The organism is Sorangium sp. So ce836 (assembly GCF_028553905.1).
In the GTDB taxonomy this organism is placed as follows: Bacteria; Myxococcota_A; Polyangia; order Polyangiales; family Polyangiaceae; genus Sorangium; species Sorangium cellulosum_D.
In genome coordinates this window covers 13,767,386-13,825,056 of the sequence record NZ_CP102233.1, presented here as the reverse complement: position 1 = coordinate 13,825,056, position 57,671 = coordinate 13,767,386, and the positions used below count along the sequence as shown (strand labels likewise).

Annotated in this window: 43 protein-coding genes and 1 tRNA gene (2 of these 44 running past the window's edge); 11 read left to right on the top strand and 33 right to left on the bottom strand. The window is 73.1% G+C overall.

The window, feature by feature from the left end; translation table 11 throughout:
* Positions 1 to 1,584, bottom strand: the 5' portion of a protein-coding gene (aceB, locus tag NQZ70_RS50480; protein WP_237244796.1) for a malate synthase A. Its footprint begins 39 nt before the window's first position; only the first 1,584 of its 1,623 coding nucleotides appear in the window; its start codon is at positions 1,582 to 1,584; its stop codon lies off the left edge, out of view.
* A 212-nt stretch (positions 1,585 to 1,796) separates the two neighbouring features.
* Here aceB and NQZ70_RS50475 point away from each other — a divergent pair, with 212 nt between their 5' ends.
* Entirely contained in the window at positions 1,797 to 3,227 is a 1,431-nt protein-coding gene (locus tag NQZ70_RS50475) for a short-chain fatty acyl-CoA regulator family protein (protein ID WP_129580606.1), read from the top strand.
* Between the two features lie 9 nt (positions 3,228 to 3,236).
* Here NQZ70_RS50475 and NQZ70_RS50470 read toward each other — a convergent pair whose 3' ends face one another.
* The 3 genes from NQZ70_RS50470 to NQZ70_RS50460 are packed head-to-tail and all read right to left on the bottom strand — an operon-like array spanning position 3,237 to position 5,766.
* A complete protein-coding gene (locus tag NQZ70_RS50470; RefSeq protein WP_129580605.1) occupies positions 3,237 to 3,608 on the bottom strand; it encodes a response regulator in 372 nt (123 codons plus the stop codon).
* On the bottom strand, positions 3,605 to 4,300 hold the full coding sequence (locus tag NQZ70_RS50465; RefSeq protein ID WP_129580604.1) for a histidine kinase: 696 nt from the start codon (positions 4,298 to 4,300) through the stop codon (positions 3,605 to 3,607). The genes NQZ70_RS50470 and NQZ70_RS50465 overlap by 4 nt, the downstream gene beginning before the upstream one ends.
* Positions 4,301 to 4,332: 32 nt before the next feature.
* Positions 4,333 to 5,766: a sigma-54 dependent transcriptional regulator gene (locus tag NQZ70_RS50460; protein WP_020741839.1), complete on the bottom strand. Its 1,434-nt coding sequence runs from the start codon at positions 5,764 to 5,766 to the stop codon at positions 4,333 to 4,335.
* Positions 5,767 to 6,593: 827 nt separating this feature from the next.
* Between NQZ70_RS50460 and NQZ70_RS50455 the strand changes: the two genes are divergently transcribed.
* Both NQZ70_RS50455 and NQZ70_RS50450 read left to right on the top strand, forming a co-directional pair.
* On the top strand, positions 6,594 to 7,070 hold the full coding sequence (locus NQZ70_RS50455) for a hypothetical protein (protein WP_129580603.1): 477 nt from the start codon (positions 6,594 to 6,596) through the stop codon (positions 7,068 to 7,070).
* A 94-nt stretch (positions 7,071 to 7,164) separates the two neighbouring features.
* Positions 7,165 to 7,650, top strand: coding sequence for a hemerythrin domain-containing protein (locus NQZ70_RS50450; protein WP_129580602.1), 486 nt, complete (start codon positions 7,165 to 7,167; stop codon positions 7,648 to 7,650).
* Positions 7,651 to 7,922: 272 nt separating this feature from the next.
* Here the strand turns inward: NQZ70_RS50450 and NQZ70_RS50445 are convergent, their stop codons facing one another.
* The 4 genes from NQZ70_RS50445 to NQZ70_RS50430 all read right to left on the bottom strand — a co-directional run bounded on the left by NQZ70_RS50445 (position 7,923) and on the right by NQZ70_RS50430 (position 9,661).
* Positions 7,923 to 8,207 carry a hypothetical protein gene (locus tag NQZ70_RS50445; protein WP_129580601.1) on the bottom strand — a complete coding sequence of 95 codons (285 nt, stop codon included), beginning with the start codon at positions 8,205 to 8,207 and terminating at the stop codon, positions 7,923 to 7,925.
* Positions 8,208 to 8,222: 15 nt separating this feature from the next.
* The gene (locus NQZ70_RS50440; RefSeq protein ID WP_129580600.1) at positions 8,223 to 8,441 is read right to left on the bottom strand and encodes a hypothetical protein; all 219 of its coding nucleotides are present in this window, start codon (positions 8,439 to 8,441) and stop codon (positions 8,223 to 8,225) included.
* Positions 8,442 to 8,479: 38 nt separating this feature from the next.
* Complete coding sequence (locus NQZ70_RS50435) at positions 8,480 to 9,034, bottom strand: hypothetical protein (RefSeq protein WP_129580599.1); 555 nt, start codon at positions 9,032 to 9,034, stop codon at positions 8,480 to 8,482.
* A 462-nt stretch (positions 9,035 to 9,496) separates the two neighbouring features.
* The gene (locus NQZ70_RS50430; RefSeq protein ID WP_129580598.1) at positions 9,497 to 9,661 is read right to left on the bottom strand and encodes a DUF1328 family protein; all 165 of its coding nucleotides are present in this window, start codon (positions 9,659 to 9,661) and stop codon (positions 9,497 to 9,499) included.
* A gap of 550 nt (positions 9,662 to 10,211) precedes the next feature.
* On the opposite strand from NQZ70_RS50430, the gene NQZ70_RS50425 reads away from it, so the two are divergent.
* From NQZ70_RS50425 to NQZ70_RS50415, 3 genes are all read left to right on the top strand, one after another.
* Entirely contained in the window at positions 10,212 to 13,058 is a 2,847-nt protein-coding gene (locus tag NQZ70_RS50425) for a PAS domain-containing protein (RefSeq protein ID WP_237244795.1), read from the top strand.
* Positions 13,059 to 13,358: 300 nt separating this feature from the next.
* Positions 13,359 to 13,775: a response regulator gene (locus NQZ70_RS50420; RefSeq protein WP_129580596.1), complete on the top strand. Its 417-nt coding sequence runs from the start codon at positions 13,359 to 13,361 to the stop codon at positions 13,773 to 13,775.
* Positions 13,772 to 15,409 carry an ATP-binding protein gene (locus tag NQZ70_RS50415; protein ID WP_129580595.1) on the top strand — a complete coding sequence of 546 codons (1,638 nt, stop codon included), beginning with the start codon at positions 13,772 to 13,774 and terminating at the stop codon, positions 15,407 to 15,409. Before NQZ70_RS50420 ends, NQZ70_RS50415 begins: the two co-directional genes overlap by 4 nt.
* A 42-nt stretch (positions 15,410 to 15,451) precedes the next feature.
* Here the strand turns inward: NQZ70_RS50415 and NQZ70_RS50410 are convergent, their stop codons facing one another.
* From NQZ70_RS50410 to NQZ70_RS50335, 16 genes are all read right to left on the bottom strand, one after another.
* Positions 15,452 to 18,679 carry an efflux RND transporter permease subunit gene (locus NQZ70_RS50410; RefSeq protein WP_129580594.1) on the bottom strand — a complete coding sequence of 1,076 codons (3,228 nt, stop codon included), beginning with the start codon at positions 18,677 to 18,679 and terminating at the stop codon, positions 15,452 to 15,454.
* A gap of 13 nt (positions 18,680 to 18,692) precedes the next feature.
* On the bottom strand, positions 18,693 to 20,117 hold the full coding sequence (locus NQZ70_RS50405; protein WP_129580593.1) for an efflux RND transporter periplasmic adaptor subunit: 1,425 nt from the start codon (positions 20,115 to 20,117) through the stop codon (positions 18,693 to 18,695).
* Complete coding sequence (locus NQZ70_RS50400; protein WP_272827296.1) at positions 20,114 to 21,361, bottom strand: TolC family protein; 1,248 nt, start codon at positions 21,359 to 21,361, stop codon at positions 20,114 to 20,116. Before NQZ70_RS50400 ends, NQZ70_RS50405 begins: the two co-directional genes overlap by 4 nt.
* Positions 21,362 to 21,540: 179 nt before the next feature.
* Entirely contained in the window at positions 21,541 to 21,936 is a 396-nt protein-coding gene (locus NQZ70_RS50395) for a hypothetical protein (RefSeq protein WP_129580592.1), read from the bottom strand.
* A 673-nt stretch (positions 21,937 to 22,609) separates the two neighbouring features.
* Positions 22,610 to 23,431 carry a co-chaperone YbbN gene (locus tag NQZ70_RS50390; protein WP_129580591.1) on the bottom strand — a complete coding sequence of 274 codons (822 nt, stop codon included), beginning with the start codon at positions 23,429 to 23,431 and terminating at the stop codon, positions 22,610 to 22,612.
* Between the two features lie 10 nt (positions 23,432 to 23,441).
* Positions 23,442 to 23,888 (bottom strand): hypothetical protein, encoded by a 447-nt coding sequence (locus NQZ70_RS50385; protein WP_207217685.1) that lies wholly within the window; start codon positions 23,886 to 23,888, stop codon positions 23,442 to 23,444.
* 122 nt (positions 23,889 to 24,010) lie between these two features.
* Positions 24,011 to 24,787 carry a hypothetical protein gene (locus NQZ70_RS50380; protein ID WP_129580590.1) on the bottom strand — a complete coding sequence of 259 codons (777 nt, stop codon included), beginning with the start codon at positions 24,785 to 24,787 and terminating at the stop codon, positions 24,011 to 24,013.
* 15 nt (positions 24,788 to 24,802) lie between these two features.
* The gene (locus NQZ70_RS50375; RefSeq protein ID WP_129580589.1) at positions 24,803 to 25,636 is read right to left on the bottom strand and encodes a hypothetical protein; all 834 of its coding nucleotides are present in this window, start codon (positions 25,634 to 25,636) and stop codon (positions 24,803 to 24,805) included.
* Positions 25,611 to 26,381, bottom strand: a complete 771-nt coding sequence (locus NQZ70_RS50370) for a hypothetical protein (protein WP_129580588.1) — start codon at positions 26,379 to 26,381, stop codon at positions 25,611 to 25,613. Before NQZ70_RS50370 ends, NQZ70_RS50375 begins: the two co-directional genes overlap by 26 nt.
* 10 nt (positions 26,382 to 26,391) lie before the next feature.
* Positions 26,392 to 27,531, bottom strand: coding sequence for a PEGA domain-containing protein (locus NQZ70_RS50365; protein ID WP_129580587.1), 1,140 nt, complete (start codon positions 27,529 to 27,531; stop codon positions 26,392 to 26,394).
* Between the two features lie 757 nt (positions 27,532 to 28,288).
* Positions 28,289 to 28,370: transfer RNA gene (locus tag NQZ70_RS50360), tRNA-Leu, on the bottom strand.
* A gap of 230 nt (positions 28,371 to 28,600) precedes the next feature.
* A complete protein-coding gene (locus NQZ70_RS50355) occupies positions 28,601 to 29,680 on the bottom strand; it encodes an ATP-binding protein (RefSeq protein WP_237244793.1) in 1,080 nt (359 codons plus the stop codon).
* 234 nt (positions 29,681 to 29,914) lie between these two features.
* On the bottom strand, positions 29,915 to 31,675 hold the full coding sequence (locus tag NQZ70_RS50350) for a carboxypeptidase-like regulatory domain-containing protein (protein ID WP_237244792.1): 1,761 nt from the start codon (positions 31,673 to 31,675) through the stop codon (positions 29,915 to 29,917).
* A 505-nt stretch (positions 31,676 to 32,180) separates the two neighbouring features.
* Positions 32,181 to 40,004, bottom strand: a complete 7,824-nt coding sequence (locus NQZ70_RS50345) for a hypothetical protein (RefSeq protein WP_207217684.1) — start codon at positions 40,002 to 40,004, stop codon at positions 32,181 to 32,183.
* Positions 40,005 to 40,231: 227 nt separating this feature from the next.
* A complete protein-coding gene (locus tag NQZ70_RS50340) occupies positions 40,232 to 42,067 on the bottom strand; it encodes a S49 family peptidase (RefSeq protein ID WP_129580584.1) in 1,836 nt (611 codons plus the stop codon).
* 16 nt (positions 42,068 to 42,083) lie between these two features.
* On the bottom strand, positions 42,084 to 44,219 hold the full coding sequence (locus NQZ70_RS50335; RefSeq protein WP_165374572.1) for a zinc-ribbon domain-containing protein: 2,136 nt from the start codon (positions 44,217 to 44,219) through the stop codon (positions 42,084 to 42,086).
* 508 nt (positions 44,220 to 44,727) lie between these two features.
* Between NQZ70_RS50335 and NQZ70_RS50330 the strand changes: the two genes are divergently transcribed.
* The 3 genes from NQZ70_RS50330 to NQZ70_RS50320 all read left to right on the top strand — a co-directional run bounded on the left by NQZ70_RS50330 (position 44,728) and on the right by NQZ70_RS50320 (position 47,083).
* Entirely contained in the window at positions 44,728 to 45,852 is a 1,125-nt protein-coding gene (locus NQZ70_RS50330; protein ID WP_129580582.1) for a hypothetical protein, read from the top strand.
* Between the two features lie 194 nt (positions 45,853 to 46,046).
* On the top strand, positions 46,047 to 46,373 hold the full coding sequence (locus NQZ70_RS50325) for a YtxH domain-containing protein (RefSeq protein WP_237244791.1): 327 nt from the start codon (positions 46,047 to 46,049) through the stop codon (positions 46,371 to 46,373).
* Between the two features lie 296 nt (positions 46,374 to 46,669).
* The gene (locus tag NQZ70_RS50320; protein WP_237244790.1) at positions 46,670 to 47,083 is read left to right on the top strand and encodes a hypothetical protein; all 414 of its coding nucleotides are present in this window, start codon (positions 46,670 to 46,672) and stop codon (positions 47,081 to 47,083) included.
* 170 nt (positions 47,084 to 47,253) lie between these two features.
* Here NQZ70_RS50320 and NQZ70_RS50315 read toward each other — a convergent pair whose 3' ends face one another.
* The 3 genes from NQZ70_RS50315 to NQZ70_RS50305 all read right to left on the bottom strand — a co-directional run bounded on the left by NQZ70_RS50315 (position 47,254) and on the right by NQZ70_RS50305 (position 50,578).
* On the bottom strand, positions 47,254 to 47,565 hold the full coding sequence (locus tag NQZ70_RS50315; protein ID WP_129580580.1) for a hypothetical protein: 312 nt from the start codon (positions 47,563 to 47,565) through the stop codon (positions 47,254 to 47,256).
* Positions 47,566 to 48,083: 518 nt separating this feature from the next.
* Positions 48,084 to 48,797, bottom strand: a complete 714-nt coding sequence (locus tag NQZ70_RS50310; protein WP_129580579.1) for an HAD family hydrolase — start codon at positions 48,795 to 48,797, stop codon at positions 48,084 to 48,086.
* Between the two features lie 2 nt (positions 48,798 to 48,799).
* The gene (locus NQZ70_RS50305) at positions 48,800 to 50,578 is read right to left on the bottom strand and encodes a long-chain fatty acid--CoA ligase (protein ID WP_129580578.1); all 1,779 of its coding nucleotides are present in this window, start codon (positions 50,576 to 50,578) and stop codon (positions 48,800 to 48,802) included.
* 365 nt (positions 50,579 to 50,943) lie between these two features.
* On the opposite strand from NQZ70_RS50305, the gene NQZ70_RS50300 reads away from it, so the two are divergent.
* The gene (locus NQZ70_RS50300; protein WP_129580577.1) at positions 50,944 to 52,974 is read left to right on the top strand and encodes a serine/threonine-protein kinase; all 2,031 of its coding nucleotides are present in this window, start codon (positions 50,944 to 50,946) and stop codon (positions 52,972 to 52,974) included.
* Positions 52,975 to 52,988: 14 nt separating this feature from the next.
* Here NQZ70_RS50300 and NQZ70_RS50295 read toward each other — a convergent pair whose 3' ends face one another.
* The 4 genes from NQZ70_RS50295 to NQZ70_RS50280 all read right to left on the bottom strand — a co-directional run bounded on the left by NQZ70_RS50295 (position 52,989) and on the right by NQZ70_RS50280 (position 55,398).
* Entirely contained in the window at positions 52,989 to 53,684 is a 696-nt protein-coding gene (locus tag NQZ70_RS50295; RefSeq protein ID WP_129580576.1) for a hypothetical protein, read from the bottom strand.
* A gap of 127 nt (positions 53,685 to 53,811) precedes the next feature.
* A complete protein-coding gene (locus NQZ70_RS50290; protein ID WP_129582053.1) occupies positions 53,812 to 54,165 on the bottom strand; it encodes a YXWGXW repeat-containing protein in 354 nt (117 codons plus the stop codon).
* A complete protein-coding gene (locus tag NQZ70_RS50285; RefSeq protein WP_129580575.1) occupies positions 54,162 to 55,127 on the bottom strand; it encodes an A24 family peptidase in 966 nt (321 codons plus the stop codon). Before NQZ70_RS50285 ends, NQZ70_RS50290 begins: the two co-directional genes overlap by 4 nt.
* A gap of 7 nt (positions 55,128 to 55,134) precedes the next feature.
* The gene (locus NQZ70_RS50280; protein WP_237244789.1) at positions 55,135 to 55,398 is read right to left on the bottom strand and encodes a hypothetical protein; all 264 of its coding nucleotides are present in this window, start codon (positions 55,396 to 55,398) and stop codon (positions 55,135 to 55,137) included.
* Positions 55,399 to 55,484: 86 nt separating this feature from the next.
* Here NQZ70_RS50280 and NQZ70_RS50275 point away from each other — a divergent pair, with 86 nt between their 5' ends.
* Complete coding sequence (locus NQZ70_RS50275; protein ID WP_129580573.1) at positions 55,485 to 56,780, top strand: SUMF1/EgtB/PvdO family nonheme iron enzyme; 1,296 nt, start codon at positions 55,485 to 55,487, stop codon at positions 56,778 to 56,780.
* A 42-nt stretch (positions 56,781 to 56,822) separates the two neighbouring features.
* Here NQZ70_RS50275 and NQZ70_RS50270 read toward each other — a convergent pair whose 3' ends face one another.
* Both NQZ70_RS50270 and NQZ70_RS50265 read right to left on the bottom strand, forming a co-directional pair.
* Positions 56,823 to 57,272: a YbjN domain-containing protein gene (locus tag NQZ70_RS50270; RefSeq protein ID WP_129580572.1), complete on the bottom strand. Its 450-nt coding sequence runs from the start codon at positions 57,270 to 57,272 to the stop codon at positions 56,823 to 56,825.
* A gap of 169 nt (positions 57,273 to 57,441) precedes the next feature.
* Positions 57,442 to 57,671, bottom strand: the 3' end of a protein-coding gene (locus NQZ70_RS50265; protein WP_237244788.1) for a hypothetical protein. 1,087 nt of this gene lie beyond the right edge of the window; the window shows 230 of its 1,317 coding nt (coding positions 1,088-1,317); its start codon lies beyond the right edge, outside the window; the stop codon is at positions 57,442 to 57,444.

The window sequence follows — 57,671 nt, the reverse complement described above, 5'->3', positions numbered from 1 at the left end:
GTAAGCGGGCAGCGTGAGGAACTCCTCGAAGGTCTCCCCGACGGAGAGCCGCTCGAAGAGCTCTCGCGCGTCGGCGAAGCGGCCGCCGTCGAAGCGCGCCTCGCCGAGCGCGCCGCGCAGCGCGGCCATCTCGCTGTCGACCGCCGCGCGGAAGCGGGCCTCGGTGAGCGGCTGGCCGTCGTCGAGCGTCGCCTTGTGGCGGATCCACTGCCAGACCTGGGTGCGCGAGATCTCCGCGGTGGCCGCGTCCTCCATCAGATTGTAGAGCGGGACGCAGCCGAGGCCGCTGATCCACGCCTCGATGTATTGGATGCCGACGCGGATGTTGTGGCGCAGGCCGGCCTCGGTGCGCGCGCCCGGCGGCACGCGCAGGAGGTCGGCCGCCGTCACGCGGACGTCCTCGCGCTTCCGCTCGATCTGGTTCGCCGCGGGCATGTGCGCGTCGAACACCTCGCGGGCGAGCGGCACGAGCCCCGGGTGGGCGACCCAGGTGCCGTCGTGTCCGTCCTTGACCTCGCGCAGCTTGTCGGCGCGCACCTTCTCGAGCGCCGCGCGGTTCGCCTCGGGGTCGCTCTTGATCGGGATCTGCGCCGCCATGCCGCCCATCGCGTGCACGCCGCGGCGGTGGCACGTCTTCACGAGCAGCTGGGTGTACGAGCGCAGGAAGTGCTGCTCCATCGTCACCTGCGAGCGGTCGGGCATCACGCAGGCCGGGTCGTTCCGGAGCTTCTTGATGAAGCTGAAGATGTAGTCCCAACGGCCGCAGTTGAGCCCGGCCGAGTGCTGGCGGAGCTCGTAGAGGATCTCGTCCATCTCGAATGCCGCGGGCAGCGTCTCGATGAGGACGGTGGCCTTGATCGTGCCCACGGGCAGGCCGAGCGCCTCCTGCGCGAAGACGAACACGTCGTTCCAGAGGCGCGCCTCCAGGTGACTCTCCATCTTCGGCAGGTAGAAGTACGGCCCGGTGCCGCGGCGGACGAGCTCACGCGCGTTGTGGAAGAAGAACAGCCCCAAATCGAAGAGCCCGCCCGGCAGCGGCCTTCCGTCGAGCTCGACGTGCTTCTCCCAGAGGTGCCAGCCGCGCGGGCGCACGAACAGCGTCGCGAGCCGGTCGCCGAGGGCGTAGCGCTTGCCCGTGGCCGGATCCTCGTAACGGAGCTCGCGCCGCGCCGCGAGCCGCAGCGCCGCCTGCCCCTCGATGAGGTTCTTCCACGTCGGCGAGGTGGCGTCCTCGAAGTCCGCCATGAACACGCTCGCGCCGGAGTTCAAGGCATTGATGATCATCTTGGGATCGACGGGCCCGGTGATCTCCACGCGCCGGTCGAGCAGGTCCTCGGGCAGCGGGGCCACGGTCCAGTCCCGCTCGCGCACATCGCGCGTCTCCCGGAGGAAATCGAACCGCTCGCCCGCGTCGAGCCGCGCCTGCACCCCGCGCCGCCGCTCGAGCAGGGCCGGAACCCGGTCAGCGAACTTACGTCCAAGATTCGCGAGGAAGCGAAGGGCCTCTGGCGTGAGGACAGACTGGTCGCCCGCAACGCGAGGAGCGAGCAGGCTCAGGTTCGAGGTCGCATGATTCTGGCTCATCCACATCTCCTGCAACGCTGCGCGTCGTTACAAGCAACCTATGTTTGTCGACGAGGTTTCCACGTCAACTTCGCTTTGAAATGCAGGCGGATAACGATGTCGACAAAAGGCCTTTACAGGCAGTCAACGTGTAAACTATTGTAAATTTCTACGGCGGCGCATTTCGCCTGCACGTCGGTTCAGTGAGTTCAGCTACGTTCGGGAGGGTCCCCATGGCCGATGCACCTCTACTCGGAGCCAAGGTCCGTGCGCTCCGGCGTCGCGAGCACATGACGCAGGTCGATCTGGCAGAGCGCCTCGGTGTCTCAGCGAGTTATTTGAACTTGATAGAGAACAACCGGCGTCCGTTGACCGCGCCGCTCCTCATCCGGATTGCCCAGATATTCCAGCTCGATCTCCAGAATTTCGCGTCGGAAGAGGATGTCCGGCTTACAGCCGACCTCCACGAGGTGTTCGGCGATCCCATCTTCGAGAGCCACGGGCTCACGAACGCGGATCTGCGCGAGCTCGCCGCGACGTCCCCGAACGTGGCGCGCGCGGTGCTCACGCTTTACCGCACATACGCGACGACCCGCGAATCGCTGGACACGCTGGGAGAGCGGCTGGCGGGGGACGGGTTCGTCGCGGTCGACAACTCTCGCCTGCCGTCCGAGGAGGTGAGCGACCTGATCCAGCGCCGGATGAACCACTTCCCGGAGCTCGAGGAGGGCGCCGAGGCGCTCTGGCGCGAGGCGGAGCTCGACGCGGACGACGTCTACCGCGGCCTCGTCCGGTACCTCCACGCGACGCGCGGCATCGAGGTGCGCATCGTGCGCGTCGCGGACGAGCGCCAGGCGATGCGGCGCTACGATCCCGAGAGGCGCGTGCTCAGCATCTCCGAGGTGCTGCCGCCCCGGAGCCGCCGGTTCCAGCTCGCGCACCAGCTCGGGCTGCTCACGCAGTCGGCCGCCATCGACCGCATCCTGCGCGACGAGAACCTCACCACCCCCGAGTCCCGCGCGCTCGCGCGCGTCGCGCTGGCCAACTACTTCGCCGCCGCGATCCTCATGCCGTACCAGCCGTTCTTGGAGGCGGCGCGCGCCGAGCGCTACGACATCGAGCTCCTCGCGCACCGCTTCGGCACGAGCTTCGAGCAGGTGTGCCACCGGCTGACGACGCTGCGCCGCCCCGGCGCCGAGGGCGTGCCGATGCACATGGTCCGCATCGACATCGCGGGCAACATCTCGAAGCGCTTCAGCGGCTCAGGCATCCGCTTCGCGCGGTTCAGCGGCGCCTGCCCTCGCTGGAACGTGCACGCCGCCCTGATGACGCCCGGCATGATCCGGATCCAGCTCTCGCAGATGCCCGACGGCGCGGTCTACTTCTGCATCGCCCGCACCGTGCGCAGCGACCGCGGCGGCTACCACGTCCCCCACACGGTGCAGTCGATCGGCATGGGCTGCGACGTCCGCTACGCCCGCGAGCTCGTCTACGCCGACGGGATCGACCTCGACAACATCGGCGCGGCCGTCCCGGTCGGCGTCACGTGCCGGACCTGCGAGCGCCTCGACTGCGCCCAGCGGGCGCTGCCGGCGCTGCAGCACCCGCTGCGCCTCGACGAGAACCGGCGGGGCGTCTCGTTCTACGCGTCCGTCGACAAGTGAGCCGGGCGCTCAGCCCGGGCGCCCGAGCAGCTCGTTGAGCGTCGACACGAGCCGGGCCACGTCGACCGGCTTGACGAGGTGCACGTGCGCCCCAGCCGCCCGGCTCTTCTCGCGGTCGTCGTCGCCGCCGAAGCCGCTCACCACGACGAGCGCGCGCGGTTTGTTCTCGAGCGACGCCACGAGCTCCAGGCCGCTGCCGTCCGGGAGCGACACGTCGGTCACCAGGGCGTCGACCGCGCGCTCGGCGAGCGCCGCGCGCCCCTCCTCGCACGATCGCGCCACGGCCACGCGGAAGCCGCGGCGGCGAAGCGCCATGCCGAGCAGCGACGCGGTGTCGTCATCGTCGTCCAGGACCAGGACCTGCGGCAGCTCCTCGCTCATCGCGCGTCCACCTTACGATCCGCCTCGTTCAGCGGCCACTCCAAGGTGATGCGCGTCTCCGCGCCCACGCGCTCGACCCGCGCCGTGCCGCCGTGCGCCCGGAGCACGCCGTCGATGACGCGGACGGGCAGCGCGCCCTCGTCGAGCGGATCCGCTTCGGGGGAGAGCGCGGTCTCGAAGAGCTCCTCCACCGAGGGCGTGTCCGCGTCGCTCGTGAGCACCACCCGCGCCTTGTCGCCGTGGGCCGCGAGCTCGACGGCGACCCGCGCGCGGGCGGCGCGCAGGGCGAGCATGAGCGCGTCCGCGAGCGCCGCGGTCATCGACGACGGGTGCGCGAAGCCGCGCAGCGGCGCGAGGTCGAGCGCCACCGTGACCTGGCGCCTGCCGTAGACGAACGACGCCTCCGAGACGGCCTGGCGCACGAGCGGCTCGAGGTCGAGCGACTGCACCGGGGCGTCCACCTGCCGCGACAGCTCCGAGGCGGCGGTGTAGCGGTCGGCGAGGCGCAGGAGGCGGCGCACGCCCCGGCGCGCCATCGTGAAGAACGCCGCGTTCCGAGCGGTCGTCTCGCCGCCGAGGGCGCGCTCGAGCTCGTCGAGGGCGCCGGCCACGACGCCCGCCGGCCCTCGGACGTCGTGCCCCGTGCGCGCGAACAGCTTGTAGACCGACTCGGGGAGCGCCTTTTCCGTCATTCCTTCCGCCTTACCTCGCGCCTCATCTCAGCTCAGCTGAGCGCAGAGCTCGCCGACCCCGGCGAAGAGGCCGCCTTGTCCTTGTCTGGGCCTTCGTCCCCGCCCGAGCCATCCTGCTCCCCGTAGCGCTCCAGCTTGCGGTACAGCGTGCGCCGGTCGAACCCGAGCATCTGGGCGGCGCGCGACTTGTTGCCGCCGACGAGCGCGAGCACGCGCTTGATGTACCGCTTCTCGAGCTCGTCCATCGTCATGATCTCGGCCGGCTCGTCGACGGCGACGACGAAGCGGTCGGGCCGGTAGGCCTGGACCTTCTCGGGCAGATCCTCGACCGTGATCTGCTCGAACCGCGCGAGGGCCACGGCGCGCTCGATGCTGTTCTCGAGCTCGCGCACGTTGCCCGGCCAGTTGTAGGCGGTGAGCTTCTCCGCGGCCGCCGTCGAGAGCGAGAGCACGCCCTTGCCGCTCCTGGACGAGAACTTCTCGAGGAAGTGCATCGCGAGGTGGAGCACGTCGGTCCCGCGCTCGCGCAGGGGCGGCAGGTCGATCTTCACGACGTTGACGCGGTAGTAGAGGTCCTCGCGGAACCGCTTCTCGTACACCTCGGTCTCGAGGTCGCGGTTCGTCGCGGTCACGATGCGCGCGTCGAAGGGGATCTCGGCGTTCGAGCCCACCGGCCGCACCTTCCGCTCCTGGAGCGCGCGGAGCAGCTTCGGCTGGACCTCGAGCGGCATCTCGCCGATCTCGTCGAGGAAGATGGTGCCGCCGCTCGCCTCCAGGAACAGGCCGGTGCGCTGGGTCTTCGCGTCGGTGAAGGCGCCGCGCGCGTGGCCGAAGAGCTCGCTCTCGAGGAGCGCCTGGGGCACCGCGGCGCAGTTGACGGCGACGAAGGGGCCGGGGCGGCCGCTGGCCTCGTGGATCGCCCGCGCGATGAGCTCCTTGCCGGTGCCGGTCTCGCCGTGCACGAGCACCGAGGCGTCGCTGCGCGCGACGCGCCCGATGAGGTCGTAGACGCGCTTCATCGCGGGGCTGCGCCCGACGAGGCCCTTCGTCTGCTGGACGTCGTGCGCCGCCTCACGCAGGCGCTTCACCTCGGACCGGAGGCGCCGGTGCTGGACGGCGCGCGAGACCGTCAGGCCGAGGAGGTTCGAGTCGAGCGGCTTCGTGACGAAATCGAACGCACCGGCGCGCATCGCCGAGATCGCCGTCTCCATGCTCCCGAGCGCCGTCATGACGATGACGAGCATGTCGGGCCGGGCGCCGAGGATGCGCTCGCACAGCTCGAGCCCGCTCATCTCGCTCATGCCGACGTCGGTCAACACGACGTCGAAGTCGTCCTCGCTCACGAGCTCCAGCGCGCTCTTCGCGGAGGTGCGCGCCGCCACGGAGAACTCCTGCCTCTTAAGGAGGGCTTCGACCAGATCGCACGTCGCTTCGTCGTCATCGACGACGAGTATCCTGCCGCTCATCGCGTGTCCTTCCCCGGCAGCTCACTAGGTCGACCGCTGCCTGCACTTGCAGGGAACGTGCCACGGAGACACCGCGCCATCAAGCCCAGCTCGCTCATCCCCGACATTCTTCAACGTGACGTTTCGCCACAGGTGGGCTTTCCTGCCTCAACCATGCCGTCAGCGGCCCAAGGCGCGGCGCCGGCGCGCCCCTCCTCGGCGAGGCGCCCCCCGGGATGTGGCCGCGCTCTCGGACGCCATCGCCGGATGGCGTTACCAGCTCCCTGGATTTCCACAGATCGGCAGCACGTCATCCGGGTAATGCATGGCGCGCGCCTCGCGCCTGCGTGGCGGGAGGCGGCGCGGCGAGGGAGGCCGCCGCGAGGCGGCCGCGGCCACGAGAAAAGCGTCTGGTACCGCGTGGATGCAGCGCAGGCCTCGACGGTCCACGCGAGGTCGAGGCGCGCTGAAGGCGGGCTCGAGCGCGGCGCGCTGGCGAGCGGCCGGGCATGGCGAGCGGCACGATCGGCGCGGCCTGCCGCGAAGGACCGCAGTCGAGCGATCCCACAACCAGCGTTCGAGGAGAGCAAGGAATTCGCGGTTTGTTGCGATGCGTCTCCGTCCCAGGGTCGAGAGAGCGCGATACGCTCTTCGTTTCTCTCGATCTCTGCGGCAGCCATCGTGGGCCGGTGTTGGCCTGAGCACCTCGATCTGGCTCGATCTGCCGAGTCCGTCCGAGTCGACGGCGAGAGGCGAAATTCCACATCTCCAGATCACATCTGGCGCCCCGGACGTGCTCACGTCCCGGAATACGACGATTCGGCACGAGAGTTGCTTGAATATGACCCATGAAAAAGAGGGGGCGAGAGGGCGAGCGTCGCGAGGAGACCTGCCTGCTGATTGCTGAGCCCGGCGCGCCCTGGACCGAGTGCGCCGCCTGGCTGAGCACCCGGACGCGCGACCTCCACACGGTGATTCAGCTCCCGAGCGAGCACGCTTCGACGTTCCAGTCGCGCTTGCAGGAGAAGCTCCGGCTCCTCGGCGAGGTGAGCACGGCCGTGTTCGTCGCGGCGTCGTCCGCGAACAAGCTCATGGTCCGGTCCTCGCTCGTGCGCGCCGTGCTCGGCGCGCTCCCTGGCGTGAGGCGCGTCGTGCTCTGCCCCGGCTCGGACCCGCAGGCCCCTGCGGCTCGCGAGCTCGCGGGCCTGTCGCTGACGATGCGCGAGCTGATCGGCAGGAGCGGCGCCGTCACCTTCTCGCTCGAGGGCCCGAGGGGCGAGCCGCTGCGCGGCCTCGCGCACCTCTCGGCCCGCGCCGCTGCCTGAGCGGCCCTGGCGCGAGGGCGACAAGATCCCTGTTTCACGTCCATTTCACGTCCATCGACAACACGCACACCTTCGGTGTCCGGGAGGAGAATGCATGAAAGCGACACAGCTCTTGAAGGGGCAGCACCGCGAAGCCGAGAGGCTGTTCGATCTGGCGGCCTCGGGCATCGGGGATGTCCGGCGGGTGACGGACGAGCTCACGAAGCACCTGCTCGCCCACATGCTCGCCGAGCAGGTGGTGCTCTTCCCGGAGCTGCTCGCGATCGAGCCGGATCTCATCGGCGGGGCCTGCGAGGAGCACACGGTCGCGCGGTTCGAGATCCGGCGCGTCGTCAACACGGCGCCAGAGGACCCGAGCTTCAAGGCCAGGCTATCCACCCTGAGGGAGCTCGTCATGCACCACGCCGACGAGGAGGAGCGGGAGCTCCTGCCGCGGATCGAGGCGGAGCTGAGCGAGGAGGCGAACGAGCGGCTGGGCCAGCAGATGCTGGAGCTGTTCGACGCGCTCATCGCCCATTCCCGCCGCTCCCACAGCCACGGCCAGAGCCACGCCCCGGCGCGCACCGCGACGGCGGCCTGACGGCGGCGGCCCTTCTGCCGCGCTCCTCCTCCTCACGCTCGGTTCATCGCCCGGCGGGCACCTCCAGCGCTCGACGCGCGCCGCGAGGGCCTGCGCCCATGTCACGGGCGGTGTCCTGGGGCGATGGCCTGGAGTCGGCGCCTCGGGACACACGGCATACGGCGGCGGCCGCGGCGACTGGAGACGTCTTCCGCGGCCATCGCCGCATGCCGTGCCCCGAGCCGGGGAGCCCGGGGCCGTCGTGTGTCGCGAGGGGGTGAGGACCGGTGGGCTCACGGGGTGGGCGCCGGCGCGTCGCCGGGGCCCGTCGGGCCGCCGTGCGCGGGCCCGTACCCGTGCGACTCGCCGTAGCCGAGATCCTCGGGGACCATCTTGTCCGCCGCGGCGGGCGGCTCCGGCGAGGCGGCGTTCCGCGCGTCGTCCGAGGCGAGCTCGTAGACGCCGCGCTCGAGCTCCATCTCGTCGAGGGCCGAGCCGCAGGCCCGGCAGGGCGTGGCCGCCGTCGATACGAAGATGTACCGGCGACCGCAGGATTTGCAGCGGAGCTCGCGGATCATCGCACGCCCGCCGGGTCAGCTGGGTCGACCGCGCCGGGTCGCCTCCTGGGCTTCGCGCAGCGCGTCGCCCTCGGGGCCGTCCAGCGCCTCGGCGGCCTCCTCCGCGTGCTGCTCGATCTTGCCGCCCTCCACCGACCTCTGCACGCCTTCGCGGTAGCGCCGATCGGCCGTGTGGTTGCCCTCGCCTTCGATGTCCGCCGACTGGGTCTGCTGAGTCGTCTTCTGGTTCTCCATCGTGTCCTCCTCTGGTCGAGCTTGCTGGCAGGCTCGCGTCAGACGCGCCGCCTCGCCTCCTGGATGGCGCGGTCCAGCTCTTCCACGCGCTGGTCGACGCCCTTCTTCACTTGTTCGAGGTTCGTGCTCGTGGCTGCGTCGAGATCGCGCAGGCTCCTGCGGACCGCCTCCGACTTGTCCTGGAGGTCCTTCACCATCCTGTCGACCTCGTCCCTGGACAGCTTCTTCTCGGCCTTGGCGCGGAGCTCGGCGACGTCCTTTTCGAGGTCCTCGATCTTGCGCGTCGCGGAGGTGCGCACGTCCTCGCGCGCCTTCAGGAGCTCCGCCTGGGCCTCCACCGTCTTTTCCTTGGCCTCCAGGGCAGCGTTGTTGAGCTTCTCCGCGGCCTCCCGGAGCGCGCTGTCGGTCTCCCGCTCGGCCCGCTGGTCGATCTCGGCGACCTTCTTGTCGAGCTCGGTGGCGACCTCCGCCGCCTTCTGCTCCGCCTCGACCTGCGCGCGCTCGGCCTTGGCTTGCGCGTCTGTCGGGGAGTCGCAGCCCGCGACGACGCTCATGACGATGGCGATAGGAAGGAATGTACGGACGGTCAGCATGATGATCTCCTCCGGTCTGCCGCTCGGGCCCGACCTTGCGCCCGGGCGAGAGCCCGGCGCGACACGTAAAGCCCCATCGAAGCTGCCCGGGGTCGAGCCTCTCGGCGCCCTGGATGGGTTCCTCCACCGGTCATTGCGACGGGCGTGCCACGCAGAACCGCGGAGACCGCCCGGCCCGACGAGACATATCGCCCCGATCGTGGCCGCCATGCACGTGCAAGCAGGCATCGCCGACACAGCGCGCGACAACCAACAACGCGTCGCGTCATCACGCCGCCCGCGGACGGGGTCTGCGCAGCGCTGGAGTGCGCGGCCGACGAAGGCATGGAGTCGTGGGGTTCGCAGGAGAGAGGATGAGATGGCGCGCGCGGCGGGGCGGCCCGGGCGCCGGGATCGACGCGGCCGCGTGGGCTCGTGTGAGACGAGCGCCCACGCGGCGCTCGAGGGGCGACGTGGAGGGCGTCAGGCCCGGACGCGGCGGCCGAGCGCGAGGGAGACCACCGCCAGGACGAGAAAGATCACGAAGAGCAGCTTCGCCACCGAGGCGGCGCCCGCGGCGATGCCGCCGAAGCCGAAGATGGCGGCGATGATCGCGACGATAAAGAACGCAACACTCCAACTGAGCATGATAACCTCCTGATCGGGTGAATTGGTGTTCCAGCGTCTCGAACCATCGTTGTTGCAGCCGCCGTGCCGCGACGCCCCATGTTGACCCGCATGTCGAGCAAGACGGTTGATCCCCCCGGCCCCCGACAGCCCGCTTCACCGGCAGTCGCACGGCCCGGGCGGGCGCAGGCACTGCGGCAAATTGTCTCGTTCGTGACGTCGCGCACCGCACATCGCCGCGAGCACCGGCCGCCCGAGCTCGGCACAGGGTTTGCCCGCGTCTGGGCCCGTGCGCGCGCGAGGGAAGTCGGGCTCGGCTCAACAGCCGTATCGAGGTCGACGTCGGCGGAGGACCACAGGCGGCTATCCCTTGAAGGGGGCGGTCGCCTGCCCGACGCCGCGTGGGCTGCGCTGGCGGGGCGCCTTGTGGCGCTCGGTCAGCTCGCCGAATATGTCGTGCTCGCAGACGCCACCCGCGGCCCAGGTCGTCCAGGGCCGCTCCCCGCTCGCTGCCCGGGCCCCTGACGGCGATGGCTGCCGGGACTGCGCCGACGCCGCGAACGACCCGATCATGACGACCCCGCTCTCCACGCTCATCAGGACCCGCCGCGAGGCCATCATCGAGCGGTTCGTCGGCGAGCTGCGCAGGCGAAGCGCGGTGGCGCGGGACCTGCCGAAGCCGCTGCTCATCAACTCGTTACCGACCTTCCTCGACGAGGTGGCCGCCAGCCTGGAGAAGGGCGCTCCCACGAACGGCAGCGACGAGGCCGCGCGCGAGCACGGCGAGGCGCGCTGGGAGAACGGGTTCGACCTCGACGTGATGGTCCGCGAGTACAGCGTCCTCCGGCGCTCCATCCTCCGCGAGCTCCACGAGGCAGGGGTCGCGCCGAGCCTGAGCGACCTCGAGGCGCTCTCCGAGCGCGTGGACGCGGGGATCGCCCAGGCGGTCGGCGAGCACACCCGGCTCCAGCTGGCCGCGCTGGAGACCGAGCGCAAGCGCGCGGAGCTCGAGCGGGGCAGGAGCGGCTCGCTGCTCGCCGAGGCGCCGGCGCCGATCTGCCTCCTCAAGGGCGAGGGGCTGGTGTTCGAGCTCGCGAACCCGCTGTTCTGTCAGCTGGTCGGCCGCGACGATCTGCTCGGCAAGCCGCTCGTCGAGGCGGTCCCGGAGCTCCGGGGGCAGCCGCTGCACGCGCAGCTCGAGGCGGTCATGGCGAGCGGCCAGCCGAGCGTGGCGAACGAGATCCCGGTCCGGATCATGCACTGGACCGGGGAGCTCGTGGAGCGGCTCTACAACGTCCTGTGCAAGCCGCTCCACGGCGTGGGCGGCGCCGTGGAGGGCGTCATGGCGACGGCGTTCGAGGTGACGGAGCAGATCGGCGCGCGCCGCAAGGCGGAGCGCCTCGCGCTCGAGCTCCAGCAGAGCGTGGCCCAGCGCCTGCGCGCGGAGCAGGCGCTCCGCGTGAACGAGGAGCGCTTCCGCAAGGCGCTCCGCGGGTCGCCGGTCATGGTGTTCAACCAGGACCGGGACCTCCGCTACACGTGGATGCACAACGCCTTCGGCAAGTCGGAGCGCGAGGTGCTCGGGAAGACCGACGCGGAGGTGCTGGAGGACCCGGACGCCGCGAGGGCGCTCGAGCGGGCGAAGCGCGAGGTGCTCTCCAGCGGGGTCGGCCAGCGGCGCGAGATCGCCCTGCACTCGGGCGGGCGCACGCAGCACCTCGACATCTCGATCGAGCCGCTGACCGACGACGCGGCCGAGATCGTCGGCATCACCTGCACGGCGACGGACATCACCGAGCGGAAGGCGATCGAGCAGGCGCTGCGCGCGAGCGAGGCGAGGTTCCGCACGGTGCAGGAGGCGTCGCCCGACGGGTTCATGATCCTGCGCAGCGTGCGCGACGCGTCCGGGGCGATCGTCGATTTCGAGTGGGTCTACGTGAACCCGGCCACCGGGCCGATCGTCGGCGGCCGCGGCAAGGATCTCGAGGGCAAGCGGCTGCTCGTGGAGATGCAGGGCAGCTCGCTCGCGAGCGCCTTCGATACGTACGCGAAGGTGGTCGAGGCCGGCGAGGCCGCCCGGGTCGAGATCTCCTGCGCGCACGAGGGCGCGCCGCAGACGTTCCGCGCCATCGCGGTCGCGCTGGGCGACGGGGTCGGCATCTCGTTCCACGACATCACCGAGCAGAAGCGCTCCGAGGCCGAGCGCGTCCAGCTCCTCGAGCAGGAGCAGCGGGCGCGCCAGCACGCCGAGCAGCTGAACAAGCTCAAGGACGAGTTCCTCGCGACGGTGTCGCACGAGCTCAGGACGCCGCTCCAGTCGATCCTGGGCTGGGCGCGGATCCTCCGGACGGGCGAGGTGGACACCGAGTCGCTCGAGCGGGGGCTCGCCACGATCGAGCGCAACGCGAAGGCGCAGTCGCAGCTCATCGAGGACGTGCTCGACGCCTCGACGATCATCGCGGGGAAGCTGCAGCTCCGCACCGATCCGGTCGACGTGCGGCAGGTGCTCTCCGCGGCGCTCGATCTCGTGCGCCCGGCGGCGCTGGCGAAGGGCGTCACGGTCAACGCCTGGGTCGTCGAGGACGTGGGCATCTTCCTCGGCGACGCCGATCGGCTCCAGCAGATCGTGTGGAACCTGCTCACGAACGCCGTGAAGTTCACGCCCTCGGGCGGGCAGGTGCGGGCCTTCGCCCGGCGCGTCGAGGCCATGCTCGAGGTCGAGGTGGAGGACAACGGCGAGGGGATCCCGAAGAGCTTCCTGCCGTACCTGTTCGAGCGGTTCCGGCAGGCGGACGGCGGGATGACCCGGGCGCACGGGGGCCTCGGGCTCGGCCTGGCCATCGTGCGGCACCTGGCCGAGGCGCAGGGCGGCACGGTGAACGCGGAGAGCGACGGCGAGGGCAAGGGCGCGCGCTTCCGGGTGCGGCTGCCGATCCGCGCCGAGCCGCACTCGACGCCGCCGTCCCCGCAGCGCCGGGGCAGCGACGCGCCGGGGGGCGCCGCGCGCCGCTTGCTCGAGGGCATCCGGGTGCTCGTGGTCGACGACGAGACCGACGCGCGCGAGCTGCTCGGCATCATCTTCGGGCGCGCCGGCGCCACGGTGAGCGAGGCGGCCTCGGCCGGCGCGGCGCTCGAGGCGCTCCGCGCGGACGAGTTCGACGTGCTCGTGAGCGACATCGGCATGCCGGGCGAGGACGGCTACGCGATGATGCGGCGGCTGCGCGCGATGGGGGCCGAGGTCCCGGCGAGCGGGATCCCGGCGCTCGCGCTCACCGCGTACACGCGCGTGGAGGACCGCCGCCAGGCGATCGCCGCCGGCTTCCAGATGCACCTGGCCAAGCCGATCGAGCCGAACAGCCTGGTGACGGCGGTGGCGCACCTCGTCGGCCGCGCGGGCAACCGCGGCAGCTGGCCGTAACCCCCGAGGCCCGCGCCCCGGCGGGGCGACCGTGGCCCTCGAGCGCGCGGCCGCCGGCGAGGGCCGTCTGGCGCGGGCGGCCGTCGTGGGGCCCGGGCCCACCGTGCCACCGATCGCCTCTTCCCGAGGCCGCGGGCCCACGTTAACTTCAGCCGCGCGAAGCAGGCCGTATGCGGTGTCTCCGTCATCCGGAAACGAGTGAGCCGGCCTCCAGCTCCGTCGCCATCGCCCTGCCCACGTGCAGCGTTGCTCTCGTATGCTATCGACGGGCCAGCGTTTTGCCCCTCAGCGAGGACGAGGATGGACGGTAAAATCCTGAATATTATCCTGGTCGAGGACGACACCGTCGACGTGATGAACGTCCGCAGGGCGTTCGAGAGGGGCAAGATCACGAACCCGCTCTGGGTCGCGGGCGACGGGGTCGAGGGGCTCGATCTGCTGCGCGGAACCCAGGTGCCCAGGGACCGGCGCCTCGTCCTGCTCGACCTGAATATGCCCAGGATGAACGGCATCGAGTTTCTGCGAGAGCTCCGGTCCGACGCCTCGCTGCGGGCGACGCCCGTCGTCGTGCTGACCACATCGAACGACGATCGGGACAAGGTGGACGCGTACGACCTCAACGTCGCCGGCTACCTGCTCAAGCCGGTGACTTTCATGAGCTTCGTCGAGCTCATGACGGCACTGAACCGGTACTGGACGCTCGTGGAGATGCCTTGAGCCATAGGTCGGTTCGTCTCCTCGTCGTCGACGACGACACGGTCGATCGGATCGCGATCCTGCGCGCGCTGCGCAGCGGCCGCGTCGACGCCGAGATCAGGGAGGCCGACTCCGTCGATTCGGCGCTCGCCGTGCTGTACGAGCAGCAGATCGACTGCGTGTTGCTCGATTTTTACCTGCCCGGGGGCGACGGGCTCACGGTGATCGAGGCGGCGCGCAAGGCGAAGCTCACGGCGCCGTTCATCATGCTGACCGGGCAGGGCGACGAGTCGCTGGCGGTCGATCTGATGAAGCGGGGGGCGGCGGACTACGTGCCGAAGAACCTGCTGACGCCAGAGCGCCTGGTGCAGAGCCTGCGCTACGTGCTCCGGCTGAACGAGGCCGAGCGCCGCGAGGACGAGGCGCGCCGGGCGCTCGCGCGCCACGCGAACCAGCTCGCGCAGCTCACCGAGGCGACGCTGCGCATCCACCGGTCGCTCTCGCTGAACGAGCTCATCCAGCGCACCACCGACGAGGCGCGCGCGCTGCTCGACGCGAACGTGGCGGTCGCGCGGCTGGCCGCGCGGGGCGTGGCGCAGCGGTCGATGACCGGCATCTCGCTGTCCGAGGAGTACGCCGCGCGGGAGGACCGCGACAGCATCCGCGAGGTCGCGTTCGGCCTGATCGAGCGGCGGAGCACGGGCGTCCGGCTGACCGGCGACGAGATCATGAGCGATCCCACGTGCGCGGACGTGCTGTCGCGCGCGCCTGCGGAGCTGCACCCGCGCTCGCTCGTCGCGGCGCCGCTGCGCGGCCGGGACGGCCAGTGCATCGGGAGCATCCTGCTGCTCGACCGGCGCGACGGGCCGTTCGTCGAGAGCGACGAGGTGCTACTCACGCAGCTCGCGCAGTCGGCGTCCGTCGCCCTCGAGAACGCGCGGCTCTACAACGAGGCGCAGGCCGCGACGCGCGCCCGGGACGACCTCCTGGCGATCGTGTCGCACGACCTCCGGAACCCGCTCAACACGATCGCGATCACGGCGTCGCTCCTGCGGAGCGATCTGCTCCAGCGGAAGGACGGCGAGGAGGACGACGCCGTCCAGCTCGTCGACCGGATGGACCGCGGGATCCAGCGCATGACGCGGCTCATCGAGGATCTGCTCGACGCGTCGCGCATCGAGGCGGGGCGGCTCGTCGTGTCGCCGCGGGTGGAGCGGGGCGGGGCGCTCGTGCGCGAGGCGCTCGAGGCCGCCGCGTCGCTCGCCGAGGCCAAGGGCTGCCGGGTGACGCAGGGGCCGCTCGACGCGGGCCTGGAGGTCCTCGCCGACCGGGATCGCGTGCTGCAGGTGTTCTCGAACCTGCTCGGCAACGCGCTGAAGTTCACGCCGAAGGGCGGCGTCGTGAGCGTGTCGCTCTGCCGGGTCGCCGGCCTCGCGCGCTTCTCCGTGGCCGACACGGGGCCGGGCATCCCGCCCGAGCACCAGCCGCACCTCTTCGATCGCTACTGGAAGGCCGCGCAGGAGTCGCGCACCGGCGCGGGGCTCGGCCTGTACATCGCGCGCGGCATCATCGAGGCGCACCACGGGACCGTGGCCGTCGAGAGCACCCCGGGCCAGGGGACGACGATCCACTTCTCGCTGCCGCTGGCGAGCTGAGCGCCCGTCGCCGCGTCGACGGGCGCGCTCGCCTCAGCTGGCCTAGCTCGCCGCCGGATCCGCGGGCTCGTCGCGGGCGGCCGGCGCTTCCTCTCGGTGCGTCAGCCGGTAGAGGACCGGCAGGACGAGCAGCGTGAGCGTGGTCGAGGAGAGGATCCCGCCGATGACGACCGTCGCGAGCGGGCGCTGCACCTCGGCGCCGGTGCCGGTGGCGAGCGCCATCGGGACGAAGCCGAGCGCCGCGACGAGCGCCGTCATGAGCACGGGGCGGAGCCGCGCGATCGAGCCGTGGAGCACGGCGTCGTCGAGCCCCTCGCCGCGCTGCCGCAGGTTCTCGATGAACGTCACCATCACGAGCCCGTTCAGCACGGCGACGCCCGAGAGCGCGATGAACCCCACGGCCGCCGAGATCGAGATCGGGAGCCCGCGGCCCCACAGCGCGAAGATGCCGCCGGTGAGCGCGAGCGGGACGCCGGTGAAGATCAGGGCGGCGTTCCTGAGCGTCCCGACGGAGAGGAAGAGCAGGACGAAGATGAGCCCGAGCGCCAGCGGGACCACCACGGCGAGGCGCCGCTGGGCGGCGAGCATGTTCTCGAACTGGCCGCCCCAGGACATCCAGTAGCCCGGCGGGAGCTTGATCGCGGCGTCGATCCGCTCCTCGGCGTCGGCGACGAAGCCGCCGAGGTCGCGCCCGCGCACGTTGCACTGGACGACGACGCGGCGCTTGCCGCTCTCCCGGCTGACCTGGTTCGGGCCGTCTTCCAGGCGGAGGTCGGCCACCGCGCCGAGCGGCACGAACGCCGCTCGCCCGGGCGGCCGAGCCGCCGCGGCCACGGTCGGGCCGCTCGGCCCCGTCGCGTGCTCCGGCGCGCCCCGGAGCGGGATCGGGAGCCGCTCGAGGGCCGCGACGTCGCGGCGGATGGCGTCGGGGAGCCGCAGCACGAGGTCGAAGCGCTTGTCGCCCTCGAAGACCTCGCCGGCGCTCACGCCGCCGATCGCGGCCTCGACGACGTCCTGCACGTCGGCGACGTTGAGCCCGTAGCGGGCGACCATGCGCCGATCCACGTCGATGGTCAGCACCGGCAGGCCCGTGACCTGCTCCACCTTGACGTCGGCGGCGCCCGGCGTCGCCCGCAGGAGCGCGCCGATCTTGTTCGCCTGCTCGAGCATCACGCCGAGGTCGTCGCCGAAGACCTTGACCGCGACGTCGCTCCGCACGCCGCTGATGAGCTCGTTGAACCGGAGCTCGATCGGCTGGCTGAACTCGTAATTTTGCCCCGGCAGCTCCCGGATCGCCTCCTCGATCGCCTCGGCGAGCTCCTCCTGCGTGGCCGCCTTCTTCCAGGCGCTCCGGGGCCTCAACATCAGGTAGGTGTCGGAGACGTTCGGGCCCATCGGATCGGTCGCGACCTCGGCCGTGCCGGTGCGGGCGAAGACGTGCTCGATCTCGTCCGGGAAGCGCTCCTTGAGCAGGCGCTCGAGCTGCGCCTGCATCGCCACGCTCGTCGTGAGGCTGATCGAGGGGATGCGCGCGGGCTGGAGCGCGAGCGCCCCCTCGCTCAGCTTTGGCGCGAACTCGCGGCCGAGCCCCGCGGCGGCCAGGCCGGAGGCGACGAGGACGACGCCGGCGGCGGCGACGACGAGCGGCCTCCGGGACAGCGCCCAGGCGAGCGCCCGGCCGTAGGCGCCCTTCGCCCGGTGGAAGAGGAAGTTCTCCTTCTCCGACACCCTGCCCGTGAGGAGCAGCGCGACGAGCGCCGGGACGAACGTCATCGACAGGATCGTCGCCCCCGCGAGCGCCAGGACGACGGTCTGCGCCATGGGCCGGAACATCTTCCCCTCGATGCCCGTGAGCGTGAGGATGGGCAGGTAGACGATGGCGATGATCAGCTCGCCGAAGATCGTCGCCTGCCGGACCTCCTGCGACGCGTCGTAGGCGAGGCCGAGCCGCTCTTCCCGGGTGAGCGCGCGGCCGAGCCGGCGCTGCTCCTCGGCGAAGCGCCGCACGCAGTTCTCGACGATGATCACCGAGCCGTCGACGATGAGGCCGAAGTCGATGGCGCCGAGGCTCATCAGGTTGCCGCTGATCTTGCCCTCGACCATGCCGGTGACGGCGATCAGCATCGAGAACGGGATGGCGAGCGCGGCGATCAGCGCGGCCCGGAGGTTGCCGAGCAGGAGGAAGAGCACGACGACGACGAGCGCGGCCCCCTCGAGCAGGCTGTTCCGCACGGTGCTCAGGGTGGCGTCGACGAGGTAGGTGCGGTCGTAGACGGTCTTGACCGTCACGCCCTCGGGCAGCGACTTGTTGACCGCCTTGATCTGCTCGTCCACGCGCCGCGAGACGGCGCGGCCGTTCTCGCCGACGAGCATGATGGCCGTGCCGATGACCGCCTCCTCGCCGTCCTCGGTCGCCGCCCCCGTGCGCAGCTCCCGGCCGACGCCGACCTCGGCCACGTCCTCGATCCGGATCGGCACCTCGCCGTGGTTGCCGACGATGATGCCCCGGATGTCGTCCTCGCTCTGCACGAGGCCCGTGGCGCGGACCAGGTACTGCTCGCCCTTGTGCTCGATGTACCCGCCGCCCGCGTTGGCGTTGTTGCGGGCGAGCGCCTCGAGCACGTCGCGGAACGAGAGCCCGTAGCCGACGAGCTTCGCCGGGTCCGGCGAGACCTGGTAGAGCCGCTCGTGGCCGCCGATCGAGTTGACCTCGGTGACGCCGGGCACGGTCCGGATCTGGGGCCGCACGATCCAGTCCTGGATCGTGCGCAGATCGGTCAGATCGTACGGCTGGCCGTCGGGGCGCCGGGCGTCCGGCGCGGCCTCGAGCGTCCACATGTAGATCTCGCCGAGGCCGGTGGCGATGGGGCCGAGCTGCGGCTCGCCGAGCCCCGGCGGCAGGCTCTCCTTCGCGGCGCCGAGGCGCTCGGCCACGAGCTGCCTCGCCCAGTAGATGTCGGTGCCGTCGTCGAAGATCACCGTCACCTGGGAGAGCCCGTAGCGGGACAGCGAGCGCACCTGCTCGACGCCCGGGAGCCCGCCCATGGCCCACTCGATGGGGAACGTGACCTGACGCTCGACCTCGACGGGGGAGAGCGCCTTGACCGACGTGTTGATCTGCACCTGGACGTTGGTGATGTCCGGGACCGCGTCGATCGGCAGGCGCGTGAAGTTGTAGGCGCCGAGCGCGCCGACCGCGATCGTCAGGGCGACGACGAGGAAGCGGTGGCGCACCGAGAACGAGAGGAGCCGCGAGAGCAACGTGAGCATGGGCCGCCGCTCCTCAGTGCTGGTGGCCGGCCTCGGACTTGCCGAGCTCAGCCTTGAGGATGAAGCTGTTCTTGCCGACGTAGCGCTCGCCGGCGGCGACCCCCGCCAGGATCTCGACGACGGCCGCGTCGCGCGGCGGCTCGGCGCCCTGAGCGCCGGGCTGCGTGTCGGCGCCGTCGGCCCCGGTCCCCGGCGCGCTCGTGCCCCGGCGCCCGATCTTCACCGCGCGGGCCTCGAAGCCGCCGCCCTCCTCGACGAAGACGACCTCCTTGCCCTCGACCCGCTGGATGGCCTCGTCCGAGACGACCACGGGCGCGGCCGCCTCCTCGACGGCGATGTCCGCGGTCGCGAAGAGCCCGGGGCGCCACGCGGCGCCGGGGCTCTGCAGGACGACGCGGGCCACGGCGGAGCGGTTCTGCTCGTCGACGACCTGCCCGAGGTACGCCACCGATCCTCGCGCGACCTGGTCGATCCCCTCGGCCTTGACCCAGGCCGTCTGGCCGACCTGCACGCGGCTGAGATCCTTGGCGTAGACGGTGACGTTGACCCAGATCGTGGACAGGTCGGCGATGACGAAGACCTGGGTGTCCTCCTTGAGGACCTCGCCGATGGCGATGTGCTTCTCGATGATGGTGCCGTCCATCGGGGCGACCAGCGCGTAGCCGGTGCCCTTGGCCGCGCCGGAGCCTGCGGCGGCGCTGAGCTTCTGGGCGGCGCTCCGGTGCTCGATCCGCGCCTCGGCGACCGCCTGCTTGGCCGCGAGGTACTCCTTTTCGGCCGAGATGCGCTCCTTCCAGAGCGCCTCGTGGCGCGTGAAGCTCGCCTCGGCGAGGGCGAGGCGCTCCTTGGCCGCCAGGAGCTCGCGCTGGAGCTCGGCCAGCTCGCGGCTGTCGAGCACGGCGAGCACCTCGCCGCGCTTCACCGTGTCGCCGAGCTGCTTCTTCACCTCCCGCGCGGTGCCTGGCACCCGCGGGGTGACGTGCGCGATGGCCTCCGCGTTGAGCGCCACCTCGCCGGGGAGCGTGACGGTCGCCGCGACCCTGCCCGGGCCGGCGGCGAGGATCTCCAGCCCCGCGTTCTGGCGCATCGCGGGCGAGAGCTCGAGCCTGCCGCCCGCGTGGGCGTGCGCTTCCTCGTCGTCGCCGTGGTCCTCGTCGTCGCCGTGGTCCTCGTCGTCGCCGTGCGCGTGGCCCTTGCCGTGCGCGTGGCCCTTGGCCTCGTCGTGCTCGTCGCCGTGGCCGTGGGCGTGCCCTCGCTCGCCTTCGCCGTGCTGGTGCCCGTCGTGCTCTCCGTGGCCGGCCTCGTGGTCGTGCCCGTGGCGCCGATGCTCGATGAGCACGGTGAGGGCGACGGCCCCGACGAGGAGCGCCAGCACCGCGGCGAGGGCCGCGGCGATCGCCTTCGGCGACAGCTCGATTTTCCGCTGGGGAGCGCTCATTGGAGGGCCCTCCCCGCCGCGACGAAGAGCTCGATCTTGGCCGCCGCGTGGGCGTGCTCGGCCTCGAGCAGCGCCGCCTCGGCCTCGATCACCTCGCGGCGGACCAGCAGCACGCTCGCGAGGTCCTTCTCGCCGAGCTCGTACCCGCGCGCCGAGATGGCGGCCGCGCGCTCCATGAGGGCGGCCGTCGGCGCGAGGGCCTGGAGGGCCTCCTTCGTCGCCCGGTAGCGCGCGTAGAGCTGGTGGATCTGGCCCACGGCGCCGGCCCGCGCGGCGTCGGCGTGCGCCCTGGCGACGTCGATCTCGGCGGCGGCCGTCGCGGCGCCGGCCCGGTTGGCGTTGAGGATCGGCAGCGGGACCGCGAGGCCGAGCATGCCGATGTTCGCGCCGTCGTCGTGCTCGACCTGGGCGACGACGTTGACGGTCGGCCACCCGGCCGCGCGCTCTCGCTCGGCCTTGGCGCGGGCGGCGTCGACCGAGGCCTCGGCGGCGCCGACATCGGGGCGCCGCTCCACCTCGCCGAGCATCGACGCGAGCGGCGGCGGCTCGCCGGGAGGCACGAGGGATCCCTCCACCGGGAGTGCCTGCGCTGCCGGCGAGCCGAGGCCGAGCTGGGCGAGGAGCGCGGCCTTGTCGGCGTCGCGCGTGCCTTCCGCCGCCTTGGCGGCGGCGGCGTCGCGCCCTTTCTGGAGCAGCGCCAGGGTGACGTCGACCTCCGGCACCTCGCCCGCCTTGCGCTGCCGCTCCGCCGCGGCGTGGAGCCGCTCTGCGAGGGCGACGCGCGCGCGGGCGAGCTGCACCTGCCGCTCGTCGCGGAGCACGACGGCGTGCTGGAGCAGGGCGGCGAGCAGGACGCGGCGCCGGCCGTCTTCGGCGCCGATCTCGGCGGCGCGCTGCTCGGCTCTGGCCGCGGCGACGCGCTCACCTCGCTGGCCGCCGAGCTCGATCGGCCACTCGAGGGAGGCCGACGCGGCCGGCGGCTTGCTTCCGTCGGGATTGAGGCGGACGCCGCCCATCCCGGTGAGCACGGGGTTCTCGAGCGAGAGCACGCCGGCTGCCGAGGTCGCCGCGCGGGCGACGCCGGCCTCGGCCGTGGCGACACGCGCGCCCGGCGCTGCGCGGGCGAGGTCGGCGACGCGGGCGCGGCTGAGGGGCGGCTCCGCGGCGGGGACGGCCGGGGGCGCGAGCAGCAAAGACAGCAGGAGACCTAGGGCAATCGAGGAAGCGACGAACGGACGACGCACGCAGGAGCGAAGCATGGACGGGCAGCCCTCGAGCGCGTGGAGCGCTCGCGCGAAGAACCGCGGTTGAGTCCGGTCAGGTGCGCGCGAGGGGGCCGAGCCCGTGGCGGCGTGGCGCGGGGGCGCTCACGCGCCGGAGGACGGCGGCCGTGCTCGTGGATGCGACGCCTGACGCGGGCGCCTCAAGCGCCGGCGCGTCGGGGTGGCCGTTCGAGGCGGCAGGAGGGGGAGCGCCCTGGCATGGCCGGGGGCGACGATGCGGGGATCTCGTAGGCCTCGAGGAGGATGTACGGCAGCACCACCTGGAGGGACAGCGTCATGGGGATGCGGCCGCACGCGCAGTCGCTGCAGCTGGGCGGACAGTCGTGGTGCGAGCCGTCCGGCGCCGCGTCCTTCTCGCCCTCGTCATGGGCGGACGACGGCTCGAGCATCGGGTGCTCGCACGCGATCGCCACGCCGAGCGCCTGGAGGGTGTGCCCCTGAGCGACGAGGCCGACGACGAGGAACACCGAGAGCGCGGCGCAGATCCAGCGAAGGATCGCGCTGCGGGTACGGTGGGGTCGCCGGACGCGGGACATCCGATGCGAGGGTGGAGGAGGATGGGGCGAGCGTCAAGGAGGGCGCGGGCACATCCGCGTGCCGGGGCCGAGCTCTCTCCCAGACAACGTCCACAGCAAGAACTCGAGCTCCCGCCCGGGATGTCATGTCTCGTGGCTGAACCGGCGCCCTGCGCCCTCGAGCTGGGGCGACAAACCTATCGAGTGACCGCGACAGCGCTGCTTCCAGGTGGTCGCTCCACGCTCTGGCGGCATCGCCGCTTGCCCCGGACCGGCGAGCTCATACAATCCGCCGCGGGGTGGGCCAGCGATGAAATGACACGGGGGAACGGGGCAGGAGCCGCGGAACATCGAGCGCTGTCAACGATGGCCCGGCACCGCTTCAGACGCCGAAGGCTTGGGGGCTGCCATGAGAAAACTGCTTGAGATAACGATATTCCTCTGCGCTCTCGCTATCTTTTGGTCAGGCTGCGCGTCACCATGCCGTCTAGCCCCCGAGAAGGACTGCGACTGGCACGACCCAAGCAACGAATGCCGCTACGTCTGCGAGGAGGGAGAGCTAGCAGATGACCCCGGCGATGACGACGGGGCGCAGGAGCATGATGCTCCTTCAAACCAAGATCGTCAGCCCGGAGGGCAGCCGTCCGACGAGGATGTCGGTGCGGACGTGGAATGAAGGGCAGACGAGCGCGGATCACTCACTGCCCGAGGTAGGAGCTTGGCCCCCCTGGGCAGAATGCTCGCTCTGGGACGAGCTTTGGCCCGACAGCGCACCACGGATCCATTTCAGCAGCTCTGGATAGGTGTGATACTTGTCGAGCCGCGCCACCTCATCGCCATCCTTCAGGAGGACCAGCGTCGGGAATGTCGTGAGTTCAAACCTATCGATCAGCTCCTGGTGCCGATCGGCGGTCAACCTCCCGACCCGGAACTCTCCTCGATGTTCACGCGCGAGCCTCTCCAGCTCGGGCGCCATGAGTTTGCAAGGTGCGCACCAATGGGTCGTGAAATCCACCAGAACGAGCCCGTGGCTGGTTTCAGCGTCGAAGTTCGACCTTGTGAGGATGGATACGTGATGCTCCTCCCTCGCCTTGCGGGGTCCTGTGCCCGTCAGATCACGAATACACTCCAGCAAACCTTCGAGATAGTACCTCCGTAAGTAGATCGCAGGAAAGAGCTCCTCCGGCTTCCCTGTCTGCAACAGCGCGTAGTACTTCCTGTCCGCGGCCATCTTCTCCTGCTTCCCCACCGAGAGCCCAAACGCCAGCATCCTGGACATCACCTCGCTGTCGCCGTTATTGCAACGATCGACCGGATGCCCGGGGGCCGCGGACCGGAAAGGAGCATAAATCTCGGCCTCGAGCAGGTCGAGCCGGTGCAGCTCTTCTCCAAGCCGCATCTCTCCGACCACCTCGTCCATCGCTACGGGATCAGGCTGTCCGTGCCGAGCACGCGCGCCGGCAGAGCCGCAGCCTGCCAACGCCAGGAACAAGAGCGCGGTTGCCGCCTCTTTCATGGCGCTCAGCCTACGCCTGGCTCTGCTCCGAAACGAGAGAGAAAACCTGACGGCGCTTGATCTCCGGCTCAAGCGGTCGCCGGCCGACGGGGAGCAGCGGCCTCGAGCCCTCGGTGGTGCGCGCCAACTGCGCCGCCGCGTGCACCACCGACATGCGCGAAAGGAGGAGCCCGATCACGTTGTTGCGCAGGACGAGCGCCTCGCGCGCCGTTTCGCCGCCGTCCAGGAACCGGGCAGCGCCGTCCAGGAACCGGGCAGCGCCGTCCAGGAACCGGGCAGCGCCGTCGAGGAACCGGGCAGCGCCGTCCAGGAACCGGGCAGCGCCGTCCAGGAACCGGGCAGCGCCGTCCAGGAACCGGCAGCGCCGTCCAGGAATCGGGCAGCGCCGTCCAGGAACCGGCAGCGCCGTCCAGGAACCGGCAGCGCCGTCCAGGAACCGAGAGGGGCCGGCAACCACCCGATGGACATCGACAGGCCGCACGGTGACGGCCGCGCCGAGGGCGATCCCACGCCACCGTTCCCTCCGAGCGCGGCCGGTCGTGGCAATGTCCTCTGCGCGTCGAACCGCTCGACCGCGCGCTACGGGAGCGTTGTGTCCGTCACGGTAAGGCAATGGTTCGTCAGCTCCACGCCCTCGCGCTTGTACACCACGCCGGTCGCCACATCGGTCATCGCGCCAAGGCCGAGCTCGCCGTAATCGACCTCGAGCTGAGTCACATAATCCGGAGAACCGTCGCCCTCGGTAGGAACGTCGATGCTGAATGTGGCGCCCGTGAACAGGTTCTGCAGGTAATAGGTCGCCGTGTCCGGCACCGGCACGCTGGCCCTCTCGACGTCGATCAAGGTGTAATGATTGACCAGTACAGCGTCATCCGAGGAAATGTCCTCCTGGAGGGCTAGTTGAGCGGCTCGCTCGAGGCCAATCGCTCGAGAAACGTTGTTGTCCGGCCAGCTCGCCAGGAGAAAGAAGCTCGTCGTGTAGCGCTCCTCGCAACCGAAGCCCACCTCCTCGGCGGACAGCGCCACGGACCAGTAGCGGCGGTCCGACGCGTTCTGCACGAGCTCCCAGCCTCTGAGCGTGCCAGCGGGCATGTCCCATGCGACGAGCACGATGCGCTCGATCCGCGGCGGCCCGAGCGGGGGCCAGTAGACCTCGGGGAGCCAGAGGCCGTCCTTGCACAGGAGACCACGCTGCCGAAGGCTCGAAGCCAACCTGTGATCGTTCCTGCTGTGCCCGGCTCGAGCGAGCAGCTCCTCGACATCGACGGGGACCGGGGGGTGATCGCCCCCGTCGTCGCCGCAGGAGACCGCCGCGAGCGCGACCATCGCGATTCCAACGAGCTTCGACCGCTGCATCCGTTCCTCCTCGGCTCACTGGGGAAAGCCGGCCACGTCGATGGCCAGCCCATCGTCGCCAGCGGACCCAGCGACGCTCGGGTTCGCCCCAAGCCCGCCCTTGCCACCCGTTCCCGCCTTGAGCTCAGCCTCCATCACCACCGGGAGCGAAGCACCTACCACGGCGACGGCGATCGAGGGCCCGCCCTGCCCTCCGCCGCCGTGCCCGCCGTTGCCCCCTTTGCCGCCGTCGCCGCCGGAGCATCCGAAGGGCGAGCCGCCGAAGCCCTGCCCGCCAGGCGCCCCGAGCCCGGGCGCCCCGCCGATCTGGAAGACGCCGCCATGGCCGCCGTCGCCGCCTCGCGCGGCCGTGATCCCGGTGCCGTGGAGCTCCACGCGCGCGTTCAGGATCACGAGACCGATGCTCGCGCCCCCATGGCCGCCGCCGTGCCCGCCGCGCCCGCCGCAGCCGCCCGAGCCGCCGGAGCCGCCGCCCGCGCCGCCGGCCTTGCGCGGGGTGCCGCAAAACATCGCGCCCGCCCTCGTGCCGCCCCCGCCGCCGCCCCCCTGCCCGGGGAGCCCGTCGCCGCCGTCGCCGCCGTTCACCCCGAGGTAGTGCCCTCGCGGGCCGAACGCGCCCAGGCCGCGCGCGCCCAGCCCGTGCGCGCCGTCAGGACCGTTCGCGCCGGTGCGCCCGTTCAAGCAATCGTCGGTGCTGGTGGCCCCCTGGCCACCGAGGCCGAAGCCGCTGGGGTTCGGGATCGGCGTCAGCTCGCCGTCGCCGCCGGGCGCTCCGTGGTCGACCGTTCCATCCCCGCCTCGCCCCCCGATCGAGTCCCCTAGCTCACAGCCGGTGCACCACCTGGTCACCGCCGGGCACGACGTCGCCGGTGCACGCGTCCCGCCCGAACCGTCCGTGGCGCCCCGCCCCGGCCGGCTCGTTCTTCGGATCGCCAGGCGCACCGTCGCGGCCCTGCGCGCCATCGCCCGCGGCCAGCTCGCCACGGTGCAGGGTGATCCCAGCGCCCTCCAGCACGATCGCCGCGATCGACGAGCCGCCCGGCACCGTGGCCGACGCCGCCCGTGCCTCCAGATCGAAGACCTTTGCCGTGGCATTGGCCTCGAACATGAGCGGTATTTCGTTCGGCCCGGGCTCGATCACGGTGTTGCTCCCGCCGCCATCGTGGATCCACTCGAGATGGCAGTCGAAGCCGCCCCAAATCTCCAGGGTCCCGCGGACTCGCACGGCCTCGGGGAAGTTTTCGCTACAGGCATGAACCCTCGGAGGCCGCTGGGGCTCCTGGGCCAAGAGCTCGATGGCCCTCGCGATCGTCTTGACAGGAGCTTTGCTTGTCCCCGGGTTTCGATCGTGGCCAAGGCTCGATCTGACGAAGACGCCGCACTCGTCCTTCGCAACGAGGCCCTCCTGGGGTTCGTCGGGACAAGGCGGTTCCTTGTCGGGCAGCTCCTCCTCGGCCGGCGGCTCACAGCGCAGGCGAGGCCCGCAGGGGACCTCCGCGCAGCCGGCGCCGGCGCCGCAGGAGGCCAGCATCAGGACGATGGCCTCCGCGAAGACAGAGCGCCACGAACGCGTGCGCTGGATGGATCGCGGCATCGAGGTCACCTCACCACACCCCGCTGAACGACACGCCGGCCTGATCGCCGGCGATCATCGGCGCCACACGCACAGGCTGCCGGCGCCGCTCGATGCCATGGATAATGAACGAGCCGATCGTCGCGGCAGCGACGACACCCGCGCCGATGAAGAAGCCCGTCGCGACGTCCCGGGCCACCTCGTGCGCATCGTACAAATCGTTGATCTCGGCGCACGCCAGGGCGTTCTCGGGCGACGGCGTTGCGCAGATCGAGCGGCTGTTGCCGTTGTTCCGCAGGAGCCGCGCGGCGCGCCGCTCCGCCTCTTCGGCGTACTGCGCCGCGAGAACCGAGGCGACGAGGCCCCCCGTGAGGCCGAGCGCGGTGACGCCGATCCCGCAGATCCGCTGCGCGCCCGCCATCTCATCGAACGGGCCGGGCGGTACTGGCTGGGCCAGGGGCTTGGCCACGGCCTTCTTGTGGGTCGCGGGCCTTGTCGGGGCCCGAGCGGGCGTCGGGGCCTCCTTGGGCTTCTCAACGAGCCGGAGCGCGACCTTGATCGCCTTCCCCTTCTCCACTTGGACGGTTTGCTCGGCATCGAGGAAGCCGGGGAGCGTGGCCTTGATCGTGTGCGTACCGGGCTCGACGTACGTATAGCCGGACGTCGACGCGTCCCTGCCCCGGACCTCCCCGCCGATCGTCATCAGCGCGCCCGGATGGCTCAAGGCGAAGTCGATCTGCCCCACCTCGCGCCGGGCTCTCTCAAGGCCGTCCGTGTAACGGCGCCGCTGCGCGGCCGTTCCCACCCCGGGATCCTTCAGGCATCTATCGATGGCCATCGCGGCGTCGACGTGCCGCCGGAGGGCGAGCAGCGCCATTCCCCATTCGCAGCGGGCCCTGCCGCCTGCGCCGAGCTTGTACGCGAGGTAATAGGCCTCTTCTGCCTGCTCCCATCTTCCCTGGTCGCGGGCGACGTCTCCCACGCGGATCAGCGCCTCGACATCGACGTCGGGCTTGCCCTCCGCCTTCGCCGGAGACCCGCCAGCGTCGGGCCGAGGTGGGTCGGCGCGGCTTGGCTCGGCGACAGCCAGGCTTGCAGCGAGAAACAACAGCGCCGCGACGCAAGATGGCGTGATCCGAGCCTGCGACAAGCACTCTCGGAGGATGCACATACCGCGTGGCTAACGTCGCGCCATCGAGGGAAGCTGCCGCCGCGCTGGCTTGCCCAGCACGGCGTCCTTTCATTTGTCGCCCATGGCACCCTGTCGTGGCACGGCGGTCAAGCGTCGGTCGCATCCATCGCGCGCCGCCTCTTCCGCGAGGCATTCCGCTCGAACGTCCGGGATTCTCGGTGAAATGGCGAAATCGACCATGGCGAACATGTCGCCGACGCTGAGGTCAACCCACGAGTCGTGGCCCTCTCGCGCAAGCCGCACCGCATCGCCGATGCAGCGCGGCCCGCGGCGAGGTCTCTGCTCTCTGCGATTCGCGGCGATATGGCTGCCGACGCTCCTGGGCAATCGCACGAAGACGCCGAACACGACCGGACCGAGCCAGGCAGCCGAAACGACACGTCGAGGCGGCCGAGCGGAAGACCCCTGAGGCGCTTCCAAGCTCGCTCACGCGTGCATGCCCCGCGCGCGCTCGCATGACGTTCGCCCAGAACAGGCGTTCGTTCCTGTCGCACGCCCCCGGAGCCCCACTCCCTCACACGGCGGGTGCAGCTCGCGCGCGTCGCGCTGGGCACAGACGAACGCTCAGCAGCGCGGTGTCAGGGCAGGCCGTCGAGCCTCAGACGCGATCTCCAAAACCGAGCCCCCCGGCGACCCAGGATGGCCACCGCTGGCACTGCACACCAGCTGACGGCAATCCGCTCAGCCAGGTGCGGACAAGGATTGGAGAACGATGCGTCGAGAGAGAGAGACAGAGTGCGAAGGGGGGGACTTGAACCCCCACGGTGTTACCCGCTAGCACCTCAAGCTAGTGCGTCTGCCAATTCCGCCACCTTCGCGAGTGGGTCGCGGGACGGAACCTACCCAGCTGGCCAGGGAAGTCAAGCTAATCCTCTCGAAGTCGTCACACGGCGGCCCCGCGCGCTGCCCGGCGCGGTGTGCCGGCCTGGCGGCCTCGGCAAGCAGCCTGCCGCCGGTCGCGGCGAGGCACGAGCGCGCGACCGCTGCGCGAGCGAGCCCCCCGCGCCGCCCTTCGAACGCTGAGCGGGCCCCCGCGCCGCCGCTCCCGTCAGCGGACGAGCGCCTCGACGATCTCGCGGATCTCGAACGGCTTGCGCACCCACGACACCCCGGAGTTCGCCGGGAGGGGAGCCGCGACGGCGCTGCCGGACATCACCACGAGTCGCACGTCGGGGTTGGCGCTGCGCACCGCGGAGACGGTGCCGAGGACGTCCTGCGCGATCGGCGAGATGTCGAGCAGCGCCGCCTGGAACGGGCCGGACGCGAGCGCGCCCGGGAGCTCCACCGCGCTCTGGACGCTGACGATGCTCGCCCCGCGCGCCGTGAGCGCCGTGTCGAGCAGATCCACCACCGCGTCGTCGTCCTCGACCACCAGGATCCTCACGCCCTCGAGGACCGCGCCGGGAAGCGGCGACGTCGTGCTGCGCGGCGCAGACGGCGCCTCCTCGGCCTCCGCCTCCCTGGCCTCCACGTCGTCACCCGACGAGCCGCCCGCAGGCGCGGGCGCGGAGCCCTCGATCGGCCAGCGCAGCTCGAAGCGGGCGCCCTCGTCCGAGGGAACGAGCGCGAGCGCGCCGCCAGCGGAGCTCGCCAGGGCCGCAGAGTGGCGCAGGCCGATGCCCGCCCCGCCCGGACGCGTCGACACGCCGGAGCTCAGCAGCGTCGCGCGGCGCGACGGCGGCACCCCGGGCCCCTGATCCGCGACCCCGACGATCACCGCCGCGCCGTCCAGCCTGGCATCCACGCGCACGGCAGAGCCGCGCGGCGAGAGCGCGACCGCGTTGAGCAAGAGGTTCGTCAAGATCTGCACCACCGCGGCGCCGTTGCTCACGCAAGCCCGCGCGACGTCGGGATCGATCTCGGCGCGGAGCGCGATCGACGAGCGGCGCGCCTCGGGCTCGAGCCCGGTCACCGCGTCGTCGATGACGTCGGCGAGCGGCCGCGTCGGCTCGCCCAGCGGCGTCGACGCGACCTCGCCGTCGCCGGCCGGACGCCCCCCGGCGTCCGCGCCGATCGCCCTCCGGATCAGGCGGCGGGCGTCGCGCGCCCGCGACACGGCGACGCCGAGCGCGCGGCTCAGCTCAGCGCCGTGCTCGGCCTGGGCCCGCTCGATGCAGCCCACGATCACCGTCAGCGCGTTAGAGACCTCGTGCAGCGCGACGGCGAGCTCCTGTGCCGACGGAAGGGACGCGCTCGCGCGCTCCTCGTCGGTACGCTGCCCCGATTCGCCGCGCAGAGGTGGCGCGAGGGTCAGGCCATCCTCTGTTGAAGGCTCCGATGTCCCACCGCGCGTCGGCTGCGCCACGGGCGCTAGCCTATCTCGCTCCGCGCTGAGCTGGTACCGCCCTTTTTCGCTCCGACTTCACCTGGACGTCGATGGGGGGAGCGGCAGGACGTAGGAGCCGTCGGGCTCCGACCGGGTCTCGCCGATCTGGATGACCCCCGTGACCGTCCCCTGCGCGGTCTTCCTCTCGACCGGCAGCCAGGCCACGACCGCGGCGTCGCCGAGCCGATCGCCCGACGCGTCGCGGACCACGCCCTGGAGCACGGCCGGGTACGACATGGCGAGCTCCAGGTCGATGACCGCGGCGTCGGTCGGGGGGACCACCAGGCGCGGCAGCACGAGCCACGGGTAGGCGGAGCCCGGCGTCGGCCGGACCGAGAAGTCGAACTCCCCGGGGTCGGCGCCGATGGAGAACGCGCCGTTGCGCAGGACCCCGGACGCCTGCCGGGGCAGCGGCGGCTCCGGGTTGAGCACCTGGTTGAGGTAGTTCGTGACCTCGCCGAGGGAGGGGACCGCGACCACGCTCGCGCCGTCCATCCACTCGCCCGTGGGCCCCTGGACGCGGCCGCGCAGCGTCCCGGCCTCGGGGATGAGGATCGACTGGCCGCAGTAGCAGTCGTCGCCGGCGGCGAACCTGAGCGACTGCCTGGCCCTCGCCTTGGTGGTGTCGTTGATCGGCTGCGCGAAGACGACGTACTCGCCGGGCGGGAGGTCGGCCCGGAAGAGGCCGCTCGAGTCGGTCTCGGTGTCCAGCTTGTAGGCGGCGGTGGGGGCCTGGTCGATGTTCGCGCTCTGGATGCGGACGGCGGAGAGCACCGGGTTGCCCTTCGCGTCGAGCGTCCGGCCCTCCACGCGGCGCGCCGCCGCGTCGAGCTGGAGCAGCGAGAGGGTCAGGTTCGCCGTGGACCCGTGGAGCGCGACCGCGGCGAGCTCCCAGTAAACCGTGGGCCGCGGCTCGCCGTCCTTGGGTCGCAGGCGGATGAGCGGGCTCTTCTCCTTGTCGGTCCAGTAGAACTTCACGCTGAACTCGACCCGCGACGCGGTCCCCGGCGGGCTGGGCTCGCCTTGCTCGAGGACGCCGACCTGCGAGATGACGCTGCCGGTCAGCGGGTCGACGACGTCGAGCTTCCACCCGTCGACGCTCAGGCCCGCCGGCACCTGCAGGCTGCCTTGAAGCACGGCGGGAGCCTCGGCGTTGATGCCGAGCGTCCACTGCTCGGGCACCTGCTGGTTCGGCAGGAAGATGGGCGGGGGGAGGTCGTCGCGGCAGCGGCTGTGCGGCTGCGGTACCAGGTAGAGGTGATAGCTCCCGGCGGGGACCGCGAGACGGAACCGGTGGCCGTCGGAGCCGTTCGGCTCCGAGACCGCCGCGTAGCTCTGGGCGGGCAAGCCCAGCAGGGGCGCGATGCGCCGGAGCTCGGCCTTCACCGGGAAGTCCCCGCCGGTGAGGTCGCCGCAGTAGGAGCCGCCGAGGCGCAAGGTGACCGTGACGCTCACGGGCGGAGGGACCGTGAGATCGAGGGAATGCACCTGCCCGCCGGCATCGTCCGGGGGGAAGCTGCTGCCGGCGTCGAGATCGAGGAGGTGAGAGACCTCGGCGCTCACCTCGCGCGAGACGCGCGGCCGGATCTCCAGGAGGAGCCCGTCGAGGTGCGCGCTGGTCGAGACGCACGCGCGGTGCCCGTCGACCTCCGCGCAGGTCGCCCCCGGGCCACACTCGACCGACCGGTCGCAGGCGTTGGTGGGGCTGGAGTCCGCAGCCTCGAGGGGGATGCTGCACGCCGCCGAGGCCGGCAGGCAGGCGAACAGCAGGGCGCGCACGGCGGGTCGCGAGCTCACGGCGCCCTCCTCGCCGAGCGCGCGACGCGCTCGGCGCAGAGCGCGCGCGGTATCGGCGCCGTGGGAGCGCGCGGCGGCGCCGAGAGGACGCTGGCGACCGGAAGCCGCCGAGCCGAGGAGAGGAACGCGCGCGGCCCGAACGGATCCGCACCCGAGCAGGCGCAGGGAAAAATCACGTTGGAAAGAGAAGGCGATGTTCGTGCCAACGCGCCGCCGGCGTTCCGGGCAGCGCGAGGCGTGCGCGCTGTCCGCTGGGCAGCGCGAGGCGTGCCTCCTGCCAGCGGGGCGGCGCGCAACGGGCGGCGAGGCCGTGACAGCGCTGTCGCGTTGAGACGGACGCACCGAGGTGACCAGGCCGCAAACGTCGCAGCGGGGTGAAGCGTGGGCGTGCACACGGGAGACCTCGGGTGGACGGGGTGCAACAGGGGCCAGGCCGGCGCGGGGCGCGCGGTCGGGCGCAGAGGACATGTCGTCGAAGGCGGCAGCGCGGCGGCTGCATCGACGCCTACGTGCCGGCGCGGAAGCGCGAGCTGCCCGTGTCGACCCGCCGGAGTGAAGGCACCGTACCGGGCTGCCATCGCGCTTCGGCGTACTCCATCCGCGTCGCGAGGCGTACGAGATCGGCGATCTCCGGGTGCGCCGCGCACGCGGCGGCGAGCCCTTCGGGCTTGGAGAGCGGGACCGAGAGCTCGAGGCCGCGCTCCTTGATCGTCGCGCGCACCGCGGTGGCGAGGTTGCCCGCGGCGAAGAGGCCGGCGCGGCGCATCGCGGTGCGGGTCGTCTTGACGGCCGCCTCGTAGGTCATCTTGCTGGCGCTGTCGCAGATCTCGCGGAGGCGGCGCTCGGCGCGCGGGGGGATGAGCTGCCAGAGGTTCTGCTCCAGCCGCACCACGGCCGGGTTGCCGCGCGTGCTGTGCGCGGTCGCCTCCAGCGGGCCGAAGGCGGCGACGACCGCGGAGAGGAGCGTGCGGAGCTCGTCCTCGGCGCTGGTGTTCACGAGGACGTAGTCGGGCATGGCGCCGGCCAGGTGAGCGCCGAGCAGGTAGCGCAGCTCGGGGCTGTCCTCGCGGATCTCGCCGCGCAGGAGCACGGCCGGCGGGTTGACCCGGATGACCTGGCCCTCGGGCGACGGCGGCGCAGGCGACGGGGCGCGCTGGTGGAAGAGCGCGGTGCGCAGGAGACCCAGGTGACCGGCCACGGCGCCGTAGAGCTCCCCGAGCACGGTCGGCGACGTCGGCTGGACCCGCTCGGAGGCGACGAGCCCGGACTGGGTCGCGTCGCGGCGGTAGAGGCCGGTCTCCCAGACGAGCGCGAGCGCCTCGTTGACCGGCGACTCCAGGTCGCGGAAGAGCAGGGCGCTCACGAGCTCCGGCGCGTCGCGCTGCGCGGCGAGGAGCGGGGGCAGGACGGCGCCCTCGCCGCGCCGGTCGGACGGCTCGTCGCCCTCGAAGGCGCGCAGCACGTGCTCGATGGCGCGGGCGTAGGTCATGTTCTTGTCGGCGATCGCGGCCGCCTGGAGGCGCTCGAGGGCGCCCCGATCGCCGAGCCGCAGGTGGGCCTGCATCCGGCGGACCGCCAGCGCCTCGCGGGAGCGATCGTCGCGCGGGGCGAAGCTCTTCATGAGCCGCTCGCCCGCCTCGTACGAGCCGGCGGCGAGCTCGCGGAAGAGCGAGGCCTCCTCGAAGCTCTCGGCCGCAGACGGCGGCCACGTCGTGAGGAGCCGCGTCGCGGAGGAGGGCGGCTGGAGCGACGCGGGGGCGGAGACCGGCGGCGAGGCGTGCTGCGCGCCGGCGCCGGCGCGGCCCGGGGCGGCGCCGCTGCGCGCGACGTTGCCCTCCGCGGCCCCGGAGGGCGGCGCCCCCGCGGGCGGCGCGACCGCCGGCCCCTCGAGCAGGTCGTCGTCCGACAGCGCGGGAGCGCTGGGCTGCGATGCGTCGGCGGCGATCAGCGACTCGTCGAGCGGGTCGTTGAGCTCGACCAGATCGATGTTCGGATTGCCGGAAGCCGGCGCGACGCCGCTCGACGGCGCGCGGCTGCTCGCCGGCGCACGGCTGCTTGCCGGCGCGCGGCTGCTCGCCGGCGCGGCGCCGCTCAACGGCGCGCGGCTGCTCGCGGGCGCGCTGGCGCTCGACGGCGCGCGGCTGCTCGCGGGCGCGCTGGCGCTCGACGGCGCGCGGCTGCTCGCGGGCGCGGCGCCGCCGGCCGACGGGGATGGGCCGCCGGGCTGCGCCTCGGGCGCCGCCGGGGCAGGCTCCAGGGCGGCGGCCCGGGCCGCCGCGGCGTGAGGGACCTCCTCGGGCGGCAAGGTCGCCCGCTCGCTGGCCAGCTCGGCGTTCAGCTCGGCGATCTTCAACCCGAGCGAGCGATCCGAGCCCGCCAGCACCGTGGCCTGCGAGAGGATCTGCGCTGCGCGGTCCGGATCGCTCGACGCGTGCAGGCGCGCGAGCTGCATCAGCGCGCGCGCCCGGTCGATCCCCGAGCTCTGCGCGACGAGCTCTTCGAGGGCCTTGCGGGCGGCCTCGGGCTCGCCCCGGGAAGCCGTGAGCTCCAGCTGGCGCCGCAGCGCCAGCGCGCGCGTCTCCGGCTCCGCCGCGGCCTCCTCGAGCAGGCGCGCCGCCGTCTCGAGCTCGCCGGCGTTCTGCGCGGTCTCGGCGGCGGCGAGCGCGACGCGGCCGCGCGCGCGCATGCCCTGGAGATCGCCGCCGAGCGCGCGCTCGAACAGCGGGAGGGCGGCGGAGAAGTTCCGCTTCAGCGCGAGGCGCTCCGCCATGCCTAGCGCGACCAGCGTGCTCGGGCCGACCTCGGCGTGGCGCCGGGTCAGCTCGCGCATGCCCGCGCCGTGGCCCTGGATGACGTCGAGCGTCTCGGCCAGGAGAAACGCGTGCAGATCGACGTGCGCCGGGCGCAGGCGCGGCGCGATGCGGCCGAGCTCCTCGACCGCGGCCTGCGCGTCGCGCGGCGTCCCGGTCCCGCGCAGGCGATACTCGATGCGGCGCGCCTCGAGGACGGCGTCGGGCGAGTCCGGGGCGAGCTTCACGGCCCGGCGAGCGCGCTCGAGGGCCGTGGCGTCGTCGCCGAGCATCGAGGTGGCGCGGGCCGCCTCGACGAGCAGCTGCGCGCGCCGCTCGGGGGCGTCGCGCGACGCGCTGGCGAGCTGATCGAGCGCCGCGGCGAGCGCGTGGCCGTCGCCCTCCCGGCGGGCGATCTCGACGCGGAGCTCGATCACGGCCTCGCGCGGCGCGATGCGCGCGACGCTCTCCAGGGTGTCCTTCGCGGACTCGACGTCCCCGCCGCCGAGGTAGCTGCTGCACGCGCGGAGGTTGTACTCGGCCCGCTCGTCGGTGGTCGTCGCGAGATCGCCCAGCCTGCACCAGAGCGGGGCGGCGCGGAGCGGCGTCCCGAGCCGCTCGTAGATGTCCGCGAGGAACCGGAGCGCGCTCACGTCGTCCGGCGACGCCGCGAGCAGGGCCTCGAGCTCGGCGCACGCCTCGTCGAGGAGGCCGAGGCGCTGCTCGAGCAGGGCAGCGCGCCGGAGCCGCAGCGCCCGCCGCGTGTCCGGCAGCGGGGCCGCCTCGATGCGGCGCGCGAGGAGGGCGGCGACGGCGGCGTGATCGCCGCGATCGCTCGCGTCCTGCTCGACGACCTCGAGGGCGTGCAGGTCGGTGAGGTCCAGCCGGGCGATCGCCTCGTAGAGCGCCACCGCGGTGCCGCGATCGCCGAGCTCCTGGGCGAGCGGCGCGAGCTCGCGCAGCACGAGCAGCCGCTCCTCGTCGCTGGAGGCGGCGCCCTGGAGGCGCGTGAGCACGTCGAAGAGCTGCCGGCGATCGTCGCCGCGCCGGGCGAGCCGGATGAGCTCGTCGAGGTGCGCCTTGTCGAACGGGGTCTTCTGCGCGGCCTCGAGGAGGAGCTCCAGCGCGCCGTGGAGATCGCCGCCCGCGGCGAGGATGCCGGCGAGCTCGCGCGTCATCTCGAGGCGGGCGGCGCCCGTCACGTCCACGCGCGAGAGCTCGGTCTGGAGGAGCGCCTCGAGATCGCCGCCGCGCTCCTCGGCCGCGTACAGCCGCCGGAGCTGGGCGACGATCCCGGCGCGCGCCTCGCCCTGGAGCTGGCCGCCGGCGAGCGCCCGCTCGAGGGCGACGATGGCCTCGGCGCGCTGGCCCTCGCGCTCGTGCTTGTCGGCGAGGTGCAGCAGCGCCTCGAGGCGCCGCGCGACCGGCAGGGCGTCGTCCAGAGCGCGCTTCAGCGCCTCGTCGCCGCTGGCCTCGACCGCCGCCTCCGCCTCGTAGGCGAGCACGTCGTCCTCGGGCGCGCGGCGGGCCGCCTCCACGAGCAGCGCCGCCGCGACCGGCGGCACGTTCAGCGCGCCGGCGAGCTTGCTCGCCCACCGGAGCAGGCCGGGGCCGACGCTCGAGTGCGGCCGCATCGCGGCGGCGTACACCGCCGCGATGAGGTGCGACGCCGGCTCGGTCTGCCGGGCGAGCTGGCCGACGATGTCGAGCAGCGTCTGGAACTCGTCGACGTCGCCGTCGGCGAGCATCGCGCGCTCGATCGCGGCGAGCGCGAGCGCGGGGGAGTCGAGGACCTCGACGGCGATGCGCGCCATCGCGAGCCCCGCGCGAGCGCCGTCGGGCCCCTCGAGCTTCGCGATGCTGGCCTTGACCGCGCGGTCGAAGCGGATGGCCTCGACCTCCGGCTGCCCGGTGGACGCGACGAGGTCGCGGATCGCCGCGCCCACGTCCTCGACGATCGCCGGATCCGGGCGCACGATCATCGCGCGGAGCAGGATGTCGAGGCGCAGCCGGAGGCCCTCCTCCGTGCGGCCGGTGAGGGCCGCGGCGCGCTTCAGCCACGCGTTGCGCGACGCCGGATCGGCGGTCGCCGCCACCCGCTCGAGCGCGCGCACGGCCTCCGAGGGCTCGCCGGCGTGCTCGGCGAGCCGCGCGAGCAGCACGTACGACGTGCCCTCGGTGGGCACCGCCTCGAAGCTGGCCACGGCGTGCGAGAGCGCGAGCTCGAAGGCGCCGCGCCGCTCGAGCTGCCGCGCGGCGCGGTAATGGGCGGCGCGACGGCCGTAGCAGCCCAGGGCCGCGTCGGCGAGCAGCCGGTAGGTTTTGTCGAGGACGTCGACGCCGCCGTCGGCGTCCGCCGACTTCTCGACGAGCGCGACGGCGTCGGCGCGGAGCGGATCCAGCTCGATCGCGCTCGCCGCCGCGGCGAGCGCCCGCTCGGGCAAGCCGTGCTCGTGCGCGAGGTTGGCGGCCTCGATCAGCAGGTTGGCGCGCCGGCGCCGCTCGGGTCCGACGTCGCCCGACCACCTGCTCTCCTCCGCGGCGGGCTGCGCTCCCCCGTCGCCCCGCGCCTGGGCGGCCCGGGCGACGATCGCGTCGAGCGCGGCCTCGACGCCCGCGAACTCGCACATGTCGCGCGCGTAGCGCTCGGTCCCGCCGCTCGGCGCGATCTCGCTCGCCCGGAACAAGGCGGACTCGGCGCCGCGATGATCCTCCGCCAGGTCCCAGAGCAGGCTCCCGAGCTCGCGCCACGCGGCCGCCGCCTCCTCCGCGGCGTCGCCGCCCTGCGCGGTGAACGCCCGGGCCTTCGCGTCGGCCAGCGCGATGGCGCCGTCGGAGCTCAGCCCCTTGCCGAGCGGCGATGTTTCGATGCGCTGGACCCGCGCGAGGACCTCCTGGGGGTCGGCCTCCGCCGCCGCGGCGGCGCGCGCGAGCTCCTGCGCCGCCCCGTCGGGGTCGCCGCCGTCGAGGCGACAGTCGGCGAGCATGAACATGAGCTCCGCGGCGTGCGACGCCGTCATCTCCACGGCCAGCCACCGCTCGAGCACGGTCACGGCGAGGTGCGGATCGCTGGCGCGGCGCGCGAGCTCCAAGAGCCGCTCGCGCAGGAGCGGGTTCTGCGGGCCGAAGACGTCGAGCGATCGGCGCGCGAGCGCCGTGCCGCGCTCGGGGTCGAGGTCGTAGAGCGCGTGCAGCGCGCTCGCCAGCGGGGCCGCCATCTCGCCGAGCGGCTTCGGCTGCGCCAGGATCCACGCGAGCGCGTCCGAGAGCCGGGCCGCGTCGCCGGCGACCGCTGCGCGGCGGATGAGCTCCGTGGTCGCCTGGGGGGACCCGGGCCGGAGCGCGAGCCACCGCTGGGTCCACGCGAGCGCGAGCGGCAGCTCTCCGAGCGCCTCCAGCGCCCTCGCGAGGCCGTCGCAGAGCGCGCCGCGCGGGAACACCGTGGTGATGGAGCGCTCGATCGCGGCGGCGACCGCGCGGTCGACCTCGAACGGCGGCGCCTCGCCCGCCTCGGCGGCGGCGGAGAGCTCCGCCGTGAGGATCGACGCGAGCGTGGCCACGGCGCGCGTGCTCGACGGATCGGCCTCGCAGGCGAGCACCGCGACCTCGCGCGCGAGCGCCGCGGCGCGCTCCCGCTCGTAGAGCGCCGCGGCGACCGCGAGCAGCACCGCGCGCAGCGCAGGCCAGACCGGCGCGGCGAGCTGCACGATCGCGTCGGCGCGCTCCCGCAGGCGCCCGGCCCGCGTGGCCAGCACGAGCGCAGCGCTGGCGGCGCCGCGGTGCCCCGGCGCCTCGCCGAGCAGCGGCGACACCTCGTCGAGCGCGCGGGCGTCCTGGCCCTGCCGCCGGGCGATCGCCGACAGGAGGAGCCGGGCGCGCACCAGGTCGACCCGCGTCAGCGCGGACGCGCGGATCGCCTCGGACCTCACCGAGCGCGCGCCGTCGCCCTCCGAGGACGGCGGCCGCGCCGCCTCGGCCAGCCGCGCGCGCAGCAGGGCGTCGAGCGCGGCGCCGCCCCCGGTCCGCCGGCTCAGCCGGTCGAGCGCCAGGAGGCAGCCGCGGTCGGTCGGCAGCGCCCGCGCGAGCCCCACGAGCGCCTCCTCGTAGGCGGCGCGCTCGTCCGGGCGGCCGCGGTAGATCACGACGAGCCGGCGGAGCGCGTCGATCCGCCCCTCGGCCGTGTCCGCGCCGCGGAGCGCGCGCTGCGCTGCGGCGAGCGCCTCGTCCTGCGCCTTGAGCCGCTCCGCGATCCGCTGGAGCCCCGCCGCGGCGCGCTCGGGGTCGCCGCCGACGCGCTTCAGCGCCTCGAACGCCCACCGCGCGAGGCCGGGGTCGCCGATCTTCTCCTCCGCGAGGCGCGCGAGCTCCGAGAGCGCGTCGATGCGCGCCGCCGCGTCGTCCCTCGCCCGCGCGTCCGAGCCCTCGCCGATGCGGATGAGCGCCTCGACGAGGGGCGCCATGTCGTGCAGGGTCGCCGCGTGCTCGCGGAGCGCGGAGCGCGCCGCCGCGTCGCTGGAGTCGCTCGCCGCGGCCTCGATCCAGGCCTCGACGGCGCGATCGGGGCTCGCGAGCGGGCCGGCGTAGAGCCGCGCGAGCGCCGCGTACGCCTCGGCCCTCGGCGCCCCAGCCCGCTGCTCGGCCCTGATCTCGAGCCGCGCGGCCACGAGCTCGTAGAGCCCTGCCTGCTCGAGCACCTCGTCGATCGCGCGGGCGGCGTCGCCGTCGACCTCCCCGTCGAGGCCGGCGTCGAGCACGCAGCCGACCGCGCGCGCCCAGTCGCCCTCGCTCGTCGCGCCCTTGAGCCGGTGGCCGTGGACCTCCGTCGCGCGCTGCAGCGCGGCCTCGCCCTCGCCGCCGGACGCCCGCGCCGCGAGCGCTTCGGCGTGCGCCCGGAGCACCTCGTCGGCGGCGCCGTGCCGGCTGCGCACGAACAGCGCGGCGGCCATGGCCTTGGCCGCCGTGTCGTCGTGGGGGGCGATCTCGAAGGCGCGCAGGCGGTCCTCGAACGCCGCCTCCCGCTCGCGCGCGGCCTCGCGCCGCTTGGCCGCCTCCAGGTACGCCTTCGCCGCGGCGGTGGGGAACACCTCCTCCGACGCCCACGCGGCGATCGTGCCGAGCAGCTCGCTCGCCATCGCATCGTCCGGGGCCAGCTCGCTCGCCTCTTCGAGCGCGTCGACCGCGCCCGCGACGTCGCTGGCGCGCGCCAGGAGCACGGCGATCTTGACCAGCATCCGCGCCGTCGCGCCGGGCGGCTGCGCGTCGTCGCGGAGGCCGCGCAGCGCCGCCGCGGCCAGGGCCGGCTCGCCCAGCCCGGCCAGCCAGCCGGCCAGCTCGCTCCTCATCGCGGCGTCGTCGCCCAGCGAGAGCGCCCTCCGGGCCAGCGCCGCCGCCCGGTCGAGCTCGACGCCGCGCGCGGCGAGGATCCTCGCGAGGGCGAGGGCCGCCTCGCGCTCTCCTTGCGCGTCGCCGGCGGCGCGGCGCTCGTCCACGCGCGCGCGCCAGTAGGCCTCCTCAGCGCGCGGGCCGCGGTGGCGCGACACCGGCGCGACGGCTCGGCTCCCTCCGATGAGCAGCTGCCCCGCGGAGGCGGGCCCCGCTGGCTCCATCAGCTCCGGCGAATGCAGCGACCTCCGCGCGCCCGACGCTGATGCTGCCCGTTCCGGAGGTGAAGAGCTCATTTCGGCGACCCGCTTCGGGTATGCTGAACCCGATCAGCCTAACAGAACGACCGCGGTACAAGGCCAATCTTCCGGTGCGATCTCGCGCCTTACCTCAGCGTCACCGCGAACGGTAACACCGTGAGCGCCCGCTCTCCGGCCAGGAGCGGCGCCATGGAGGCGGCGAAGGTCCCGATCTCCGGCGCGACGCCGAGCCACTCGGGCAGCAGGGCGCCCGCCATCGCCTCCCGCGCGCGCTCCCTCAGCGCGGCGCGGTCGGGGGCGCGCGCGGCGCTCTCGCCGGTCTCGTCGCGGGCGGCCAGGAGCTCGATCAGGCCTCCATCGTCCTGCTCGATCTCGACCGGCGCGTCCTCGGGCAGCTTCGCCAGCTCGCGCGCGAGCGCGATCGCCCGCTCCAGCCCGCCGAGCTCATCGACGAGCGACCGCTCGTGGGCCTCGACCCCGCCGAAGATCCGCCCCTCCGCGGACGGCGCGATCGTCTCCAGCGGGAGGTTCCGGCCCGCCGTGATGCGCTTCAGGAACAGATCGTAGACCGCCTCCATGCTGGCGAGCACGCGGGCGCGGGTGGGCTCGTCCCAGGGCGTGAGCGCCGACATGTACGCGGCGCGCGCCGCCCGCGTCGGATCCGGGTTGGCCGCGACGGTCTCCGCGTTGATCCCGATGTCCGCGAGCGCCTTCCCCACGGCGAACTTGCCGCCCACGACGCCGATCGAGCCGATGATGCTCGTCGGCTCGGCGAGGATCTTGGTGCCGGCGCAGGCGAGGTAGTAGCCGCCGCTCGCCGCCATGCCGCCGATCGAGACGACCAGCGGCTTCTCCTCCCGCAGCCGCATCAGCTTCTGCCAGAGCAGATCCGACGCCAGCGCGGACCCGCCGGGCGAATCGATCCGGAGCACGACCGCCTTCGCGCTCGTGTCCTTGGTCAGGCGCGTGATGATCCGCCCGAGCTCGCGCTCGCCGATCCCGTCCGACGAGCCGAGCGGCATCCCGCTGGCGGTCATGGTGATGCCGCCGATCGCCGGCACCACCGCGACGTGCGGCGTGCCCAGCGTGCTCGCCCCCGAGATCGAGCGGAACACGTCCACGAGGCTCCGCGAGAGGCTCGCGTCGCGCGGGGCGCCGCCGAACCGCGGCACGGAGAGCTCGGTGCCGGCGAGCTTCTTCGCGTCCTCGATCGCGGCCTCGACGTCGCCGAGCTCGTCCACGAGCCCCCTCGCCTTCGCCTCCTCCGGGGCGAACGGGCCGTCCTCGACGGCCTCCCGGAGCTCCGGCTTGCCGCGCCCCTCCACGATGCCCGAGAGCCACGCCTCGCGGAGCCCGCTGAGCGCCGACTGGAGCGACTCACGCGCCTCGGGGCTCGCCCCTTCGCGCGTGAACGGCTCGCTCGCGCCCTTGAACTTCCCCACCTGGAGGAAGTCGACGTCCACGTTGAGCCTGTCGAGCAGCCCCTTCGCGAACATGAGCTGCGCCGCGATCCCCACCGTGTCGACCTGCCCGGCCGGGCTCAGCCAGAGCTTGCTGCAGGCGGCGGCCGCCAGCAGCATCGTCGCGTTGTTGTACTCGTCCGCGTGACACACGACCGGTCGCCCCGCCTTGCGGACGTCGCCGAGGATCCGGCCGATCTCGTGGGCGCGCGCGAACGCGAGGCGCGCGCTCCCGAGCCGCACGAGGAAGCCCTTCGCGCTCTCGGCCTCGGAGAGCGCCCGCAGCGACCGCACGAGCTGCGCATGGGTCCTGCCGCTCGGCGGGCCGAAGAGCGACGCCGACGCGCTCTCGGGGAGCCCGCGCGAGAGATCGATCTCGACGACCGCCGGCTCGTCGAGGCGCCCTGCGGGCGGGGCCGGCAGCGGCGCGGCCCGCTCCCTCCCGGTGCACCCCGCCATCGATGCCGCCGCCGCGAGGGCGCCCGCACCGAGCCACCGCATCCGTCGAGCTCGGCGCTTATTCATGCTTGATCCCGGGCAGATCGGAGGTGTCGATCACAGGCGCCGTCGTGCTCGGCGCGGCGGCCGGCGGCGGGTGCACGCCGGGGAGATCGCTCGTATCGATCGTCCCCCCCGGGGCGACGTAGTCGTCCGGCACGCGGCCGTCGTCCGGCCCCGGCGCCTGGCGACCGCGCCCCGGCGCGGCCGACGAGCTCGGGCCGGGAGCGCCCAGCGCGGCCGACGAGCTCGAGCCGGGAGCGCCCGCCGCGGAGCCCTCCGGGCGCGCGCTCGAGGCCGGCTGGGCGCCGCCGCTCGGCTTGTCCTGCTCGTCCGGCGCCTTCTCGACGCGGTCGATGAAGGCCCGGAGCGGGCGCGCGAGCAGGTGCGGCGGGCTCATGGCGAGCAGGCGGTCGCTCTCGACGCGCGCGGCCGCGAGGTCGCCGGACCGCGCGAGCGCATAAACGAGGAGCGCCCGCGCCCGCCCGGGGATCTGCTCGACGCTCGCCGCCGCCCGGAGCCGCTTGACGACCGTGGCCCAGCTCGGCTGAGCCTCCGCGAGATCGAGCGCGGCCAGCGTGAGGGAGTTCTCGGGTTGCGCGCTCTCGGCCGAGATCGACGCGACGAGCTGCCGCGCCGCGGCGAGGTCCCCCTGCACGCGGAGCAGATCGATCGCGGCGCGGCTCACCTCGGCGTCCGTCGGCGCGACGCGCCGCGCGTGATCGACCGCCTTGCGGGCGCGGTCGATCGCGCTCTTGAGCTCGTGCCGCATCGTGTCCAGATCCGGATCGTCCTCGGCGAGCAGCTGCAGCCGCAGCCACCGCATGTCCGCGTTCACCGTCTCGACCCGGGCCAGCGCCGCGGCGACGCGCGGATCGTCCTCGGCGAGCGCGCTCGCCTTGACGAGCTTGTCCCTCGCGGTCTCGAGATCTCCCTCGGTCAGGCTCCGCTCGCCGTCGGCGAGCAGGGTCGCGACGCGATCGTCGCTCGTCGCCGGACGGGCCTGGACGGCCGGCTTGAGGTACCTCGGCCCGAGCGTCGCGACGCTCACCACCGCGAGGCCGACGACGACGAGCCCGACGATCCACCGCGCGATCCCGGTCCTCTTCATCGGCAGCGAGGTGATCCGCGTGTCGCCGTCGCCGTCGTCGGCGTAGGAGGGCCCGCCGTCGGGGTCGGCGGGCGACACAAGCGGCATCGCCCCCGCCCTCCGCCCCGCGCGATCCTCGGCCGGCGCGCGCGGCGCCCCGCGCCTCGCCACGGGGCCCTCGTCTCCATGGCCGTCGGCCGAGGCAGGAGCGGCCGCGCGCTCGGCGCGCGGCGGCGGCGCGCTGTTCGGGATCCGGAGCGGGCCGACCCCGGCGGCCCGCCCTTGCGCGTCACCGCCGGCTTCGGCCCCCGGCTTGGCGCTGCGCGCCTCGGCGACCCCGGCGCCGCGGAGCGTCCGCGGCTCTTGCCGGCGCGCGGGGTGCGCGTCCGGCAGCGGCGGCGCCTCTTCCGGCGGCACCACGACCCCGGGCAGCGCGCTCGGCTTGAGCATCGCCCGCGCCGGAGCGCTGGCCTCGGGCTCGAAGGCCGCGGGCAGCGTCGCCCGGCGCGGCGAGGGGCGCTCCTTGGCGGACTGGACCTCCCGCACGTCGCGCACCACCGTCTCGTCGTCGTGGATCGACCCGGGACCCGCCTCCGCGCTGGGCTCCGCGCGCGGGAGCGGGATCGCGACCGAGCCGTCGGTCTGCATCGGCGCCGGGCCGCCGAGCCCCGGGGGCGTCAGCGACCTCGAGCGGCTGGGCATCGGCGACGGCCCGCCGATGCCCAGCGCGGTCCCGGCCATGACCATGCTCCCCGGGCCCTTGAAGAACGGCTCCAGCTCCGCGATGGAACCGAGCCGCCGCGGCCGCGCGTTCCCGCGCGAGATCACGTCGTCGCGGGTGACGTGGCCCTGAGCGATCGCCGCCTGGAGCTCCCGGAGCATCCTGAACTCGAGCTCCCGGCCGCCGAGGGTGCGCACCAGCCACTTCTCGGGGAGGGCGCCGTCGGTGCGGCGCACCTTGAACTGGTAGCCGCAGTTCGTGCACTTGACCGTCGTACCGCGCTCCGACACGAGCGCGTCGTCGAACTCGTACTCGGTGCTGCAACGCTCGCAGGTGACATCCATCGGCTCGACCGGTCCCCGTGTCCTCGCGAACGGCTGGCCCACAGGCGCGAGCCTGCCGGGATTCCTCATTCGGAGGTGGCCGCCCGGAACTCGGCGGAACGGTAGCACGGGTTCCCCTGCGTGCCCCAAGCGGTCCGCGCCGCGCCGCGCCATCCTGTCCGGCCGCCGCGAGCCGCCCGCCGCGAGCCGCCCGCCGCGGCCACCCGCCGCGAGCCGGCCGCCGCGGCCACCCGCCGCGAGCCGGCTGCGCGAGCCACCCGCCTCGGCCCCACGCCGCGAGCCAGCCTCCGCCGGGCGCGGCGCATCCGCCGCGAACCGCCGCGCGCGCGCGGGCCACATCCCGACGTGAACGCGGCTTCACGGCGCGCGCGCGGGCCGCCGAAATGCGCCGCGTCTCGCTGGGCTTGTTCGGGGCATGTCGCTTGCTACGCTCGTCCGGTCGCGACCGTCACGCGCGAGGGCGCCGCCCCTCGACGCCGGGCGGCCGAATGCCTTCGGGAGACGGTGAATGAAGCGACTTACTCTGCTGGGTCTCGCGAGCGTGCTGGCGCCCCTCCTCGCGGGTTGCCCCATCTACGATGACGCCGACAGCCACTTCTGTGATGCAGAGGACTGCGGGCCCGGCATCCCGAACTCGAACGGCTGTGACGAGCCGGCCGACTGCGGGATCAACGAGACCTGCGGCGAGGACAACGAATGTCACGTCGGCGACTGCACCGCCTGGGGGTGTAGCGACGGCTTCGAGTGCGTCGTCGACGACGATCACACCGCCTCGTGCGTCGCGACCGGCTCGACCGGGCAGGGCGGCGGCGGCGGCGGCGGCAGCGACGCGGTGTACTGCGGCAACCCCGACGACTGCGCCGAGGGCGAGACCTGCGCGCCGGACGGCACCTGCCAGCCGGGCAGCTGCGATCAGGTCCTCCCGAGCGGCGAGCCCCTCGGGTGCATCCACGGCTATGTCTGCGAGGGCGCCGGCGACGACGCGACCTGCGTCCCGGCGACCCCGGCCGCGTGCGGCGCCGACGCCGACTGCGCCAGCCTCGGCGCCGGCTACCTCTGCGTGAGCGGCATCTGCACCGCGCCCCAGGACCAGTGCATCGACCAGACCCAGTGTCCGGTCAACGACAAGTGCGTCGAGGGCAAATGCACGCCCGCCTGCAGCGAGGACGCGGACTGCCCCAGCAGCTACCGCTGCGACACAACCCTCGGCATCTGCTCCCAGCCTGCGCAGCCCTGCGTCATCACCGACGACTGCGGCGGCCCCTCTGCCGTCTGCGTCGACGGCGCCTGCGTCCCGAGGAGCGACGGCGAAGACTGCCCCGAGGGCGACGTCTGGGTCGAGAACGGCTGCATCCCCAATCAGTCGAGCAACTTCGTGTGCGGCGAGGATGGGGCGCAGGACGTCTGCGCGCCGGGGTCGCTCTGCCTGCACCACAGCTGCTACATCTCGTGCGGCCCGTCGAACCCGAACGCCTGCGACAACCAGTCGCCCTCGCTGAGCGAGTGCAGGACCGTGACGACGTTCTCCGGCGTGCATCAGGTGTGCGGGTCGAGCGAGAACCTCGGCGGCGAGTGCGACCCCGAGACGTCCTGCGCCGACGGCGGGATCTGCGTCGACGGCTTCTGCCGCTGACGCCGCGGCGCTCCCCCGCGTCACCCTCGCTCTCGGGCAGGGCGCCCGCGCGCCCTGCTCCCTCCGTGCGCAATATGCCCTTGGCATGCGCGCTGCCTCACGTCCCGCCGGTCACCGTTCCAACCAACGTGAATCCACGCTGAGGGATGCGCGATGCTCGCGCCCCGCACGCTGTGTGAACCGACGGAGCCACAATGAAGGCAACCGATCTCGTCAATTACATGGCCGACATGTTCCCCTACAGGAGAAGGAGCTCACTCGACTGGATCATCCCCGTCTCGGTCGGGCTCGGCCTCGGCGTCGCGGTGGGCGTCGGGGTCGGCGTCCTGGTCGCGCCGACGTCGGGTGACGAGGCGCGCCGCCGGCTGCGCGACAGCACCGGCCGGCTGCGCGAGCGCGCGGAGAAGGTCAAGGATCGCGCCCTGGGCGCCGCGCGGCGGGCCCAGGAAGAGATCCAGGAGAGCACCAGCGCGCCCCCCACGGGGGAGCGCTCGTTCGCCAACGACCTCGGCGTCCGCTGAGCGAGCCCCCAGAGCAGGGCGCGAAGGCGCCGCACCGTCCCAGCGCGGCGCGGCGCCTTCCATCATTTCCCGAACGCTTTCCGGCGGCCGAGCGACATCTGCGCAGCCGGAGCGGCACAAGCGATGCTTTTCCGAGAGCAGATGGATTGAGCGAGACACCTCGCGAAGCGCGTCACAGGGGTCCTCGGCGAATGATGTATTACCGGACGCTCACTGCATTCTTCCCAGGCCGCACGGAAGCCGCGGGCGCGCTTGGCCGCCTCCTCGCCCTGGGCGTCGCGGCCGAGGACATCAGCATGGTGCCCAAGCAGCACACCCGTCTGGACGAGCTCGAGCTGACCATCCACAGCAAGGCGTCCGAAGGGGCCGCCTTGGGCGCTGTGATCGGCGGGCTCGTCGGGGGCGCGCTCGCCGCGATGACGGCCGGAGGCGCGCTGATCATCCCGAGGCTCGACGCGTTCCTGGCGGGGCCCATCGTCGCGTGCCTCGCTGGAGCGGGCGCCGCCGGCGCGGCCGGCACCCTGCTCGGCGCCGTGCTGGGCGCGCGCTTGCCCGAGTACGAGGCGCGCCGGCTCGACGAGGCCGGCAGCGCCGGCGGCGGCGCGGTGCTCTCGGTCCGATGTCTGCCCGACGTGTCCCGCAGCGTCGAAGAGGTGCTGAGCGAGAGCGGCGGTCGACGCATCCGCAAGACGTACAGCCGCCGGGCCTGAAGGGGGCTCGCCCGCGGCGCAGCGCGACGGTGCGAGGTGGGACGGCGCGCTCCCGGGGGGCAGCGCGCAGCATCTGGGGGGACGGAGGTGGGGCAGCGCGCCCGCGCACGACGGCGGACGCGCGTCCCGCACACCGGCGGCGCAGGGCGCGCTCGCGCGGGCGCGGGGGCTCAGGGCGACGAGCCGAGCTGGCCCTGGGACCGCGCCTGCTCGTCGAAGAAGGTACCGACCGCCTGGGCAAAGGTGCCCTTGACGTAGCTGCGGGTCGCGAGGGCCCCGAGCCTGCTGAGCACGCGCGGCGTCAGGCCCCCGCCGAGCAGGAACCCGAGCCCAGCCGCCGCAGCGAGCGCGACGTGCGGGTTCTCTCGCGCGAACGCCGAGACCGCCCGCGTGACCTCCGTTGCATCGAGCCGGCCGAGCGCGTCGTCCGCCTTCTCCCCCGCGTCGCGCTCCTGTGTCGCCTCGACCTCGCCTTCCGCCATGGTGACCTCCTCAACCCAGCCGTGTAACGACCCGTCCGATCAGGTAGCCCACCGCGGCCACCGCGCACAGCGTGGCCACGGGGCGCTCTTGCACGAGCGAGACAAGCCGCTCGTCCGCGCGGCGGACCTCGCTGAGGACGCGAGGGACGACGGCGGGAACGTCCGCTTGCCGCACTCCGCTCCCGGGCTCTTGTTCGAAGCTTGCATCCTTGACGACCATCGTGAGCCGGCCTCCAGCAACGCCCGAACCATCCGGAAGACGTGCATCGGATGCACGATCCGGAGACCGCCGCGCCGGCGCGGGGCAGCAGGGCGAGCAGATCCAGGAGCGAAGCGCGCGCGACGCGCGCGGGGCGGCGACGCCTCCCGGGACGTTCGTGCTCACCGAAAGGAGAGAGCCAGGGGAGCGCCGCCCGTGGTGGTCTCGCGCGCCGGCCGCGCCCTCGCGGGCCACCGCCGTCCAGGTGACGGGCGCCGCGCGCGCGGAGCCCGCGCCGACCGTGACGGCGGCGGACCGCCTAGAACCGCACGCCGAACGCCCGGAGCGCGCGGCGCAGCGCGTCCGCGCCGTCGCACACGGCCACGCGATCGGCGTCGGGCCGCGCCGCGGCGCCCTGCGGATCGCCCTTGAACCAGACGGCCCGCATCCCTGCCGCGAGCGCGCCGTCGACATCTGCGGCGAGCGAATCGCCCACGTGCACCACCGCGGCGAGCGGCGCGCCGAGGCGCTCGGCCGTCCACGCGAAGATCTCCCTGCCCGGCTTCTCGAACCCGAGCCGCCCCGAATCCGCGATCGCCACGAAGTGCGCAGACCAGCCGAGCTCTTCGACCAGCTCGGCGAGCCGGCCCTCCGAGTTCGACAGCACCGCGACCGGCACGCCGGCCCGCCCGAGCTCGACCACGACGTCGATCATCCCGGCGATCGGCCGGCGCCAGAGGTTCTTCCGGGGCTGCTCCGTCCAGAGCCAGTCGACCGCCGCGCCGACCGCGCCGGCCGGAACGCCGCCCGCCTCGAGCAGGCGGCCCATCATGATCTTCCACGGGTGCCCGCCGAGCCCACGCCGGATCGCGTCGTTGTAGACGCGCCACCCCTCGTCGACCCCGCCGTCCAGCTGCTCGCGGGACACGGCGATGCCCCGCTCGGCGAGGCGGACGGAGAGCATCCCGGTGTCGAGCTCCACCAGGGTCTGGCCAAAATCGAAGGAGACGGCGGTCGCGGGCTCGTTGCGCATGATTACTCGGCGTACATCGCCTCGATCTCGCGCGCAAAGTTCTGGCTCACGCTGCGCCGCTTGATCTTCAACGTCGGCGTGAGCTCGCCGTCCTCGATGGTGAAGCCGCGCGGCAGGATCGAGAACTTCTTGATCGTCTCGACCTGCGCCAGCTCACCGTTCACCTCGTCGACGGCCCGCTGCACGGCCTCCCGGAGCTCGGGCGACGCGTGCGAGAGGTCGCCACTCAGCCCGCGCTCGGCCGCGAAGCGCTTCACGGCGTCGGGCGCCAGCACGAGCAGGGCGGTGAGGAACTTGCGCCCGTCGCCGACGACCACCGCCTCGGCGATGAGGTCGTGGCGCTTCAGCGCTTCCTCGATGTTCTTGGGGGAGACGTTCTTCCCGCCGGCCGTGATGAGGATCTCCTTCTTCCTCCCGGTGATGTGGAGGAACCCCTCCTCGTCGAACCTGCCGAGATCCCCCGTGTGGAGCCAGCCATCGACCAGGGCCTGCGCCGTCGCCTCCGGGTCCTTGTAGTAGCCGAGGAACACGGTGGGCCCCTTCACGAGGATCTCGCCGTCGTCGGCGATCCGCACGTCCATGCCCGGCACCGCCGGGCCGACGGAGCCGAGCTTCGTCCTGCCCGCCAGGTTGTAGCTCGTCGCGCCGCTCACCTCCGACTGGCCGTAGACCTCGGTGATCAGGAGGTCGAGCGACGCGAAGAACTCGAGGAGCTCCTTCGCGATGGGGGCCGCGCCGGTGCTGCACACGTGCGCCCGGCCGAGCCCGATGGCCGCCTTCACCTTCGAGTAAACCAGCTTGTCGTAGAGGCGGTGCTGCAGCGCGAGCAGCGGCCCCGGCTGCTCGCCCCGGGCGCGGAGCTCGCTGTGCTGGAGGCCGACGCGCCGCGCCTGCTCGAGCGTGAATTTCTGGAGGCGCTTCGCCCCGGCGAGCTTCGCTTCGATCCCGGCCCGCATCTTCTCCCAGACGCGCGGGACCCCGAAGAAGGCGGTCGGCCGCACCTCCCGGAGGTTGTCCGCGAGCGCCTCCATCGACTCGGCGAAGTACACGGCCGCGCCGACCGAGGCCGGGAGGTGGATCGTGAACATCTGCTCGGCGATGTGCGACAGCGGCAGGTAGGACAGACCGATGTCCCAGGGCGAGAACGGGACGATGCGCGCCGCCACGTCGGCCGCGCTCGTGAGGTTCTCGTGGCTCAGCATGACCCCCTTCGGCGGCCCCACCGTCCCGGAGGTGTAGAGCAGCGTCGCGAGCCCCCGCGGCTCGAGCGCGTCGAGCCGCTGCTCGAACAGCTCGTCCGGGACGCGGCTGCCCCTGGCGAGGAACTCGTCCCACGACAGGACCCGCGGATCGCCCGCCTCCGCCGCGCCCCGCATCAGCACCACCCACTCGAGCTGCGGCAGCCGATCCCACTGGCGGACGATCTTCTCGAGCTGCGCCCTGTTCTCGACCAGCACAAGCTTCGAGGCCGAGTGGTGCACGACGTGGCGCACCTCCTCGGGCGAGCACGTCGTGTAGATGCCCGCGGGAGCGCCGCCGACGGCCATGCCGGCCACGTGGAGCACCACCCACTCGGGCCGGTTGAAGCCGAGGAGGCTCAGCGCGTCGCCGGGCGCGACGCCGAGCGCGATGAGCGACTTGCCGGCGCGCTGCACCTCGCTCGCGTACTCCCGGAAGCTGGTCATCCTCCAGAACCCACCCTCCTTCACGTAGTGGGCTGGAGCCTCGGGCCGCACCTTCGCCTGACCCAGCAGGCGCCGCGGAATCGAGTCACAGGGCATCGGCCACCTCATCACGAGACATGGTGCGCACGTCGAGGCGAGCTTCTCACACTCTCCTCCCAGGTACAGAAACCTCGCAGACCGTGACGCTTCTCACAATAGCAGGCGCCGCCTCGGGGTGCCGAGGGGAGACGCCCCGCTGCGCTCGTGTGTCCAGCGGCGCTCCGATGCCGGCCTCGGCGGTCCTCGAGGCTGGAGGCGCGCTCCGGTGCGGGGCGCCCGGCGATGGTTATTGCTGCGGTTACGGGCTGGACGCCGGCGCGCCGTCGTGGGCGCGCCGATCCGCGTCCGCCCGCCGCTGCGCGAGCGCTTGCGCGCGCTGCCGTCGGCTTGACTGGACGGCGTTGGATCAGGACCATTCTGCGGTGAGCGAGCACAAGGGGACGAACGACGAGGCTGACTGGGCGGTGGACTCCGCCCGCAGCAACGAGCTCGCCGCCTCTGGCCCGCCGGAGCATGTGCAGGCCGCGCTCGACGCCCGGACCTTGCGCTCGCGGCAGCTGCCCGCCCCTGTGGCCTCGGAGCCCCCGCCGACGATCCCCATGCGGCGCCCGGACCGCGACGCGCCGACCGCCGTCGGCCGGGATGCGCCGCCGGATGCGCCGCCGTCCCCTCCCGACCGGCACGCGCGCAGCCTCGGCAAGTACCGGTTCATCGCGACGCTCGGGCGCGGGGGCATGGCGGACGTGCACCTGGCGGTCGCGGTGGGGCCGGCAGGCTTCAGCAAGCTGCAGGTCATCAAGCGCCTCCGGCCCAACATCGCCGACGAGCCCGAGTTCCGGGACATGCTGCTCGACGAGGCCCGCCTCGCCGCCCGGCTGAACCACCGCAACGTGGTGCAGACCAACGAGGTCGGCATCGCGGACGGCGAGTACTTCATCGCCATGGAGTACCTCGACGGGCAGCCGCTCAGCCGGGTGATCTCCCGCGCGCGCGAGCAGGAGCGCGCGATCCCGCTCGCCGTGCGGCTGTGGATCCTCAGCGAGGTGCTGGCCGGCCTCCACTACGCCCACGAGCTCGTCGACTACGACGGGACGCCGCTCAACGTCGTGCATCGCGACGTCAGCCCCCACAACATCTTCATCACGTACGACGGCCAGGTGAAGATCGTCGACTTCGGGATCGCGCTCGCGGCGCACCGCGTGGTCGAGACGCAGGCCGGCACGCTGAAGGGCAAGGTCGCGTACATGGCGCCCGAGCAGGCGTTCTCGCACTCGTCGCAGATCGATCGGCGCGCCGACATCTTCTCGGCCGGCGTCATCCTCTGGGAGATGCTCGCCAGCCGCCGGCTCTGGCGTGGGCTGACGGATCCGCAGATCATCTCGCGCCTGATGCGGGACATCCCGGACGTGCGATCCGCGCGCCCCGACGTGCCCGTCGATCTCGCGCGCATCTGCGCCCGGGCGCTCGCCCAGGCGCGCGACCGGCGCCATTCGACGGCTGCCGATCTCCGCGCGGAGCTCGATCGCTGCGCGGAGCGCCTTGGAGAGCAGGTGACGGCCGAGCAGGTCGGCGAGCTCGTGAGCGCGCTGTTCGCGAGCGAGCGGGCCGAGATCCGGACGGTCATCGATCGCCAGCTGAAGCAGCTGCAGGAGCACGGCCCCGACGCGGGGGGCGCGGAGCTCGGCGGCCGCGCGTCGAGGCTGCCGTCGCTGCCGACGCGCGAGCCGCTCGACTCGTCTCCTTCCGCCGAAGAGGGGGCGATCACGGGCTCTGATCCCTCGGCGCCCGCGCGCCCTCTCCACCGCTCGAACCCTCCGCAGGCGACGCTCCACGCCGTCGTGCGGACCGAGCCGGCCCCGGCCGCGCAGCCCGGACCGGCGCCGCGGCGCTCGCGGCTGCCGCTCGTCGCGGCGGCCGCGGTGGTCGCGCTGATCGGCGCCGCGACGGTGTACCTGAAGGTGCGCAATCCGGGTCGGCCGAGCGCCCGCGCGATCGCGCCGCCGGCCGAGAGCGCGCCGCCCGCGCCAGCGCCGCCGGCGCCCGCGCCCTCCTCGTCGGCGGCCGAGAGCAGCCCTCCGCGGCCCGGGACCGACGCCGCGCTCCTCCGGGCGTCGATCAAGGCGAGCCCGGCCAGCGCGAAGATCCTCGTCGACGGGGTGGAGCTCCCGTCGAACCCCTTCGACGGCAAGCTCCTCAAGGACGGCGCGGCGCACCGGATCGAGATCTCCGCGCCAGGCCACGTCGCGCAGCGACGGATGCTTGTGTTCGACAGGGACATCGAGCTCGAGGTGACGCTCCATCAGGCGCCGAAGGGGCCCGCCCCCTCCCCCGCGATCACGGCCGCGGCGAGCGCCGCAGCGACCACCACCGCAACCTCCGCGACCTCGCAGCCGGTTGCGCCCCCTGCCGAGGCGGATCCGACCATCCCGCCGCCGAAGCCCGACCCGTACTGATGCGGCGGACGCCGTTATAGATCGCGGTAGCCCGTGGGCGGATCCACGAGCTTGGCCGCCTTCGCCACCCCGCGGAACACGTAATCCGAGTAGCTGTAGGGGCCGTCCGACCACACGAGAAAGTCGTCCTCGAGCACCCCGTTCGGCGCCCCCTCGCAGAGCTCCGGCGCCGCGAGGACGGGGCCTTCGTTGTAGATCGGCGCCGACGCGTTCACCTCCTCCTCGGCCTCCTCCATGGCGGCCAGCGCCCCGGCGTGCCGGTCCGCGTCGAGCTCGTCCACGGGGTACAGCTCCCAGTCGAGCAGCACGAGCTCCGGGTGCGGAGGATCGTCCGGGGCCGACTCGAACGGGGCGTGCGCGGCCTCGGGGAGGCCCGTCCGCGCGAGCGCCTCGAGCAGGCGATCCCGGTAGCGCGGCGCCGCCGCGTCGGGGGTCCAGAAGGCCGTGAGCGCCGCGATCACCTCCTCGGTCTTCGCCTCGCGCCACAGCGACGGATCGCGCGAGCCGAGCTCGAGCCCCCGCTCCTTCTTGAGGCGCGCCTCGAAGGCGGCGGCGTGCGGCGCGAACTCCGGCAGCTCGGCGAGGGCGTGATCGACGGACCAGTGGAGCCGGTGATCGACCTCGCGCATGTAGCGGTGCTTGCCGAGAGCACGGAGGAGGCGGGCGATTTCGTCGGGTGTGCGCGCTGCGAACGACCAGGCAAGCATCATGGGGCTGGGCTCATCGATCCGTGCAGGTGACGGCGCGCCGCGCCCGCTCGCCGGCGCCGCTCAGGCGAGCACGGGCGTCGAGCAGCTCGGCACGGGGTGACTTTCCATCGCGCGGACGCGGCGTCGATCACTTCTTGCCGGGCACGTGCCATACCCCGGCGAACCACACCAGGGATCCGTCGGAGCGGCGCACGGTGGCGGTGGGAGCGAAATACCCGCCCGGAGGGACGGCCTCCCATCGTCCCGGCTGCCACGCCCAGCGGCGGCTCCGCCACTGCCACTCGCCGTCGATCCAGACGAGGCCCGGCTTCTCGGGCGGCGAGATGATCTCGACGCGCGCCGGCGGCGGCGGGTAGGGCACGACCACGGCGGGCTCGCTCGGCAGGTGGGGGCCGGTCGGAGGCAGCGGGAGCGAGCTGCCGCAGCCCGCGAGCGCGAGGGGCAGCGCGAGCGCGCGCGCGCGGCGGAGCAGGGCCTTCATCCAGCGTCGATCCATGAGAAGTACGCTTCGAGGATGTCGCGCCCGACGAGCAGGCACTCCAGCGTCGCGAGCGCGAGGAACGGGCCGAAGGCGATGCGGGCCTGGCCGAACCCCTCGCCGGGCTCCTCCGCGAGCGGATCCTGCGCGAGCTCCTTCTCGGCGGCGGCGCGCTCCTCGGGGGACATCGCCGAGAGCTCGGCGCGGATCTGCTCGCGCTCGAGGCGCACCGCCTCGGGCTCCTCGATGCTCCCGCGCAGGAGCAGCAGGGCGATCGCCACGATCGAGCCCTGGACGGCGCCGGCGCCGAGCACGAACAGCGCGCCCCCCCAGCCGAACCAGGCGCCCGCCAGCATGAGGAGCTTCGCGTCGCCGAGGCCCATGCCCACGCGGCCGCCGCGGAGCCGAGGGTAGATCACGACGAACGGGAGCCAGACGACGGCGAAGCCGACCGCGGCGCCGAGGAGCGCGTCGGTGAAGCCCATCGAGCGCAGCGACGCGGTGGCGACGCCGAGCACCGCGCCGCCGATCGTGATCCCGTCGGGGATGTACATGTGCTCGAGGTCGATGAACGTCGCAGCGACGAGCCCGAGCGCGAGCGCGAGATCGGCGGTGTACGTGGCGAGCGCGTGGAGGATCGGCGTCGACCAGGGGAGCCGGAGGATGATGAGCTCGACGATGGCGAGCGACAGGACGCCGCCGACCGCCTCGACGAGGGGGTAGCGCGGCGACACGGGGGCGCCGCAGCAGCGGGCGCGGCCGCGCAGCAGGAGGTAGCTGAGGACGGGGATGTTGTCGTAGGCGCGGATCGGCGTGCCGCACGCGGGGCAGCGCGAGCCGGGGCGGACGACGCTGAGCTCGCGCGGGACGCGGTGGATGACGACGTTGAGGAAGCTCCCCCAGAGGAGGCCGAAGCAGAGCGCGAAGGCGCGCAGGAACCACGGGGGGAAGTCGGCGAGCGTCACCTTCGGCTCATGTCCTCGGGCTCGAGGCGGCGAGCCGGAGCATCATCGTGAGCGCCTGCTCGAGCTCCGCGACCGTGGGCTGCACGGGGTTCTCGGAGAGCGCCGCCTTGAGATCGACGAGGCGCCCGCCGAGCTCCTGGTAGTGGCGGCGCACGCCCTCGGTCGGCGCCTCGGCGACCCACCGCCTCACGATCTCGCGCAGCTCGTCGAGGTCGCTGCCGGCGAGGAGCTGCGCCATCTGCGAGGCCATCGGATCCGGTGCGTCGCTCACGCCCTGCCCCATCCCGGCCAGCATAGCGCGGGCACTTTGACGGGCGAGGGGTCCTGCGACATAAGGCGGAGCGCTTTCGAGGAACCGTGCCGACGAGGACGCCCGCCGCTGCCCTGATCCTGTTGGTCGCCGCCGCCATCGCGGGAGGGGCGGGCTGCGACCGCGCGGAGCAGCCGCAGCCGCAGGCCGGGGAGAAGCGCGCGGACGGCGGCGCGCCGGCGGCGCCCGCGCCGTCCGGGAAGGTGCTCGAGGCGGCCGAGAACGAGTCGCCCGCCGCGAGCGCGAGGCCGCAGGCCGGCGCGGTGCCGGCGGGGCCCGCGCGCGTCGAGATCCCCGCCGGGAAGCTCGTCGCGGGCAGCACGCCCGGGGACAAGGGGCGCGATCCCGCGCTGGAGCCGGCGTTGCTCGACGTCGAGCTGGGCGGCTTCACCATCGATCGGTACCTGTACCCGAACGATCCGGCGCAGCCGCCGCTCACCGGCGTGACGCGGGCGCGCGCCTCGGAGCTCTGCGAGCAGGCCGGCGGCCGGCTGTGCACCGAGCTCGAGTGGGAGCGCGCGTGCAAGGGCCCCGAGGGGACGCCCTACGCGGGCGGGGCCGCGTGGGATCCGGCGTGCGCCAAGGCGCCGGCGTCGTGCGCGTCCGGGTTCGGCGTGCTCGGCATGGGGGCCGCGCTGCGCGAGTGGACCGCGAGCGACGTCGCGCCGATCGAGAACCTCCAGCCCAAGGCCGCGGCCGTGCGCGGGGCGACGGCGAGCGCGAGCAGCGTGGATCACCGGTGCGCGCGCCGCGCGGCGGTCGATCCGGGCGCGTCGGGCGACGACATCGGCTTCCGGTGCTGCCACGGCGCGCCGAACGCGGCGTCGATTTCGTCTCCGCAGTGGCAGCAGACGTACCGGCGCGCGGAGATCGGGCCGCAGCAGGTCGCGGAGCTGCTCGCGTCGGTGCCGCAGCTCCGCGATCTCGGCGGGGAGGTCACGTTCTTCAAGGAGCCCGACGACGTGAAGGTCGTGCTCAGCCGGGGCCGGACGCGGCTCTCGCCGAGCGGCACGCCGGCGCTCCAGCCCGAGGCGAGCCCGCCCCCGAACACGACGCTCACCACCTCGCCGCTGCTCTGGAACCCGGTGCCGGGCGAGGAGGTGCTCGTGGTGACGGGGAAGTCCGACGATGACTCGTTCATCGTCGCGTTCCTGAAGCTCCCCGGAGACCGCTACCGGATCGCGTCGTCACTGCTGCTGAAGGGCGATCGGGGGCCGATCGCGCTCGGCTTCAACGGTTACGTGCGGCGGCGGCTCACGTGGGCGACCTGCTGGGATTGCCGGGGCGAATCGGGGAACGTCACCTACCGGGACGACAACCGCGTGGTGATCACGCAGAGGTGATCGCGCCGGGCGCTGGCAGGGCGCCGACCCCTCCCCGGCCGCTCAGGTGTCGGTGCCGAGCAGCGCGTGCCGGTACGCGGTGGCGTACTCGATGATGCGCTCGACCGCGTCGACGAACTCGGAGCGGTCGAGCGACTCGGTGGGCAGCTCGGCGCACAGCAGGATCTCGTTGCGATCGCCGAGGGCGAACTTGGCGATGCGCATGTCGCGGTTGGCCTCGAGCAGGTGACGGAGCAGGCCGAGCATCTGGCCCGTTTCCTCGGCCAGGGGGGTCAGCCTCGCGCCGGCCTCGTCGCGGCCCTGCATGTCGATGGAATCGAGCACGCCGAACATCGAGAGCACGACCCAGTTCTCGGTGCACTGGACGAAGAACGGCGGGAGATCGACGACCCCTTCCTCGCGCGGGCAGATGCGCAGGGTCGACGGCTTCGTCAGCTCGGCGCTGTAGCCGATGTCTTCCGTCCAGCGCTGCAGGGTCGCCACGTCGATCACGGTTCACCGTGATCGCCCCGCTGCCGCCGGAGATCAAGATGCGCGCGCGGCGAGGCGCTCGCACTGGGCCGAGGCGGGGCGCCGCCGCGCGGAGGAGCGAGGCTCCGCGGAGCGGCGCGCCTCGGGCCGCCGCGCGCCGCGGCGGCCGCGCTCCGGCAGGGTATCCGCGCTAGAGGCTGAGGACGGCGTCCTCTCCCCTGCCGGCGATCTTCGCCTCGATCAGGCTGAGCAGCGCCTGCCGCCGCTCTTCGAGCTCGACGAGGGCGCGCGGAGGCACCAGTTCGTCCTCGATCCCGCCGGGGCGCAGCGCCGCGGCGGCCTGCTCGGGGCCGAAGCGCGCGAGCGCGTCGCGGAGCGCCCGCGGGAACCGCGCCGCTTCCACCAGGCGATCGAGCTGCC

Bases quoted from the DNA above. Each gene is read 5' to 3' on its own strand.
- NQZ70_RS50475 (WP_129580606.1), top strand. From the start codon at position 1,797: ATGGCCGATGCACCTCTACTCGGAGCCAAGGTCCGTGCGCTCCGGCGT.
- NQZ70_RS50470 (WP_129580605.1), bottom strand. From the start codon at position 3,608: ATGAGCGAGGAGCTGCCGCAGGTCCTGGTCCTGGACGACGATGACGAC.
- NQZ70_RS50465 (WP_129580604.1), bottom strand. From the start codon at position 4,300: ATGACGGAAAAGGCGCTCCCCGAGTCGGTCTACAAGCTGTTCGCGCGC.
- NQZ70_RS50460 (WP_020741839.1), bottom strand. From the start codon at position 5,766: ATGAGCGGCAGGATACTCGTCGTCGATGACGACGAAGCGACGTGCGAT.
- NQZ70_RS50455 (WP_129580603.1), top strand. From the start codon at position 6,594: ATGAAAAAGAGGGGGCGAGAGGGCGAGCGTCGCGAGGAGACCTGCCTG.
- NQZ70_RS50450 (WP_129580602.1), top strand. From the start codon at position 7,165: ATGAAAGCGACACAGCTCTTGAAGGGGCAGCACCGCGAAGCCGAGAGG.
- NQZ70_RS50445 (WP_129580601.1), bottom strand. From the start codon at position 8,207: ATGATCCGCGAGCTCCGCTGCAAATCCTGCGGTCGCCGGTACATCTTC.
- NQZ70_RS50440 (WP_129580600.1), bottom strand. From the start codon at position 8,441: ATGGAGAACCAGAAGACGACTCAGCAGACCCAGTCGGCGGACATCGAA.
- NQZ70_RS50435 (WP_129580599.1), bottom strand. From the start codon at position 9,034: ATGCTGACCGTCCGTACATTCCTTCCTATCGCCATCGTCATGAGCGTC.
- NQZ70_RS50430 (WP_129580598.1), bottom strand. From the start codon at position 9,661: ATGCTCAGTTGGAGTGTTGCGTTCTTTATCGTCGCGATCATCGCCGCC.
- NQZ70_RS50425 (WP_237244795.1), top strand. From the start codon at position 10,212: ATGACGACCCCGCTCTCCACGCTCATCAGGACCCGCCGCGAGGCCATC.
- NQZ70_RS50420 (WP_129580596.1), top strand. From the start codon at position 13,359: ATGGACGGTAAAATCCTGAATATTATCCTGGTCGAGGACGACACCGTC.
- NQZ70_RS50410 (WP_129580594.1), bottom strand. From the start codon at position 18,679: ATGCTCACGTTGCTCTCGCGGCTCCTCTCGTTCTCGGTGCGCCACCGC.
- NQZ70_RS50405 (WP_129580593.1), bottom strand. From the start codon at position 20,117: ATGAGCGCTCCCCAGCGGAAAATCGAGCTGTCGCCGAAGGCGATCGCC.
- NQZ70_RS50395 (WP_129580592.1), bottom strand. From the start codon at position 21,936: ATGTCCCGCGTCCGGCGACCCCACCGTACCCGCAGCGCGATCCTTCGC.
- NQZ70_RS50390 (WP_129580591.1), bottom strand. From the start codon at position 23,431: ATGAAAGAGGCGGCAACCGCGCTCTTGTTCCTGGCGTTGGCAGGCTGC.
- NQZ70_RS50380 (WP_129580590.1), bottom strand. From the start codon at position 24,787: ATGCAGCGGTCGAAGCTCGTTGGAATCGCGATGGTCGCGCTCGCGGCG.
- NQZ70_RS50370 (WP_129580588.1), bottom strand. From the start codon at position 26,381: ATGCCGCGATCCATCCAGCGCACGCGTTCGTGGCGCTCTGTCTTCGCG.
- NQZ70_RS50365 (WP_129580587.1), bottom strand. From the start codon at position 27,531: ATGTGCATCCTCCGAGAGTGCTTGTCGCAGGCTCGGATCACGCCATCT.
- NQZ70_RS50340 (WP_129580584.1), bottom strand. From the start codon at position 42,067: ATGCGGTGGCTCGGTGCGGGCGCCCTCGCGGCGGCGGCATCGATGGCG.
- NQZ70_RS50335 (WP_165374572.1), bottom strand. From the start codon at position 44,219: ATGGATGTCACCTGCGAGCGTTGCAGCACCGAGTACGAGTTCGACGAC.
- NQZ70_RS50330 (WP_129580582.1), top strand. From the start codon at position 44,728: ATGAAGCGACTTACTCTGCTGGGTCTCGCGAGCGTGCTGGCGCCCCTC.
- NQZ70_RS50325 (WP_237244791.1), top strand. From the start codon at position 46,047: ATGAAGGCAACCGATCTCGTCAATTACATGGCCGACATGTTCCCCTAC.
- NQZ70_RS50320 (WP_237244790.1), top strand. From the start codon at position 46,670: ATGGTGCCCAAGCAGCACACCCGTCTGGACGAGCTCGAGCTGACCATC.
- NQZ70_RS50315 (WP_129580580.1), bottom strand. From the start codon at position 47,565: ATGGCGGAAGGCGAGGTCGAGGCGACACAGGAGCGCGACGCGGGGGAG.
- NQZ70_RS50310 (WP_129580579.1), bottom strand. From the start codon at position 48,797: ATGCGCAACGAGCCCGCGACCGCCGTCTCCTTCGATTTTGGCCAGACC.
- NQZ70_RS50305 (WP_129580578.1), bottom strand. From the start codon at position 50,578: ATGCCCTGTGACTCGATTCCGCGGCGCCTGCTGGGTCAGGCGAAGGTG.
- NQZ70_RS50295 (WP_129580576.1), bottom strand. From the start codon at position 53,684: ATGATGCTTGCCTGGTCGTTCGCAGCGCGCACACCCGACGAAATCGCC.
- NQZ70_RS50290 (WP_129582053.1), bottom strand. From the start codon at position 54,165: ATGAAGGCCCTGCTCCGCCGCGCGCGCGCGCTCGCGCTGCCCCTCGCG.